Raw genomic sequence first — 57,671 nt, forward strand, 5'->3', positions numbered from 1 at the left:
CTTTCGCAAACTTGGTCTTTCCGGTCTTTCCGAGGTTTACTCTAAATCTTTATCTTTACGAACCGCCGTATGCCGAACGGCACATACGGTGGTGTGAGAGGACAGTGAGTGAATTAATCACTCACTTCCTACTCGATTATATCATAAGTTTATTTATTACAGCATTTTTTTATCTTTAAAGGGTCAAATTATAGAATATATCAATCAATCTTTAATGAAAACTGTACACTCAACCCAAGGCCGGTCCGAATTATTGGATAAAGCAGATTCGTGGATTACAAAATACAGCTCCATATTTCTATGGGCGGCAATGCTGCTGACTACCATTTTTACTCTGTTAATGATGGACATAAAAGTAAGCACAGGAGGGGACGATGCCACCTATATTCTTCGGGCATATGACTTTATCCATCATTTCTTCTATCCCTCATTTCAGGGACCCCTTTACCCCATCATTTTAAGCCCTTTCATTCTGATTTTCGGTATCAATTTGCTGGTATTAAAGGCATTATCTTTTTTATTCCTGCTTGGTTTTATGTACTTTTTTTATAAATTATTTATCGGGAAAGTGCCGTCAGTAATCCTCATTTCTGCACTGATTATTAGTTCAGTGTGTGGTTTGCTTTTGTATTATGGAATCCAGACTTATTCTGAAACGTTTTTTATGTTTTTGCAAATACTTCTGTTCTATGTATTCTTTAAATACTTTATCAACAGGGAAGTACAGAAGTTATCATTGAAAGAAAATTATAGGGCTTATTTACTTTTAGGTTTCATGATATTTGTTTCATCCCTGGCACGCAGCATCGGTTACGCCACTATTATAGCAGTTATATTGTATTTTATCCTGAAAAAACAATGGAAGCCTGTTCTTTGGATCATCATCAGCTTCCTGTTGTTCACTCTCACCTTCAGCGCTCTGAGGACCATCATTTGGCATACTAACCAGATACAATTTCAGTCACAAGCCCTGACATTATTCTTAAAACATCCTTACAATCCTGAATATGGGAATGAAAATGTGGCTGGATTTATTAAGCGATTTTATGATAACTCCCAGTCTTATCTTTCAAAAGATCTCTATATCTTTCTGGGACTCACCTCAGAATCAAGCAAACCATTCATTTTACTGTCCATTATTGCTTTTTTATTATTTATTCTTGCTTTCTATCATGCATTTCGTAGAAACAGATACCTGCTTTTCACGGGAATTTATCTTCTATTGATGATCGGCATCACATTTATTATTTTACAGAACCTCTGGCATCAATATCGGCTTATTGTCATTTTTCTTCCTTGGATATTATTGTTTTGTTTTTCAGGGATTTATTTTCTGACTAAAAGTAAAATGTTAAGAAAGCTGCAGTTTTTACCGATAATACTTATGATATGCCTTTTTCTGACTTCCTTTTCAAGAACTGTTCATTTATCTGTACTGAATATGCCTGCTCTTAAAGCGTATATAATGGGTAATAACCTGTATGGATATACACCTGATTGGATTAATTATATAAAAATCAGTCAGTGGGCCTCAAAAAATATACCCCAGGATAAAGTAATCGGCTGCAGGAAAGCATCGGTATCATTTATCCATACAAATGGCAGATATTTCGCCTCAATAGATAAGGTGCCCAGTACGAACCTGAAAAGCTACCTTGATAAGCTTAGTACTTTAAGAGGGAAATACATCATCATAAATGAGGATGATCTGGGGAAAATTCCCTCTACTGGCAGGTTCACTATTGATCTGATACAAAGCACAGATGCCTTGCTTCAGAGCATTACTTATGATCAAACCGGCATAGGTTTTCACACTTACAATTTCAGAGTCTATTTACTGCCAGATAGTCTCAGCGATGTCCTGAAATTTGGCCTAAGTGATTATGGCATTCCCTTTGAAACTGATATTGATATTTTGTTCAATAAACTGCGTAATGAAGTCAAAGATTATCTCGTGTATGAACCTGATCAATTGCTCGGTAATCTGAGAAATAGGAAAATTGACTATCTCATTCTGGCCAGCCTGCGAAGAAATCCTAACCAAAAAACAAACATAACAATCAATACTGTGGAACGATATGTCAGCTTTATTCAGTCCAAATACCCTAATCTCTTCCGAAAAATCCATCAGATTGGTTCAGAAGATGATGAACCGGCCGCTGTTATTGAGATATTATATAACAGTATCTCAGGCAATAAGTGAAAAAATATACATTCGGGATTCGAAAATAAGTAAACATGGATAATTGATGAAAATGAATAAGGACTATTTTGATTTACAGGCAACAACAAGAATCAAATACCGGAAAAATAGATCCTATTATTGGGATTCTATCACTCGTTATTGTAATTATTTTTTGCATGATGATCTTTCAGTCCTTGAAATTGGCTGTGGTACCGGTGAACTTATAGCATCTGTAAAGGGAAAACGCAAGGTTGGGATTGATTTCAGCGATGCCATGGTGTCAAAAGCCAGGGAGCAGTTCCCGCAAACCGAGTTCCATGTGATGGAAGCCGAACATCTCCATCTGGATGAAAAGTTCGATGTGATTATACTCTCCAATCTGATCGGCTACCTGAATGATATCCAGGGAGCATTCCATGAACTTCACAAAGTTTGCCACGATCGCACAAGAATCATTATCACCTATTATAGTTTTCTCTGGGAGCCATTCATCCGTCTGGCGGAATTCATTCATATCAAGAAAAGGGCTCCATACCAAAACTGGCTTTCGACAAAAGATATTATTAATTTACTTTATCTCTCAGGCTTTGAGACATACCGGTACAACCGCAGTCTGCTTGTCCCCTTTAACATTCCGCTTCTCAGCTGGTTCTTTAATAATTTTCTTGGCCGGCTTCCCCTGTTCAATCTTCTGACATTGAACAGGTATGTCTTTGCCAGGCCATTTCCTGATACCAACAGGCTCTCAGATAAAAAGTATTCGGTTTCTGTTGTAATTCCTGCACGGAATGAAATGGGTAATATAGGGACTGCCTTAGAACGTCTTCCGGAATTTGGCAAACATCTGGAAATCATTTTTATAGAAGGTCACTCTTCAGATAATACATGGGATGGGATACAGGCTGTTCAAAAAAACCATTTGCTTACACATGATATTAAAATAGCCCGTCAGGATGGCAAAGGAAAAGGAGATGCGGTGCGCAAGGGTTTCTCTCTGGCAACAGGCGATATCCTGATGATTCTTGATGCTGATCTCACAGTTCGCCCTGAGGATCTTCCAAAATTTTATGATGCCATTGCCTCAGGAAAAGGTGAATTTATCAATGGCTCAAGGTTAGTTTATCCCCTTGAAAAACATGCCATGCGTTTTCTTAATACCCTTGGGAATAAATTCTTCAGCGTCATGTTCTCATGGATACTTGAACAACCCATTAAAGATACATTATGCGGAACGAAGGTTCTCTTTAGGGAGGATTATATGAAACTGATCAAAAACAGGATCTTTTTTGGGGATTTTGATCCTTTCAGCGATTTCGACCTGTTATTTGGAGCTTTTAAATTGAATCTTAAGATTGTTGATTTGCCTGTACGATATCATGAGCGAAAATATGGCTCTACGAATATATCAAGATTTAAGCATGGCTTGTTATTGCTGCGTATGTTGGTATATGCAGCAGGTAAGATCAAATTTTATTGATTTCCGGCTTTATCGTTTTTAATCCGCAGTATCTTCTTGAACCATTTATCTCCATATTTCCTGATAAGAGGCTCTTTTAAAAACTGAAATATATAGGTGTCATCCTTTATACCCTTTTTTAGTGCACTGGAACAAACTGACCAGGAATGATAATTCAAAGCATCGCAATTGTTAAAACATTGTATTCGTATGGGATAGAGATGGCAGGAAACAGGCTTCCGGAACCTGATTTTCTTTTCGTCATAGGCTTTTTCAATAGCACATCGGGCAACACCATTTTCGAAAAAAACAAAAGCACATTCCAAATCATTGACAAGAGGGGTGACGAAATGTCCATGAATGTCATAGTCAAAAACTCCGGATCGGGCAATAACACTAATCCCTGCAGGAGTCATGAAGGATTTTATTTGTTCGATATAATCTTCCAGGAGTGAAATCTCTTCAATTTCCAGGGGAGCACCGGCATCACCTTCAACACAGCAGGCTCCATGACAAGTCCCCAGATCGCAGGCAAATTTTACGTTCAGAATATCTTCTGAAATACTGGTATTTTCAATAATAATCATTTAAACAAGTCAGAAAGTTGGGTCTTGTATCTTTCCATTGAATACGAGTCGATGTAATGCCATATTCACAATTTGATTATGGTCAAAAGCCATTAACGGTAAATAATTGATAGAATACCATTGGGCATCGCGAGCATCATCACCAGCTTTCGGAATCGTCACGGCATCTGCAAAGCCATAATAGGCTACCGATATGGTTCTACCGCGTGGATCACGGCCTAATGCGCTAAAAGTATGAAACTGATGAAGATGGATGCCGGTCAATCCCGTTTCCTCCCATAGCTCACGCTCAATGGCTTCCTCAAGGGTCTCATTGATATCCATAAAACCACCGGGAAGTGCCCACATACCCTCAAAGGGAGGCTTGTCACGCTGAATAAGCAGAATTGACAGCTGACCACTCTCCTTTCGTAAAATTATCGCATCAACTGTTAATGCAGGCCGTTGATAATCATAGGTATAAGGCATATTATTAAATTATGACCACAATTCACCATATGCACTCTATATTATTTGCTGATGATCAACTTTGTGTTTTATATAAACATCGGCTCCTTCGACTTGTAATCCCGACTAAGTCGGGATTTCGCTCAACTGCGTTTCGCTCAACTTGTAGCTTGTAGCTTGAAGCTTACTTTATAATTTATGAACAGCAAATGTTACAATACCCCAAATCTTAAAATCCATCTCGGCCGTTATTTCGATGGCTTTGAATTCCTCATTCTCCGGAACAAGAAAATACTTATTTCCTCTTTTGCTGATTCTTTTTACTGTAAATTCACCATCTATCACACCAATGACAATTTTTCCATCTCTGGATTCAAGAGAACGGTCGACAACCAGCAAATCTCCATCATAAATACCCGCTTTTATCATAGAGTTTCCATGTACCTTGACAATGAATGTGGCAGCTGGATTTTTAATAAGGTATTCGTTGATATCCAGTTTCTTATCTATAAAATCTTCCGCAGGTGAAGGGAACCCGGCTGAAATTCTTGTAGAATATAATGGCAACTCCTTTGGATCAATATTATCCGTTTTGGAAATCTCGAGGATTGGATTTTCAGTAATTCCCTGATGTTTTTTTAAGGCCATGCGCTTATGCTTTATAAAGATAAACTGTATGTTGCCAATTCTGGAGATGGTTGCCAGACACAAAGTTACTTAAATGATAAAGTGACAGTCACCAAGTCAGTAAAATAAAAAAAATCCCGCCTTTCGACGGGAGGAGATATATAGGGAGATAAACAGGGAAAAAGGTCATTGTAACCTGAAGTCGAATCGGGCATAGTAGTCTTTGCCAACTTCAACTATTCCTTTTGTGAGCCTGATTTCTTCGAGGATCCCAACAACATAATTTTTTAATTCGTCACTGTTTGAGCTGGCTTCACCAACCTCAATGTAACCCTCTTCATTATATGAAAAATTGACTGCCACAGAGCCTTCAATCTGGAACTTTCGGGTATTCTCGGGATATTTGAGATACTCCGCAAACATTTGTTTTGTATCCCAAGGGATGTCATCAATATATCCTTCGTCCTGTAAATCAAATGATTCAATAAGATAATTTTTATCGTTTTTTTCAGTGAAAATGACTAATGAATCAAATGATTTATAAATGCTTTCCGTATCAAATGGAATATCATCGATGTATGCCTCTTCCTCAACATCGAAAGTTCTCAATGCTGGATTGATGACGAAAAATCCATAGTTTGTATTACTGGCAATATCATAAGAATTGAATGGGATATCATCAATGTATTTTTCTTCCTCAAGCAAAGGAGAATAACCATAAATGACATGGCAACCAAGTTCATCATTCGCCTCCGCGAAAATCCTTTTTGTATCAAAGGGAATGTCATTAATATAGGCTTCTTCCTTTAGTTCAAATTTAGCCGATAATGCCGCAACATTTAATGAAATGGCATTATAAGGATATGATTTACCGGGATCATGATCTGAATCAGCCTGCAAGCTGAAAGGAAATGTGAAGATAATGGTGAATAAAAGTAAGGCAATTATTGTTTTCATGGCTGGTGGCATTTAAGGATGATCACACGAAGGCCATAACAACATCTATAATGCCACAGTTGGTAAATTACTGAAATACAATTTATTATAAATTATACTACCTCGTTTTATTATATATTTTTGTGTTCACTTGGTAACACTTTTGTTCAGATTCGAACAAAAAAAGCCTGAGAAAGGCGATACTTACGGGTTTTTCGGCAATTATTATGAAAACACTATTTTTTCCCCTCGACGATGATAACGATTTCTCCTTTGATTTTTTTTTCTTTAAAATATTCTATCAATTCTGAAAGGAGGCCTCGCTTTGTTTCTTCATGGATTTTAGTGATTTCACGTGATACTGATGCTTTCCTGTTGTCGCCAAAATATTCTGCCAGTTGTTTAAGGGTTCTTAACAGACGGTAGGGTGATTCAAAGAACACTATCGTATATGGCTGTTTAGCCAACTCTTTCAGTTCCTTCTGTCGTCCCTTTTTCTGAGGCAGGAAGCCCTCAAAAAGGAAGCAATCATTCGGAATTCCTGAGTTGACAAGAGCAGGGACAAATGCAGTTGGACCAGGAAGACATTCCACAATAATATCTTTTTTGATGCATTCCCTGACTAACAAAAATCCCGGATCAGAGATGCCTGGTGTGCCTGCATCACTCACCAGTGCGATATTTTCCCCGTTTAAAATCCTTTCGGTAATTGTTTCCAGGCTGCGGTGTTCATTGAACTTGTGATGGGACATAAGCCTGGTAGTGATTGCATAATGTTTAAGTAAAATCCCTGTTGTCCGTGTGTCTTCGGCCAGGATTATATCGACTTCTTTCAGTACTCTGAGAGCCCTTAATGTAATGTCCTCCAAATTACCTATTGGAGTGGGAACAAGGTACAATTTACTCATGCATATTTATTTTGCTATCAACGACACAAAGTTTGTCATTAAGCGGAAAAGATCATCATATTTTGTAAATGGCAATCCGCATGCCTTATCATTTAAATTATGATATTCAGAATATTCATTTCCCAGCGAATAAATAAAAAATGCCGGTACTCCTTTTTCGAAGAAAAAGTACTGATCACTGTTTGGGGCAGCAGGTCGTTTCTTGATTTCTTTCAGCAGCTTGTATTCTTCATTAATTTTTGTCAGAAGCTCGAATGGATTCTCCAGATTTGATCCATTGACCACCATGATACCATCGCTGCCTGTGCCAACTAGGTCAAGATTAATGAGGAAGCAGATATCTTCAAGGGGGAAAACAGGATGTTCAGTGTAATATTTTGATCCGCGTAATCCCAGTTCTTCACCACCAAATAGAATGAATGCAATAGAAATATCAGGCTGATTCTCGGGTCGTGCATAATACCTCGCCAGGTTGAGTACCATTGCCACACCGCTGCCATTATCATGTGCTCCGGGAAAATAGGTCTTTCCCCCCATTTTGCCCAGATGATCATAATGAGCAGTAAAGACAATAAAATTTTTTGTATCGGTTTTTCCTTTGATATACCCGATAATATTTTGGGATATGTAATCCGGATAGAAGCGGTTCTTTATCTTAAGAGTAATTGTTTTTAAAGTCGCCGGAAAAATGTCTCTCCTGGCTTCAATCACAACAAAATCCCTGATGTGATAACTATCAGACATTCGCCAGGATAGTTTACTGTCGGTGAGAAAAATAACTCCTTTCTCATGAAACCAGTTGGTATCTCGTAATCCTGCATTTTTAATATCCGTAATGATGAACTTTTCATGTAAGTCGGATGTATCGATTAATTCATTAATCCTTCTGTTGCTATCGGGGAATTTTTCAAGGTACACCGTTTTGAAGGTTCCTGAGATACCAGGTGATGATGAGGCTATCAGGTAATCAATGCCCGGTATGAGGGATTGTCCATCGATCCTGAAAGTGAGTTTGAAGGGAAATGTGTTGACAGGGAAAGAGAAGTGTTGAAGGTATCCCAAGGGAAATGATTGTACCCCGTTTTTTATTAATTCGTTTTGAATGAACTGTGCTGACTTTTTATCCCCTTTATTCACGTATCCCCTTCCTTTCAGAGCCGGGGATGAAAGTATACTAACAACATGGCGGACATATTCAATATCCTGAGCTGAAGTAAATAAATTCACTAGGGTTAAAATAACTACCGCCAGGATCTTGAACATCTTTTCAGGGATTTTCACTTTTGGTATTTACGATGGATGAACTCCAGCAGACGTTTATATGACTCAAGTTTATCATTCAAACCATAATGTTCTTTCATCCACCTGAAGTAAGTCATCGCTTCATCAAACTCAGTGAAAGTATTTAATTTATTGATACAGTCATCATAAACTTTCATATTACCCCCAAAAAGTTCATTCATAAAGATAAACCTGTCATTGATGCCGATAAATGATTTTATGTCAGCAATTGGAGTTTTCTGCATTTTAGCGGCAAGGCTTTTATCTTCTTTTTCTTTTGAGAATTTATCACTGACCGTCTTTTGAGAAGATTTCAATTTATCAGCAAGGGTAACAGTTTGCTCGGAGAACAGATCAAGGGTGAATTCGTCGGTGGTTTTCTCCAGTTCTTCTGGAATGCCTGGAGAATTTTCCGGCATTATATCTTCTTCTGGTGCATCTTTTTCTTCAGTATGATTAGCCTTCTCGAGGACTTCATTTTCTTCTTTTTTGCTAAATCCGATATCAATTATTTTCAATGGTCGATTCTCATCTGTTTCAGCTTCTACCTGCACTTCGCTGATATTGGGTTCGTTGGAGACAATGCGGGGAGCTGGTTGTTTTTTTTGCTTGAATGTTTCCTGAATCCGTATTTTTTCCTCCCTGTTCTGATCGTTCAACTGATGATAGTTTTCATAAAGTTTACGAATGTTATCCATGATGATATCGAGCTCTATTTGGGGGATTTGGCCTTTATGGTTTCGGATTATGGTATCCTGCTCGGTGATAGCCTCCAGTGTCTGCTGGATGACCTCAAGAATGATTTCTTTGTCGTTCATGTCTTTTTATTGAACTGTTAAGGTTTTCCTCGGGTTTTTTTTAAATTTGTAAAAATTACCATATAAAATTATAAAGATTATCCGATCTCACTAAATATGTTTTTGGAAAATAAGAACAATAACAGCCGGACTGGCTGGATAGAAGTGATATGCGGTTCTATGTTCTCAGGCAAGACTGAAGAATTGATACGTCGTTTAAACAGGGCTAAAATTGCCAAACAGCGGGTTGAAATCTTTAAACCCGAGATAGATAAACGATATGACTTGCTAAAAGTTGTATCCCATGATGAAAAAAGCATCAACTCAACCCCGGTGCAATCTGCATCACAAGTTCTATTACTGGCTAATGAAGTCGATGTGGTCGGTATTGATGAAGCCCAGTTTTTTGATTCCGAACTCGTACCGGTTTGCAATCAGCTTGCTAATACCGGAATCAGAGTCATTGTGGCCGGCCTCGATATGGATTACCTTGGCAAACCGTTTGGCCCCATCCCTGAACTTATGGCAATTGCTGAATATGTAACCAAGGTTCACGCAATTTGTATTGCCTGTGGCAACCTGGCCCACTATTCTCACCGTACATCCTCAGAAGAGAAACTTGTATTGCTTGGTGAACGGGACAACTATGAGCCCCTCTGCAGAAGTTGCTATAATGAAAAACGGAATCAGGGTTTTATTAAAAAGACTTAGGCAGATTATCCCTGTTATAAATTTATTCCGATGTATTGAAGACTTTGTTAATTTTACGGGCTAATTAAATTTTATCGTAAACCTTGTTAAAGATTATGAAGACAACCATAAGATTATTTAACCTTTTTATTGCAGTGATGATGCTCTCAACTATTTCTTCCTGTCAGACAGATAAACGGATCAAAATCATCATTTCAACCGAATATGGTGATATCAAAGTGGCATTATATGATGAAACCCCAAAACATCGTGATAATTTTATCAAACTGGTGAATAATGGTTGGTATAATGGTTCGATATTTCACAGGATAATCAGGAATTTTATGATTCAGGGCGGGCAGGGTGCTGATGGGAAGCCTGACCCGGGATATACTTTACCTGCCGAAATTGTCAGCAAGTATTATCATAAAAAAGGTGCTCTTGCGGCAGCCCGCATGAGTGATCAGGTAAATCCCGAACGAAAATCATCAGGGAGTCAGTTTTATATTGTTCAGGGCAAGAAATTTACCGATCAGGAACTAGCTGATATAGAAAAGCGTGTAGGGAAGCCATTTACGCAAGAACAAAGAGATACCTATAAAACTATTGGTGGGGCACCACATTTAGATGGAGCATATACCGTGTTTGGTGAGGTGGTCTCTGGCCTGGATGTCGTCGATAAAATTGCCTCGGTTCAAACTGGTACAGGCGACCGTCCTTTGAAAGATATTAAGATGACCATGAAAATTGTCAAATAGGACATAAAGGTCCTCTTTGATTATCCAAAGATTTCAAAGGCCATATGCAGCAAAAAATTAAACAATATATTGAAGAGGTCAGTCTGTTCACGGCTGATAATATCGAGCAACTTGAGCAGTTCAGGATAAGGTTTCTCGGTAAAAAAGGTATTCTTGCAGGGCTTTTTGAAGAGTTTAAAACCATTGCTCCTGATGAGCGAAAAGAAACAGGACAATTGATCAACCTGTTGAAAAATGCCACGCAGGATAAAGTGAACAGGTTAAAAGAGGCTATAGAATTAAATGTCAGTACCGATATTAAACAAACCGACCTCACACTCCCCGCCGATTTTATTGAGATAGGATCACGTCATCCAATTTCAATCATCAGTAACCAGATCATTGGAATTTTTTCAAGAATAGGATTTACCGTTGCTGAAGGGCCGGAGATTGAGGATGACTGGCATAATTTCACCGCATTAAATTTCCCGGAAGAACACCCGGCAAGAGATATGCAGGACACGTTTTTCATTGATGAGTATCCTCCGGTCTCTCTTCGTACCCATACCTCATCTGTCCAGATACGGGTGATGGAAAAAACCAAGCCTCCAATTAGGATTTTGTTGCCAGGCCGTGTCTTCCGTAATGAAGCCATTTCAGCCAGGGCTCACTGCTTTTTCCATCAGGTAGAAGGATTATATGTGGATATCAATATATCATTCGCCGACCTCAAGCAGACCCTTTTGTATTTTGCCAAAGAAATGTTCGGTGAGAAGACGGATATTCGCCTGCGACCTTCCTACTTCCCGTTTACTGAACCTTCAGCTGAAATGGATATCCATTGTAATATATGCGGAGGCAAAGGTTGCAATATCTGTAAATATACAGGATGGGTCGAAATCCTTGGCTGTGGCATGGTTGACCCAAATGTATTTGAGAATTGTGGAATTGACGGTAACAAATACACTGGCTTTGCCTTTGGTATGGGCATCGAGCGAATTACCATCCTAAAATACCAGATCAAGGATATCAGGTTATTCTTTGAAAATGATTTGAGGTTTTTAAAGCAGTTTGGTTCCGCAATATGACCTTATTTTTCCTCTCATTTATTCCGATGGATTTTGGTGGAGGTCTTAAAAATGATATGCGATTCCTATACCGACTTGCAAAGCTCCTACAGGCTGGTTGTAATTGTTATAGATTAAATCAGGTGGAAGTCCGGATTCCTCTGTGATACTATCATTGATCTCGATAGAGGCGATGGCGTATGTATAATTTATGACTAAACGCAGGATATAACGGTTTGACATAAGGTACCGGAATCCTGCCCCTAGTGTATATCCCCATGATATGGCCTCTTTATTTTCACTGGTGGACCTGAATTCCTGATGGGTTTCTTTATTTAAAAAATACAGTTCGTTGCTGGGAGGCAAAACAAAGCTCAGACCTCCCAATGCTCTGAAATCAATGTTTAAGCGTTCCAATGGAAGGCTAACCTGAGGTCCGATATGCAATCCGATATGATTCCAGACCCCAAGATTGTAACTGATATCAAGATCCTCTGGAATGACCAGATCAGGGTATTCACTATGAATCCGTTTCTTAAGATTCTCCTTGAGCATCGTGGTATTTAGAGTATTATTGGCAAATGAGAACATCCCATTTATGCCAATGTAGGGTGTAAACAGATAGGCCCCGTCAAAACTCAGAAAGAAACTTGACATAGCATAGCCGGCCGACTTGTTATTTAAATCCGTGCTGGCAAAATCGCTTAAAGGTACAGATACTCCCATACTTATCCCCGAATAGTTATTATAGTGCTTTTGCCCGAATATCGAAATGTTTATAAATATTATGCTAAGGAATAAAAGTAGTTTTTTCATAAAAAAAAGTTTTCAAAATGAATCATGACTTTGAAGATGTAAAGATAATTGATTTGGCAACTGCATTCATCTCCTCATGGTTTCAGCTTGTTAGTCAGTTATCATATTATTTCAGCACGATAACCTTTTCAGTAGACAGAATCTCATTATTCAGGTTTTTGAACTGGATGAAATAGGTGCCATTGGGAAGATTATTGACATGCCAATTTAATTTTTGCTGCCACGGGCTGATTGGTATACTATCTAATGTTTTACCTTCATTATTAAATATCAGAATGGAGCCTTGCTGTAATTTTAAAAATTCTATGGTGATCTGGTTATACGTGGGATTGGGATAAATCTTCATGAAGCTCTTATCTGCAGGTTTTAACTCTATTGTCCCAACAGAATGATCCCAAACAGCCAGAGTATATTCGCCCATCTGTAGGTTGGGAACGTATAGGTATCCAATACTCCATATTCCCATTTGTGTAAAATCTATGGATTGCCAGTCATGACCCGCATTTTCCCGGTATAATATAACAACTGAATCCTCGGAATTTACGATGAGGGTATTATCCAGGTAATTGTTCCTGTTATACTGAAATATACCTGTAGCATTAATTCCTGGCTCACATATTCCTTCAATTTTCCAATACCGGTAGTCGGATAATTTTAGACCATTCACCGGATTTTTAAGACTGTCAGGAGCAACCCAGTTGTGTGAAACTCTGATATAGGCAGAATCATTGATAGACACGACATTTAGTTTGAAAAAAGTATCGGAGAAATCGAACTCTCCAGAATTTTTTATAACCATCTCATCATCAGTTGTGGCATCACAAATTTCATCTTCAACATCAACCATAACGATCTTAGGTTCAAAAGGAACCGGGAAGACCTGATTTCCAGTTAGCCCCGAGAAATTCAGAGTGCCGGTAAATACGTTCCATTGGCTATCCATAAATGTAATATCGATCTTATTGGAATTGGCAAGAATGCATCCACCTTTTGATTTCTGCCGGGCATAAACCCTGACATCATAATTATTACCAACGGGTGATACAGTGAACGAATCAACTGAATAGTGAGGAAATCCGGGCGAAAAGACCCAGGCATCAAAAAAATCAGTGACATCCACACTGGTGTGGGAATTGATATAATCTCGCAAATCAAAGGACGACATATAATTATACGCATATTCCTCCAGAAATCCTTTACTGACATTAAAAAACAGGCTATCTCCGAGATATCCTCGAAGGGTATGCAGGATGATTCCTCCTTTTTTATAGGCTGTCATACCATAAGTATATTCGGGTGGAATACCGTATAATGCAAAATATTGTCCGTCCCCTTGCGGAGTGTGGCAATACTGAAGGACTTCTTTGTGCATAGTGTTGACATTTTCAATATAGTCTTCATAGCTATATAGATCCTCCAGGTAAAACATCTCACAAAATGTTCCCCAACCTTCATTAAGCCACATATCCTCTGCAGATGCACAGGTCACTTTATCACCGAACCACATATGGGAGATTTCATGTGCATAAAGGTACTCATAGGTCAGACCTCCATTGATACAACCATATGGATAGGCAATGTTTGCAGCGTGTTCCATAGCTCCAAGAGCTGTACTGACATATCCAACCTGTGGCCAGGGATAGGGGCCGAAATGTTCTTCGAAAATAGCCAGAATTTCTTTAAGATTTATAAATGAACCATATACATGTATTGAATCGGAAGGTCTAACATAGAAATTGATGGGGATATTGGATCGGATTCCGTTATAGGTATCGGTGATAAGATCGTAGTGACCAACTGCAACTGATGCCAGGTATGCAGGTATCGTGTTTCTCATCTGCCAGTGAAAGGTCTTGGTATTGTCACCGTTAGTGGTGACAGACATCAGGATCCCACCGCAGACAGCAGTTTTATCTTCTTCAACGGTGATGTAATAATCATAAGTCGCCCGGTCATGAAAATCATCAATACAGGGGAACCAGGCTTTACCGAGGTTATGAGAAATTAATTCAAAGCCAACACCCAGGTTGAAACAATATTGCCCAGCCCAGTGAAAACCACCCCATCCTTCATGAAAAGGGATTCCGTGATAGCGAATTCTGACTTTAATAGTATCTCCTGTATTTGCCGGTTCTGGTAGAGGGATGTTTATCAATGGATCAGAATATGTGTAGTTATTGACCTGAAAACCATTTACTATCACAGAATCAATAGCTAACTGAAGTAGTTCCAGCTGAATGTCGTTAATATTGTCATATTTTGGAATGATTGAAACTTCGGTATACCCAATGAGGTTTTGTGAAGGTAAATCAACAATATTTAGATAGATTGAATAATGGACTGCATCGAGGGTGTCGCTGATAAGAATTCGTGCAACATCGGGATTATTATTCTGTGGATGGCCTGATATTGCTATCCACAAGAATAGTATAAAGACAAAATTTTTGCGACGCATTTCAATTACCCTTCTATAATGATTCAATAAAGATAAAAAATAATGCGGTTGTATAAAACAAGTTACTAACTTTGGCATCCAGTCACTGCGATATCAGTGATTTTCTTTAATGTCCATATTCGAACTTGAGTTGAACGATTATGGACATTATAGTTCCTCAATCCAATCATAAATATCATGTAATCATTTGATTACAAATATGGCATAATATTTATTCAGTGAATGATTCAGTTTTTAATAAAATCCGGATTCCAATGAAAAAGATTCTTTTGTTTTTCGCCGTTATTGCGGCGGGGACTATCCTTGCAAATGCCCAGAATAAATGGTCGTTAGAGGATTGCATTAACTATGCTCTGACAAACAACGTGGATATCAAGCAACAGATGTTGAATATTCAGATGGGAGAAGAGGATGTGCTTAAGGACAAGTTAGGTTATCTGCCTGATCTGAATGGTTATGCATCGCATGGATATAACTGGGGGCAGACAATAGACCCTTATACCAATTGGTTTGCTACTGAGAGAGTCCGGTCAAATAATTTTTATCTGTCAGCATCATTCGTGATCTTCAATGGATTACAAAAGTACAACACCATGAAGCAAGATCAGTTTAATCTTCTTGCTTATAGATATTCTGTTGATAAATTTATGGATGATGTGTCAATGAGTATTGCCGCTGGCTATTTGCAGATCCTTTTTGATAAAGAGTTACTGAAGATAGCCCAATCTCAGCTTGATATAACTCACCAGCAGGTTGAACGTACTAAAAAGCTTGTTGATGCCGGTACACTTGCACGTGGTGATCTTTTACTGGTTGAAGCCCAGGCTTCTACCGAGGAGCTCCAGGTCATCACTGCCCAGAATAATCTGGATATAGCTTATCTGACCCTGGCTCAATTACTTGACCTGCCATCTGCTGAAGGTTTTGAAATTGAGGAACCGGATATCAGTTTGGTTGATAAGCCACAATCTCCGCTGGGGCCGGATGAGATTTTTATTTTTGCCACTGCAAACCAGCCTGATATAAAGAGTGCCGAATTAAGACTTCAAGCATCCGAAAAAACTCTTGCCATTGCCCGTGGATCCTTAAGTCCAAATCTGAATGTATCCGGATCATGGGGAACCGGTTATTCAGGCGCCGCCAAGGACCTTAATAAAGGTTTTAATCCTATTACTATTGAATCAGCAGCGATAGGTTTTACGGCATCCGGTGAGACCGTCTTTAGCAATCCCTATGAAAAATTTCTGGATTATCCTATCAAATCCTTTGATAGTCAGTTGTCGGATAACCTGAACAAATCACTCATGCTGCACCTGAATATTCCGATTTTTAATGGATGGATGGCAAGATCAAATATTGCCAAAGCCAAAATCGGGATAGAGAATGCCAATTATACCCTTGAACTGACTAAAATTCGGCTGAGAAAAACCATCCAGCAGGCTTATGCGGATGCAGTGGCAGCGCTAAAGACTCACAGCGCCGCTGAAAAAAAGGTGGAAGCCACCACTGAATCATACAAGTATGCCGAGCAGAAATTCAATGTAGGTTTAATAAACTCTGTGGATTATAATCAGGCAAAAAAGGATTTAACCCGAGCCCAGGCCGAATTGCTTCAAGCAAAATATGATTATTTATTTAAGACCGTTGTTCTCGATTTTTATATGGGAAAACCAATCACACTCAAAAATCAATAAGCCGTTCATATTAGCCGTTATTCTCATTCGAATTTCTTTTTATAAGCACATTTGCTTCATGTCGAATAACAGAAATTTATTATTTTTACAACGTTATATTTATTTCTAAATAATATCAATCCAAAACTGAATGAGTAAGAAAGCAAAAATCCGGATTATCGTTATTGCAGCGATTGTCCTGATAGCCGTTTTTGCAGTGGCAAAGAAAAAAGGCCTTATAGGTAGTGATACATCTGTAAAGGTCAGTACAGAGCTTGTACAAAAACGGACTATCATAGAAACCGTATCGGCGAATGGTAAAATTCAGCCTGAAACTGAAGTTAAAATCACACCTTATATCTCAGGAGAGGTTGTTGAATTAAATGTAAAGGAAGGGCAGGAGATAAAAGAGGGCGATCTGCTGGCAAAAATCGACCCGGAGATTTATATATCCAGCTATGAGCGTCAGGTGGCTAACCTTAACACTATTAAGGCTAATCAAGCCAATGCCAAAGCCAGAGTATCACAGGTTAAATCACAGTTTATAAATGCGGAAGAATCATATAAGCGCAGTAAAAAACTCTGGGAGCAGCGTGTCATTTCGCAGTCTGACTGGGATGCTGCCCAGTCAGCATACGAGGTAGCCAAAGCAGAGGTGGATGCTGCCGAACAGAACCTTGTCGCTGCTGATTACACCATTAACAGTGCTGAAGCTTCTGTTAAGGAGGCAAAGGAAAATCTGACAAAAACATCCATATTCTCGCCTACTGATGGTACAGTATCCAAACTGAGTGTTGAAAAAGGTGAACGCGTAGCCGGTGCATCACAGTTCTCGGCGGGAACTGAACTCATGCGTATTGCTAATCTTAGTTTAATGGAAGTCAATGTAGAGGTTAATGAAAATGACATTGTCCGTGTAAAATTAAGTGATACTGCATTGATCGAAGTAGATGCATATTTAAATAAAAAATTCAAAGGATTGGTGACAGAGATTGCCACTTCTGCAAATGTGACCGGCGTGAGTGTGGATCAGGTAACCAATTTTACGGTAAAAATCAGGATATTGAAAGAGTCATATCAGGATCTGATTCCTGCTGATAATCCTAAATTCACTCCTTTCCTTCCTGGCATGTCAGCCACTGTTGATATCCAAACCGAGACCCTGAAAGATGTTCTGACAGTTCCTATACAGGCTGTGACGACCCGTGCAGATACTACAGGTAAGGTGCTCTCTGTTAAAACGAATACTGGCGGTGAAGAAACCCCTGATGAAAATGCGACTGACAGCCAACAGCAAGCTAAACAAAAGGAAAAGAAGGCCGAAGAATTCCAGGAGTATGTTTTCCTTTATGACAATGGGATTGCGAAATTGCAAAAGGTTAAATCAGGCATTCAGGATAACACTTACATTCAAATTACTGAAGGACTTACTGAGGGACAGGAAATTATTGTTGCCCCTTATAGTGCCGTCACCAAGTTTTTAAAAAATGGGCAGCAGGTGAAGAAGGTCGATAAGGAGGATTTATTCAAGGAAGAAAAATAACAACATGGCTTACATCCTGTGTTTGGAAACAGCAACATCCGTATGTTCTGTGGCTTTATCCAGGGATGGTGAAGTAGTATCTCTCAAAGAATCTGATGTCAGGTATTCTCATTCTGCATTAATCACATCATATATTCAGGACGTTACCCATCTGGCAGGCATTAGCCTTCAGGAGATTGATGCTATAGCCGTGAGCAAAGGTCCCGGATCTTATACCGGACTCAGAATAGGTGTCAGCACAGCCAAAGGCTTATGTTATGCTCTGGATTTGCCACTGGTAGCCATCGGTACATTACAGTCCCTGGCCTATGGCCTGATTAAGAAATACAAAGAAGACCATCCGGGAGACCAAATCAATATATTGTTTTGTCCTATGATTGATGCCAGGAGAATGGAAGTTTATGACGCCATTTATACGATCGATCATATTGAAGTGAAATCGGTTGCAGCGGAAATCATCAGGGAAGATTCCTTTACAGAATATTTGAACGGGAATAAATTATTTATTTTTGGAGATAATGCCATAAAGTGTAAACCTTTGCTAACACACCAGCCGGATATTGTTTTTATTGAAGATTTTATGCCTTCAGCCAGTTATATGGTTCAACTGGCACTGCAACGGTATAATGAGAAAAAATTTGAAGATCTGGCCTATTTTGAACCATTCTATCTGAAAGATTTTATTGCAGGTAAACCTCATGTAAAAGGATTGAAATGACCTTTGAAAAAGAAAATGAGGTCATACTAAAAGTGATAGCTTATGCCCGTAAAGATCGAAAATGAATATGGATAGTACTCAATAGAATGATCTCTTCTGATGGACTGGAGAGAATATTTGAATGTGGGCGAAAGATTCACTTTTAAATTTTTATTGACAGAATAATCTAATCCCATACCTACCACGCTGTTGTATATCACCGGGTAAAAATCTTCCGATCTATCCAGATCGTAGCGTTGATCCTGGTATTGGAAATAGGCATGATTACCGATCATAATCCCGGGGCTTAGCCCTCCTGAAAGATTCATTGACAGACGTTTATTTAATATCCGGTACTTCAGGATCAAAGGGATTTCAATGTACTCAAAATTCTGATAGATGTTTGAGTTAATGTACAGAAGGTTTTCGGCCGTGTCACGTACAGAAACTTCTTTAATCTGCGAAGGCATAGCAAGAGGATTGAAAGGAATGATACCGACTGATGTGTTGGCATAATAAAGAACCTTATCATCAGGCAGCTGGAAAGCGACAATATCTTCATTCATCTGGCCTACTTTCGAATAGTATATTCCGGTTTGCAGGCTAATGTTATCTTTCAACAAATAACCGACATCTATTCCTCCGGCATATGAGTACATACCGCTTTCTACATTATCATAATAATTTTCGTCGGCTATGACATTTGACGGTAGATCTTCACTTTTGATCTTGATGTTGCGATAAGAATATACTGGAGAGAATCCCCCGCCAATAATCCATTTTTCTCTTCCCTGGTTTTTGTCCTGGACTAAAGGATCTTCATACGTATAAATCTTCTGTTTTGGTTGTAGATTTTTGTTCTCTGATTTGATTTGTTCCCCGCCTATTTGTTCTTCTTTGATTATGATCGTTTCTTCAGACCGGATTTCACTTACAGGTATCTCAGGCTGATTAGCAATATCCGCTACCTGACCGGATGTCGCATTTTCAGAAGCGACAGATGTTTTGCTATCTGCCATGGCATACTCCTGTTTGCTTTCTGAAAGCTTTTCGATTTCATCAGATGTAACAGATGGAATGGCATTATTTTTATCAGCTGGTGTTTTTAAGACCGAATGGTCGGTTTGATTTCCGACAATGGTTTTTTGATCTTTAGATATAACTGATTCATTAGAGTTATCCGATAAAGTGCTTACAGATATTGGATTCTTTGTAACATCCTGCCGGGAAATAGCCATACCCTCATCAGATTTTTCATTTAAATTGAAAGTAGCGTAGAAATAGCCTGATATAAATGCGAAAATGAACACAGCTGCAACTGCTGCCCATCGGTAAAGGATAGCCCTTCTTTTCTTCCTGGCTATCATAATGTCGTCTTTCAATTTATCCCAGGCGTAAACAGGTGGCGTTTCTTCATATCCTGACAGATTATCCCTGAAAAGCTGGTCAATATTTTTTTCATTAACCGACATGATCCTTATTTTACTTTTTTAGTAGAAGAATAAAAATATTTATTCACATTACGTTGCAATACAACTCTCGCTCTGGCGAGATTTGACTTGGATGTGCCCTCTGAAATACCCAGCTTGACACTGATCTCTTTATGTGTATACCCCTCCACAGCAAAGAGGTTAAAGACCAGACGGTATTTCGGAGACAGGTTCTGGATCATCTTCACCAGGTCGCCTGCAGAAATTGCACTGATGGTATCTTCAGCATAGAGTTCTTCTTCTTGATCATCAATCGCAGATAAAGGATGCAGGTGTTTTTCCCTGCGAAATTTTTCCAGCGATGTATTAATCATGATCTTTCGCATCCATCCTTCAAAAGAGCCTTTATACCTGAATGAAGAAATGTTGGTGAAGATTTTCATAAATCCTTCATGCATAAGGTCTTCCGCTTCAGTGCGGTCTTTGGAATAATAAAGACACACTCCAAACATCCCCCTGGAGTAAAGATTATATAATCTTTCCTGGTCTTTGATTTTACCGGCTTTACAGCCTTTTATAATATCATCCAGTATCTCCGGGCTAGCCTCATTCATTTGCATTGGTTCAAAACCAGTTACAAAGGTAGCGCTTTTCAGGCTTAAAAAAAGAACGTTTTTGAGTAGATGATAATAGACAGTTATTGGTTGCGTAATGTAACAGTTTTTTTTAACACAGGAATGTTGAGCCCGGCAAAATTTCCTTAAAAATTTATTTACCAACGCAACTTTCAGAATAGAATAAACATCTTTAGGATAAGATTAGTTTACTGAAGGTTATGAGAGGTATTGTATTACAAGTGAGAAGATATTTTTACCTGCTGGTTAAGTCAAAAGCGATTTTTTTCATCCTGATAGTGGCATTATTTTTACTGACTATTGCCGTGAAGGATATCGTTGAAAAAACGCTTTTACAATAGCCGGAATCAGCCACAGGTGAAAAGAGTTTATGTTTCATTTTGGTTTTAGGCATTAAAAGGGCAAATTTAATATCCGTACAGTAATGGATTAGAGTTTGCCTTTTTATTTTAGGGATTTACATTTATAGTCTGTGCCCTGTCCATATCATAAGTTCCAAGCCATCTCAGGATCCAGCCATGTAGGGAAAGATCACTATGTGTTGCAAATCAGTTTAAATCCCACTCCGTGTACATTGATTAATTCAATCCGGGGATCATCTTTCAAATACTTACGTAGTTTGGCGATGTAAACATCCATACTCCTGGCGTTGAAGTAACTGTCGTCGAACCAAATTTTGGTCAGAGCATAGCGGCGGTCGAGGGTATCATTTAAATTTTCGCAGAGAAGCTTTAACAGGTCAGCTTCCTTGGATGTCAGTTTTTGCTCTTTGTTTCTGAAGTGAAGCATCTGGTGGTTATAGTCAAACGTATAACCGCCAATGATAAATGTATTATCTCCGGGCATGTTTTTCTTTCCATCCTTCACGCGACGGATAATGGCATTCATCCGAGCCAGGAGTTCCTCCATACTGAAGGGCTTGGTAAGGTAATCGTCAGCGCCGATTTCAAAGCCTTTGAGCTTATCTTCCGGTAATGATTTTGCCGTGAGGAACAGGATAGGGATTTTTTTATCGATAACTCTGATCTCCCTGGCGAGGGTAAAGCCATCCTTGATGGGCATCATCACATCGATGATGCAAAAGTTAAAATCTTCCTTCTTATACATATTAAAGGCTTCTTCGCCATTGATAGACAGATGGGTAGGATACCCTTTGGCTTCGAGATAAGCTTTGAGAATATTCCCTAGATTACGGTCATCTTCAGCCAGTAAAACTTTGATATTCTGTTTTGTCATAAGATTACTTTTGAGTCATTTTCTTGATTCAGAGGTCATCCTTCAGGGATAAAGAACGTAAATTTACTTCCTTTATTGAGTTCGCTATCGATGCTTATCCGTCCACCGTGCTTGTCGATGATGGCTTTAACATAGCTCAGACCAAGACCGAAGCCTTTGAAATTATGAACATCGCCTGTAGGAACACGATAGAGTTTATCAAAGATCTTTTTTTGGTCGGCTTTGTTAATGCCAATACCGTTATCTTTCACTGATATCTCCACACCGCCCGGCACATTTTGGGTGGAGACAACAATGACTGGTTTCTTGGGTGAATACTTATTGGCATTTTCGAGTAAATTATAGATGACATTAGTAAGGTGCATCCGGTCGGCATTGATCACCGGTAATACTGCATGAAATTCCTTTATGATAATACCGTCGTTGATCTCTACTTGTATGCCGATATTTTTGACCACCTCCTCGATGATCTCATGAATGTTTACCTGTTCTTTTTTAAGTTTTAACTTACCCTTTTCCAATACAGCTGTCTGCAGGATTTTTTCTGCCATGGTTCCAAGACGTCTGTTCTCGTCGCTGATTATCCGGATATAATTGTTAGAAACACCCTCAATTTTGTTAATGTCCTTATCCATGAGTGCTTCGCATGCCAATGCTATAGTAGACACAGGCGTCTTGAATTCATGGGTCATATTATTAATAAAATCGGTTTTCATTTCTGTGAGACGTTTTTGTTTAATGACTGAATTGAGTGACAGGAAGAAAGAGATGATGATAACCAGTATGAGAAGGATTGAAATGATGAGCATACTGGCCATCTGGGTGACAAGAAACGTTTTCTCATGAGGGAAATAAATCATCAGGTAGTCGGGCTGGGAAAACATATCACTTGGGAAGAGTGTATATCCAAAACTTTTGTCTATCAACTCCTCGCCATAATTCCCTGTATTACTGAGCACTAACCTGTTTTTTGAAGAACTGTAAATGCCAAATTCGTATTCTGTGTTTATTCCTTTAGTTGATAACTGATTGGATATCAAAGAGTCAAGAACCTTTATATCGATCCTTTTCTCAATATCCATAAAATGTCGGAAAGCAAACATGTCTTCCATAACATCATTAAAAAGAGAAGATTTCTTTTGAAGAAGTGCGTTGACACGTTCGTCGGTTGAGCCATTTCTGAAGGATTCAATCTCTTGATAATAAAAAAGGTTAAGAGAGTCAATTTCGTGGAAAATATCTTTGCTGCTTTCGAAGAATTTAGATTTCTGTCGGATCTGGTTAGCTATCTCTATTTTTTCGAGCTTATCTACGACATTTGACATTGCTTCACTGACACTGCGTTTAAAAGTTGCCTGCTTAACCAGAATTGCATTCCTGATCCAGTAGACCTGAATGCTGACCAATCCAACCAGGGCGAGGGTAATAATTATCCCGATAAGGATGATGTAATGCTTTTTCATTCTGACAAAATTACTGATTGATAAGCAATTGTTATTTGTTTTAACAATAATTAACGATTATGATTAATGTGACAGGTAGCAGGTTGCAAGTTACATGGCTAATGAATAAAATTTATTTTATTAACCTGTAAATTATGACCTTAGTTAGGGTTGCCTGATGCAGACAGGTGTGTGGCATTTTTAGCTAATTTTGTAATTTTATAAGAAAAATCGGAATCATGGTCAATTTAGCATTGGATATCAGTAAGGTGTTTGATTTTGTGAGCAGGGATGAGATATTTTCTTTACAAAAGGAAATGACGGAACATCATAAAGCACTTTTAAACAGGACAGGGAAGGGTGGTGATTTTTTAGGCTGGATGACGCTTCCAAGGGATATTGATGAGAATTTGATACAGAGCATTGAGTCGGATGCCAGGCGTGTGGCAGAAATGGCCGATATATTTGTAGTGATCGGAATAGGAGGTTCTTATCTGGGTTCCAGGGCAGTCATTGAAGCACTGAGTGGTTATTTTGAGCATTTCAGGTCCGGGCGGGAACATCCTTTGGTGTTATTCGCAGGCCATCAAATTGACGAAGATTATCACCATGACCTGCTGGAAATCCTTGACAAAAGGGATTATGCTCTGACGGTCATCTCAAAGTCGGGCACAACAACAGAACCGGCTATCGCTTTTCGTCTGCTCAAAAGTCACCTGGAAAAAAAATATGGTGATAAAGGGGCAGGTGAACGTATCATTGCCATTAGCGATAAAAGCAGAGGTGCTCTCAAGAACCTCGCTGATATTGAAGGCTATAAGACCTATGTGGTTCCTGATGATGTTGGAGGACGATATTCGGTATTGACACCTGTTGGATTATTGCCCATTGCCGTTTCCGGTTTTGATATCCGGGAGCTTCTTCATGGGGCTGAACACATGATGAAGCTGAATGAAAAATCCAGCATATTTGATAAGAATCCGGCAGCTCTTTACGCAGCAACTCGTAATGCATTGTTCCGTAAAGGAAAGACCACCGAGATATTTGTAAATTACTCACCGGCATTATCTTATTTCACTGAGTGGTGGAAACAGTTATACGGTGAAAGTGAAGGTAAAGAAAACAAAGGTATTTTCCCGGCAGGAGCCAGTTTTACAACCGACCTGCATTCCATGGGACAATACATCCAGGAAGGATTGAGATTGCTTTTTGAAACAGTTTTACTAGTAGATAAGCCGCGCAGTGAACTTATCATTCCATATGAAACAGAGGATATGGATGGTTTGAATTACATTGCAGGACGAAGGATGCATGAAGTTAATCAAATGGCATCGCTGGGTACCATACTGGCACATACCGACGGAGGCGTGCCTAATATATCCATTACAATTCCAGTCATCGATGAATTACGCCTGGGTGAATTAATCTATTTCTTTGAAATATCCTGTGCATTGAGTGGTTACATGCTGGGAGTGAATCCCTTTGATCAGCCTGGTGTTGAAGCTTATAAAAAAAATATGTTTGCCTTATTAGGTAAACCAGGATTTGAACAGAATACAACAGAGCTGAAGAAAAGGTTAAAGGGCTGACAGAAAGACGTTCCTACAAAGGTTTTGATAACTTTAGCAATACTTAAATAACAACATTTTTAACCGGAGGGCAACATGCAGAGCTTTTTAAGTAAATATATGGAACAAAGGTTCAGGGATAAGGACATGGTTTATTCCGACGAACATGAGTCTTTGCCGGTAGTTACTATTTCGCGTGAGGCAGGGTGTGCTGGCACAGAGATTGCCGGCATGCTGGCACTCAGGCTGGATGCCCTGCATAAAGGTAAAGGGAAAAGCCAGACATGGCGGGTAGTGAACAAGGAGATCATTCATGACTCAGCTAAAGCACTTGACCTGGACCCTTCAATGATAAGTCAGTTATTCAAAGGTGAGAAGAAAGGAATCATCGATGATATGGTGTCATCGATGTCGAGAAAGTATTACAAGAGTGATTGGAAGATAAGGAAGACCATCACCGATATTATCCGGACCATTGCTGACCTGGGATATGTCATCATTGTTGGCCGCGCCGGGGTTGTTATAGCAAGAGACTATCCAAAGTCGTTGCATATCAAACTTCATGCACCTCAGGAGTGGAGAACGGAGGTGATCCAGGCCAGGCATAATATATCTTACCAGGAAGCCAGAGATTATGTAAATGAAACAGATAAAAGCCGTATCAAGCTGTTATCAGATTTCAAATGTGATAAAGCGGATTGTTATTTATTTGATGCCGTGCTTAACTGTAAGTCGCTATCGAAGGAACAAATTGTTGAGATAATTATCAAACTGATGGAAGTCAAAAAAATCATTTAAATAAACACAAGATTGGCAAGTTTTTCGGAATTGATTCATTTCAGGCAGAGCGTAAGGAAGTACAGCAACAGGCCTGTGGAAAAGGAAAAGTTATTGAAGTGCGTCGAGGCGGCACGCATAGCGCCTTCGGCCAGTAATTCACAACCATGGAAGTTCATTATTGTAGATGATCTGGGACTTAAAGACAAAGTGGCGAGGGCAACCTATAATCTAATCATTCTCTTCAATAAGTTCACACAGCAGGCCCCGGTGATGGTGGTCATTGTGATGGAAAAGCCCAGGTTAATCACACAGATAGGGGTAGCTGTGAAGAAGAAGGAATGGCCGTTAATCGATATCGGTATTGCAGCGGAGCATTTTTGTCTGCAGGCTGAAGAGGAAGGCCTTGGTACATGCATGATTGGATGGTTCAACGAGAAAAAAGTAAAACGTATATTGAACATTCCTTTCAGAAAAACCGTTGCCTTATTAATCAGTGTCGGGTATGCTGTTGATGATTACCCCCTGAGGGCTAAGATCAGAAAGGATATCCAGCATATGAGTGTCTTTAATCATTATTGATCATCCTTAAAAATGAAACCAATTCTAATTACAATACTCTTTTCTTTCAATATCCTATCGGTATTTGCTCAGGAGAAATCTTCATTTGTAGCCGTACGCAGCGGAGTCTCTTGTCCTCTGGGGGCATATTATTCTGCTGATCTTCAGGAAGGTTCATTTACTATGGCCGGATTTAACGCAACCTTAGAGGGAGCATGGTTTTTTAAGAGATGGCTCGGGGTGGGGGCTTCTGCCGGATTAAATCTTCACCCCATAGATGCAGGTGCTTTGGCAACAGCCACAATGGCAAGTGATGCCTTTATGACTAATCTGTCGGTTCGGTCGGATCCCTTCAGAGTGCTGACCTTCATGGCAGGTCCCTATGCATGTTTGGATTTACGGAAAAATTTTTCATTGACCTGTAAATTGCTTGGCGGCATGATACAGGCCTCTACACCTTATCAGCTTTATAAAGCCGAATATTTCATGATCGGGCGATACTGGTATGAGATTACCAGCTCCAGGGACTGGGAAGTGTCGTTCATGGCGGGTATTGGTGTCAGATACGATGTTTCAGATTGTATAGGAATTATGTTCGACACTGACTTCACTTATAATCAGTGTGAGTTTGGATTTATAACCTATAACGGGAGCATAACAGAACACAAAAAGATTCTCTTTTTAAATTCTACATTGGGGATTATAATTATTTTATAATCTCTGACCTCAGACTATTTAATGATTATTTTTTTGATCAGCTTAAAGTCATCGCCTTCAATAAACATCAAATACATACCCTTGTTTAAGTTTTTCAGGTCAATTAGCTGGTTGAAATTCTTGTCGGCGACGATATGATCATTCTCAAATACTTTATTTCCAAGCAGGTCAATGATGCGAATGCTGATCTGTTCGTCTTTTGCTGAGTTTATGGTTACTTTAAACAGTCCATTATTCGGATTAGGCATGATTTGAACATTCATTTCCTGTTCAGCCAATCCGACGGTATTATCAATGGTGATCTCAAGGATTTGCGAAAATGGGCCGTCGCCACAATCATTATAACCATTCAGGCGGATGGTAGCAACACCAACGTAACCATTATTCCAGTTGACCATGCATGATGTGCCGTCGCTGAGCAGGCTGCCGGCATACTCCGGATCAAGTTTCCAGTTGAATGCTACAGCATAGGCAGAGCCATCAGAAGTATATTCAGAAGTGCTTGTATAATAAAGATCGACGTATGTTGGTCCTTCCGGGGCAGCAGGTATCTCCGGCAGTGGATCGAAATTCAGCGCCATCTCATCGCTGACGGTTTTTGTTGAAGTGTAAATAGTCAGCGTGAGTGCAACAGCGCCTGATTCATAATCTGCCTGGCTGGGTGTGTAAACAGGATTAAGTATGGCTGGATCATCAAAGGTGCCGCTTCCTGATGTAGTCCATTCCAGGTAACTGTAATTGATAGCCTGTGCTGAAAGTGAATAATTCATTCCTTCACAAACACTTGCATCATCACCTGCAAAGACTTCAGGATCACTCAATGGTGGGAAATAAATATAATCGATCCAGGCACAATCATCACCAGCCGAGCCACCGGCATCTTTAATATATTTCCATTCAAATGTATGCAGACCTGCTGTGACGGTGTATGTTTCAAGGCTGTAAGCGGTCAGTCCCGCCCATTCGTCAACGATTATCCCATCAATAAGGAATTGCAGCTTATCACCAAAATTGGAAGAGATCATTTTATAAAAACTGATGGGAACAGAAAAAACAGCGTCGATATCAAGCTGCAGGCAGATTGAGCTGGACTGGTTGTCGCCAATCATACCGGATTTTGCACAGAATAGTCCGTTGAATGGATTTTCTGAATCAATAGTCCATGGGATATCACCATTAAAAGTCCATGCGAATGCTGTGAAGTTGCCGGTTTCGAAGTTTTCATCCGGAGACCTTGCTGTTGTGAATGACCAGACAGGCCCGACAGAGGTGCCATATTGATTAGTAGCTTCAATGCGCCAGAAAAACTGGGTTTGGAATTCGAGTTCCATGGCGGGTGTGAACATTTTGCTATATACTACCTCGCCATTCACCACATTGGAGGGGGGATTATCGGTACCCAGAAATACTGCATACTGAGCAGGTACACCACCCAGTCCATCTTCCCAGTATAATTTTGTAAATGGAGCGATAATGCCTTGTCCGTCGGCAGGAGTAGGATTTATCACCTGTCCCGGTTCTCCAACGACGGTAAGTGTGCCAAGGTAGGGTATACGATTATAGGAAGTCACGGTGAGTGTGAGTTCATCAAGACTATTAAGAGGATCAAAAGTCAATGAAGCCTCTCCGCCGGAGATGTAAGCTGTTGCGATAATTTGGTTTTGAAAGGTGAGGGAAACCAGACCTTCAGGTGTATTGGCACTGACAGTCAACTCAGAGGTTCCGAGCGGAACAGGATTCGGATAGGTGACTGACAGAGATAAAGGGAAGGCAGTTCTGACCATGACTGACGGATCGCCGAAGCAATTCCATGTATCGGTCATTTGATCACCGTCGATACCATAGGTGTCGTTCATTTTCATGCAGCCATTCATCGACAGTCCGCCGAAAGTTCTCTTGATATTGTCAGAATAGGATTCCACTAGAATATCTACCATCTCATCCTCTCCTTCCATCGGTGGGTTCCAGCTCTGATTAATGGTTGACATAAGTGCGGCGATGGCGCCTGTGGGTTGCCCATTCTGTTTGGCTCTCAGCCAGTTTTCAGCAAAGCAGGTATTACCAACAAAATCGCCATTTACACAAGCCACTGACCATATAAAAGGATATTTGCCATAATTAATCAGGTTGTTGACATCACTACTGGAAAAGCCCGATGTGCTCCAGGCGTCGACACTTCCATGACCCGTATAGAGTATGATGCCATTGCCGGTATTGACTTCATTGGACACCATGGAAGGATTTGGATTGCCAGGTTCGTCGTTACCGCCCTGGCTGCCATCAAAAAGTTCGGCATTGTAAGTATAAGTATAGTTCAGTAATTTGCTTTGCAAATCCCGGATATGTTCAAAGTCATATTCATTATCATCACCGGGGCCCTGGTCGGAGCCAATGCCTGTTGACCGGGTAAACCAGTTGTATGATACATCGGGATTCTTTTCATATTCAATAGTACGTTGCACCTGAATGGTCACCTGGTCAGGAATTTCAGCAGAGAAACGTCCAACGAACAAGTCCGGATAATGGTCATCACCGACTACATAGCCGTAGTCATTATCTGAATCGCCACTTGCATAACTCGACGGCACCTGGGCAGCATCACCCACAAGAAGGAGGTAAGCCAGGCCATAAGTATCATAATAATTGTGCACATAGGTTTTAATAGCTGAAGAGTTACCTATTGTTGCAACATCAACAATTACCACCGGTCTGCCGATCTGTTTTTTCCAGTTGATAAAAGGTTGCATGTATGGTATAAAATCACCATAGGAGATAATCAGCATATTACCCTCTTCTTCAACAGGTGTATAGCGCAAAGTGGAAGCATTGAGGAAATGGTCTTTATAAAGGGTATTGAAATCTTTATCCACTTTTGAGAATTCTTTTTTGCGGATCAGAATATTTATGCCTTCTTCACTGGTGCTGCTGACTTTAACAGTGATATCTGTATAAACTCTTAACGTTCTGGTTACCGGATTATACTGGAAGGGATAAACAATAACAGCCTGTCCCCGGCAATCTCTCAGGATATATGGATCACGCATGCTGGCAAGAGTGCCCGGATAGAATGCATTTGTACGATAAGCATCGCTATAAATATATGGAACTGTGGCCGGATCAATATCCCTGGTGAAATTACCTTTGGACGGAGCCACATCAATATCGTTGAACTCTTTGTATTGTGAAGAAATGATTTCCAGCGACATGGCAGCTCTGTCAGGAATAATGATTGAAGTGCTGAGTTTGGCAAGATCAGGGGCTCCGGCTTCCAGAACCGGCGTGGCCTCATCAAGTGTTATGATGAAAGCATTGCCACGCGGAGTGATGACCTCATTCATAAGGTAACCATCCAGAGTGAAACGGATGACCGATGTTTCAATATTTGACGATATAAGCGTAATATTTGCCGGTGTGGGATCCGGTGTGGAGATGGCTACCCATTTTGTGCCGTATCCTGAAAAAAGTGCAAAAAGGAAAATCAGCGTAAGAGTAAATTTTTTCATGGTCCGGAATAATTAATATTATAAGTAGATTCATTTCAGGTAAGTACAAAAATACAAATAATTTACATGAAATAGAAAAAATGTCTGCCTGAGGCAACTGATTTTCGGGATTGACAATAACTGTTACCTGCAGTCGGATTCAAATAAAAGAACCCTGGTGGATGACCAGGGTTCTTGAGGGTTGCAATGTATTGAGGTTTGAGAAACTTCAGCAAGTATCGATTTATTTCTGAATCACAAACTTCCGGGATACAGTTGTCTTTCCATCGTTGATCAGCATGAGATAAACTCCTTCGTAAATGCTGCCGAGCGTAATCTTCTTTACAAGGGTCTGATTTTGTTAATAAAGTGTTCACTGCATTTTTCAAAAATCAGAACAATAAATCAGTGTTTTCAAGGATTTCGGAGTATAAAAGGGCCAATGAGTGTCAAAGTTAGGAGAAAAGGGCGAATATTCCCGCCAGCATCATTCTTCGTCCTGTGATTCGTTTTATGTGTATTTCTGAAATTTTAGACGTTAATAAATAGTTTTGATTATCTGTATTATCTCGAAAGAATTAATTTTCCTGTCCTTGTCACCTTATCAGTAACCAGTTTATATATATATAATCGATCAGGTAACAGATGGTAGTGACTGTCGTCTCCCTGCCAGATAAAGGTGTGGGATCCATTGGCAAGTGTACCGTTGTATAATGTTTTTATCATTTTTCCCCTTGAATCGAAAATTTCCAGGGAAATTTTACCGGCATCCTGAAGAGTGACTATAAATGCCGTTGCCGCATTGAAAGGATTAGGCCTGACAATTATATCAGGCCATTGTTCTTTCGTTTCGCTGAATCCGGATGTAGGCATAAGTTCATAATTCACTTCTGTGGTATCATTCTCATAGATAACAGCTTCCATGCAAAGAGTATCATACTCTGGATGTGTAACGCAAATGGTATAAGTGCCTTGAATCAGGTCCAGTAAATAGTTGCCATCGGTCCCGGTAATCATCGCTCCGCCAACAGATGCACCTTCAACCGGAATCCCTGTAGTGACATTGGTCACAAGGCCTTTTACGACGCCCAAGTGATCAGGTGTAAGAGGTGGAAACATGATCAGGTCGATCCAGCCGCAATCGCTACCGCTGCTTGTCGTGACATCTTTTAGATACTGCCATTTGAACGTGTGTGTCCCATCTGAAACCGGGTAAGTGACCATTGCCCAATCCTTTTCGCCTGACCATCGGTCCATAAAAATATTATCGATGTAAAATTCCAGGTAGTCATAATCAGCTTCTGAAGATACTTTCCTGTAAAAGGAAATATCACCATTGGTCAGAATATCAAGTGTGAGGGTAAGAACCGACATCTGGAAGTCATTAATGCTGCCTGACTGAGCGCAATACAGACCCTGGAAAGGATTATTCTGAGTAATCAGCCATGGCGTATTTCCACCCTGTTGCCAATCATATGCAGAAAAGTCTCCTGTTTCCCAGTTCTCGAGGATTTGTCCGACGATAAAGGTCATTTGGTAACTATTGATGTAGGAACCATTGTTTGCAGTAGCTGCCAGATCGGTGTTGAACAAGTAACCGGATGGAGTGAGATCGCTGGCGGTAATAAGGAAAACGGCTTCGGCAGTCTGCCCCTGAGAGAGATTACCAAAGTCAGCAGGCAGACCGGAGACGCTAATGAACGTAGCATTCGTCGTGAGTGTCCCTGTTATATTTTCGGCTGCAGCATCGCCGTTGTTTCTGAGTGTAATATGCAATTCCACTGTTTCACCCGGATCAATGTGGCCATTGTTGTTGCCGGTTTCATCGGTGATATAATGATCAATTAATGCCAGGTAAACGCCTGATATTTGACCGATGGATTCGATAGCATCGAGGTCGAAGCCGGCATCAGGTGATGAGGATGTTCCATCGCCGTCATCTACAACTTTAAGGTATTGTGCCTCCACCATCCCGGTATTCATGAGGTCAAAGCCGGAAGTGCCGCTGCCTTCGCCAACAAGCGTCCATGGTCCATCCATCGTTTGGCCTGCATAGCAGGTATAACCCTCCGCTGAGGCATCGCCTTCATGAATGATGAAGTCATCACCCGGACCATCAGGAACGGGATATTGCATGTCGGCGATAAGCCATCCATTTTTACCGATAGAGTAGTATACATTGTCAGGCTGGCCAAGCATGGCAGGAGTATTGCCTTCATCGTGAAAGTTATTGTTGGGTATCTGACAGGCAATAAGCCGGTAAATATATTTTCCCGTGGCAGGCTGTAGCGCAAAGTCGGTGACGGTTGAATTTTCGGATGTGACAACAATATTATCTATCGCCTGGCTTTCATAACCGTTTGCCATGACTTTAATGCTAAAGGTTCCGGGAAGGACATACTTGTGGTAATCGCCGGCCTGTGGATCGATATATACCGGGTAAAAATCACTGACCAGCACGATGGCAGCAATGGGCTCGCCCGTTGTGAGGTCGGTCACCGTACCCTCCAGTCCATAGCCTGCCTGTTCTATCATAGCCAGCATGGCGGGTTTGTTGTAGGTATAATACATCATGATCTGTGATGGCGGGGGTTGTTTATCAAAAGATATTTCAATACTCCAGCTCACAGCACCCATGATGCCATAGGCTGCATCCTTGGAGCTGCCGTTGATAGGATACATACCTGTATAACCCTGGCTATATGGAAGACTGGAGTAGCCTGATGTGGAGGAGTATATGGATGCAAGATGGTTTATTGGATCATAATCGGGGCAGGGATCACTCCTGTAGCTCCAGGAAAAGGCGAGGAATTCACTTCCACTGTGGTAGCTGGTATACACCACAAACTGGTTGTCGTAAAGGCAGTTTCTCATAGCCTTAGTTTCTATCTGGGAGTAAGGTGAAGAGGTTCCACACGAGGCATCCCACATGTAACCCCAGTTGCGGTTAAGGTCAACACCGTTGGCATTATCGCGGGTCATGTTGGCCCTGCCGTCGGGATTGGCCATCAGGTACAACCATATCTCCCTGTTATTAATAAGATTCGTAATATAAGGGTCCACGGTATAGGCCTGGCAGAGATCGAGGGCAAAACGGATGATATTTTCGGCACCACCGATCTCATCACCATGTGTGCCGCCATCGAAATAAACTTCAGCTTCGTTCTCATCGGTCAGCACATTATCACTGATTTTCAAAGCAGCGAGCTGACGGCCCTGAACAGAGGTTCCTAACAGGTACTTATGGCAGATGCCAGGGAAATTGTCCGACAGGCTGTCGGCGAGATCAATGATCTGCTGATAGGAGTGGTAGGCATCGCGGTTTAGCCAGAAATCTTTATAGTATGCATTCAGGTCTTCCTTAAGGATATGATAGTTTAGACCAAGAAGGCGGATCTTCTCCAGTTCCGACGGCACAGCATATACAACGGCATACCGACCTTCGGGCAGGGTGTAAACATCGCCGTCAAGGTGAAGGGCGTACAATTTCTGAATTGCCTGCAGGTCAGGAAGAAATACCCTGACCTCCATCTCTTTATCCCGCCAGCCGGGCTGGCTGAATAATGAAAAACAGGAAAACAACATCAACAGAAAAAGCAGGTATTTCTTCATGATTTTTCAGCAATGAATTTGGAATTTATTTAGGATTTGGTAATTGGAATTTGGAATTTTTTGAAAAAGATGTCATCACTGAATACCTTTATCCAGTTTATTCAGTGCAAAGGCATAAGCGCCTATCGACACTGCACGGCTGGTGCCCAGGCGCCGGAATCCTACTCCTATGCGTTTCGCCGGATCATATCTAATCCTCTTTTTACTGAAGGGCACCTGTATCTCACGCGTGTCGCCTTTAAGGAAAAGTTCCAGCTCTTTAGGATCTTCCAGGTTGAAGGCTTTGATTTCCATGCGTGGCAGGGATTTGCCCTGTGCTGTATCAAAGGCTGCATTCATCTCCTCGACGAGGCACGACAGGAATAGGGGATAAGCCTTTGAAAGTCCGCCGCCTATGACCACCAGCCCGTCGAAAAGGGTAATGGCATTGGCGAAGGAATCACCGGCAACAATGGCCAGTTCCTCAAAGGCTTTCTCCGCTGCCTGCCGGTTGCCCGGTTTCAGTCCCATGCCTATTTCATAGATATCCTTTGGTGAAAGACTGGAATGATCACCTGACTCCCTGGCATAGACACGTTGCACACCGCGAATGCTGGTGCTTTCCTCCACGCTGAAATTATTATATAGCCTGTTTCGCATGCGGTTGAGCTCGCCCTGTGCCGAGTTGTCACCGGTGAAGAGTTCACCTTTTGAAACAATGCCACCGCCGAAGCCTGTCCCAAATGTCGCACCGAAAAGATTATGATAATATTTAGGACTGCCACGCTGAACAAGCAGGTCATTGATATATGGCAATAAACCTGCGAGAGCTTCGCCATACGTAAAGAGGTCACCATCGTTATTGATAAATACCGGTATGCCGAATTGTTCCTGCAGGGCGGGACCAAGGGCAACACCACCACGGAAGGTGGGCAGGTTCTCCAGGTCGCCGATGATGCCTGACTCATATTCAGCAGGTCCCGGAAATGCAAAACTGATGGCCACAGGTCTCTCCTTAAGCTGGTTGCTGACTTGGCTAAAACCGTCAATAATGGTCTTAATCACTTTTTCAAGAGTGTCGTGTCGCGATGGAAGGATGATGGAAGAGAGAATCTCGCTCTCGCCTTGAACTGCATTGAAAACCAAATTTGTACCACCGGCGTCAAGAGTCATGACGATGCGGTTATCGTGGCTGAAATGTCCCATAGTTAAATTAAAAATCAAAAATTAAATATCAAAAACACAGATCAAATATATAAAAGCAACAAGCTTCAAGCTACAAGCTCGTGGCTTTTTTATTCATCAATGTGCGTCAAGCCAGTTGTCGCCTGTCTTCATTTCTACATCTATCTGTACCCGCATGGGTATAGCGGTGGTCATTTTTTCACGGATGACTGGCATGATGATGTTGGCTTCATCCTTTGGCATATCGAAGACCAATTCGTCATGGACCTGAAGTATCATCTTTGTCCTGAGCCCGCGTTTCTGCAATTCATTAAAGATGCTGATCATGGCAATTTTAATCATATCGGCTGCTGAGCCCTGTATAGGGGCGTTGATGGCATTTCGTTCGGCGAAGCCCCTGACCACGGCATTGCCTGATGTGATGTCGCGTATATATCGCCTCCGTTTCATGATCGTTTCTACATATCCGTTAGCGCGGGCAAAGGCAATGGTGTCATCCATATATTGTTTTATTCGCGGATACTGGGTAAAATACTGGGCAATGATGTCGGCAGATTCTTTCCGCGGGATATTCAATCGTTCCGACAGGCCGAAGGCGGAAATGCCATAGATGATGCCGAAGTTCACGGTTTTAGCCTTACGGCGCATGTCACCATTGACTTCGCTGAGGGGCACGCCAAATACCCTGGCAGCTGTGGCAGCATGTATGTCGAGCCCCTGGCGGAAGGCTTCGATCATACCTTCATCACCGCTCATTTCGGCGATGATGCGCAGTTCTATCTGGGAATAGTCCACAGATAAAAGGGTATAATCGCTATTTCTGGGAACAAAAGCCTTACGTATTTCCCGCCCTTTCTCGGTCCGCACTGGGATGTTCTGCATGTTGGGATTGTTGGAGCTCAGCCGCCCTGTTGCCGCCACTGCCTGGTTGAAAGAGGAGTGGATACGTCCTGTACGTGGGTTGGCAAGTGCCGGCAAAACATCCACATAGGTCGATTTCAGTTTCGTGAGTGAACGATAGTCAAGGATATTCTGAATGATCGGATGCCTGTACGACATTTTTTGCAGCACATCTTCACTGGTTGAATATTGTTTTGTTTTGGTCAGCTTCGGATTGCCCGATATCTGAAGCTTTTCATAGAGCACTTCACCCAGTTGTTTCGGCGAGGAGATGTTAAATTCCATGCCTGCCTGCTCATGAATGATCCTCTCCAGATCCTTAATCTGATCCCTGAGCTGAACAGAGTATTCGGTGAGCACATTGGGATCGATGTTAATTCCTTCAGCTTCCATGGCTGCCAGCACCGGCACAAGGGGCATCTCAATTGTGTCGAAAAGCTCACGGGTATTGGCTTCCTGCATCATGGGTTCAAACACATATTTGAGCTGAAGCGTGACGTCGGCATCCTCGGCCGAATAGTCTTTTACCGTTTCAATATCAATAACCCGCATGCTGAGCTGCCCCTCACTCTTTTTTCCTATCAGGCTTTCAATGGGAACCGGTTTATAGTTGAGGTATGTCTCCGAAAGGAAGTCCATGTTATGACGCAAGTCGGGCTGAATGACATAATGCGCCAGCATGGTGTCGAATAACTTACCTTTTACTTCCATGTCATACCATTTCAGGATGGAAATATCAAACTTCAGGTTTTGCCCGATTTTTTCAATGGACGGATCTTCAAACACGCATCTGAATTCATTAACCACCTGGCAGGCTTCGTGGTAGTTGCCGGGGATGGTCACATACCAGGCTTCATGAGGCTTGAAGGAAAAAGAGATGCCGATGAGTTCCGAGTTATTCGGATCCAGCCCCGTTGTTTCAGTGTCAAAACATACCGAGGACTGTTGTATGAGATCAGTGATCAGGTTTTGCCTCGTTTCAGGAGTATCGGCGAGGACATACCGGTGAGGTGTCGTGACGATGGTATTCTTCTCAAGGGAAGGCAGGGTTTTTTCAGTTATTTCATGCACATCGGCAAAAAGTTCCTCCTTTTGTGTGGGTGCCTCTGCTGTTTCATCAGTGACCTTCAATGACAGGTCGGTAAAAACCCTGTTGGCAAATGTCCGGAATTCAAGTTCATAGAAAATCTCTTTAAGAGCTGTGATATCCGGATTGGATAATCTCAGGTGTTCTTCATCGAAGTTGATGGGAACATCAAGGATAATGGTGGCCATTTTTTTTGAGAAAAGTGCCTGTTCGGCGTGGTTCTCGACGATTTCCCTGAGGCGGCCTTTCATCTTGTCCCTATTTTTCAGGACATTTTCGACGGAACCAAATTCTTCAACAAGTTTTTTTGCCGTGACTTCGCCGACGTTAGGCAGGCCGGGAATATTATCCGATGCGTCGCCCATCAGTCCGAGGATGTCGATAACCTGTTCAGGACGCCGGATATTGTATTTTTCACAGATCTCCTTCACGCCCAATATTTCGGGCTTATCGCCCATTCGACCGGGTTTATATATAAAGCTTTTATCCGTGACCAGCTGACCAAAGTCCTTATCCGGGGTCATCATATAGGTGATAAATCCGTTTCTTTCAGCTTTTTTGGCGATTGTGCCGATAATATCATCAGCTTCATAACCGGCGACAATGAGAACAGGAATGTTGAATGCATCCAGGAGACGCCGGATATATGGTAACGAAGTGCCGATATCTTCAGGCATTTCCTGCCTGTGCGCTTTATATTCGGCAAACTCTTCATGCCTGACAGTGGGTACCCGTGAGTCAAAGGCAACACCCAGGTGTGTAGGTTTCTCATTTTTAATCACATCCCACAGGCTGTTGGCGAAACCATAAATGGCGGAAGTGTTAAGGCCAAATGATGTCATCCGCGGTGACTTGCTGAGGGCAAAATAGGCCCTGTAGATAAGGGCCATGGCATCAAGGAGGAAAAGCTTTTTTTGCTGTGACATACAACTGATAATAAACCTGTTACAAATATATACAAGAAAATGTCCCTATTTAGTCGATCATAATCTCATCAGCAAATATCCATGCCTTTTCTCCGGCACCTGGATGCCATTTGGGACAAACACCCATGTTCCTGGCCAGAATTTTCACATACCGCGCTTTTACCGGCTTGAACTCGGCTGTGAAGTCTTTGATAATCGGCTTTTCCTCTGCCGGAGAGATGTTATTTACAATTGTCGCAAGCGGATTAAACTGATTTCCATTCATTGAACTTAAATACTCGACGGAGACAGGAAGAAAGATCCAGCCAGCAGCCATCATTGAAATAATCAGAACCTCTGATACCGTCAAAGAGAGTGCGGTCTCCGTCGCCCGGGTACTTATGACTGTATGGTTCGGTATAAATCACCTTTTTCCCGATACCTTCATGAAGGACAAGCGTTTTTTCAGACAGTCCTCCAAGGAGAGTATCATTTTGAAAGATTCCTGCTTTGACGGTCGTATTGGCTATTACATTGACCGGTTCGCCGTAAATTTTGGATTTCAGATCCGGATCCTTGCCATTGATTGTATAGCGTATGACAGGTTTATAGATCTCTGATTCGAAGAGAATATGCATGCTGCTTTTCAGGGTGTCGAAGCGTGTTTTCATACCAATTTTAAAAGATCCCCTGCAATAGTTTACATTTAGCATGTTGAACCGTATAAATTGTTGTTGCAGGCGTTCATTAAAGTCGTCCCAGTTGCGTGATGCTTTATCTGACCATACCACTTCGGCCAGGGCTGTCATTCTGGGGACAGCCATATATTCAGCATGTTCTGGTGTGACAATATATTCCGTCCAGACATTACCCTGGGCGCCAAGGACATGGGCTGCCTCTTCACCGTTTAATTCCGGCGGCGTCGGCTCAAAAGAATATACTTTTTTGAGTGTTGTGTTACCTCCGATGGCTTTAGGCTGGGTTTCAGGATCACCCTGGTAGTAGTCGAAATAACAATACGATACAGGGCACATGATCACATCATGCTGCATCTTTGCAGCCTCAATGCCACCTTCAAAACCACGCCATGACATCACCGTTGCTTCCGGTGCCAGTCCACCTTCCAGAATCTCATCCCAGCCTATCATCTTTTTGCCTTTGGCATTGATGAATGCTTCTATTCGTTTGATGAAGTAACTCTGGAGTTCTTTTTCATCCTTAAGTCCTTCTTCTCTTATTCTTTTCTGACATTTCGGACATACCTTCCAGAGGGTCTTATCAGCTTCATCACCGCCTATATGGATGTATTCTGATGGAAATAATGCGAAGACCTCAGTAAGGACATCTTCGAGGAATGTGAATACCTGTTCATTGCCGGCGCAGAAAATATCGATGTTAGGCCAGTAGGAGCCCGGGAAAACGGTTAGTTTCTCTCCTCTGCATGACAGCTCGGGGTATGCGGCAAACACCTCCGATGTGTGGCCTGGCATTTCTATCTCAGGCACCACTGTCACATAACGTTTTTTTGCATAATCAACAATCTCTTTGATATCATCCTGGGTATAGAAACCTCCATAGGTAGCTTCTTCACCCTCTTTTTGCAGCTCGCGTTCATTCCAGGGTTTATCTTCCCTGTCGACACGCCAGGCTGAAATATCTGTCAACTTTGGATATTTTTTTATTTCGATGCGCCAGCCATTGTCATCGGTCAGATGCCAGTGAAAGACGTTCATTTTATGCATAGCGATGAGGTCAATGTATTTTTTTATGAATTCCTTTGGGAAGAAATGCCTGGAAACATCCAGGTGCATGCCCCGCCATGCATATCGTGGCTTATCGGTGATCTTCACACACGGTACTGTCCATGAAATAGCCGGAGTGACCAGTTCCTTGCTGTAAATTTGACAAGGTAATAACTGAAGAATGCTCTGCATACCATAAAATATTCCGGCCGGATCGTCAGCAGTGACTTCAATGTGGTTTTCATCCACCGCAAGAGCATAGCCTTCTTTTCCAAGTGTGTTAACAGAAGGATGATTAAGCCTGAAGACGATGGCATTTGTCGCTGGTATAGAGATCATGTTCCTGAGCACCGGATTAAATCCCGTTGAGGTTTGTATGATAAGCTGCGCCATGCCGGCTATTTGAGAGACCTCCTCATTACCCGGTTCAGCCAGGATTACCGTACTGTCGTTAAGAGTAAATACTCCCTCTGATGTTTCTATGCTCATGGGTTTTGGAATGATGCTGATATCAGGAGATTCTAATCCATGCTTTTGCCGGCACGACCAACCGGTAAGCATGACTATCATGATCAATAAAAGTTGAAGGAATGGCTTTTTCATTTTATTTAGTTGTAATAGGATATGATTTCATCCTAAGCTTTACTTCAGTCCTTTTGTGTCATAAATTAATTTACTCACTTTTTCCGGGTCTTCATTTCCGGTCAGGGGTCTCATCCGATAGCTGAACGAATAATGCTGTGATGGCAGCTGGTATTGGGGAAGCGGTTTGGCACCCCAGCTGTCAATACCACCTACTCCCTGTTGTTTAAAGTCGATGTTAACATCGACAAAATCGCGGGGGACCAAGTCAATGGTATGGCGGTAGTTCTGTTTTGTGCCCTGGTCCAGATCTTCAATAGAATAAGGAAGGGCTGACATGCTGAAAAATGGCAATCCTGCGATCAGCAATCCCTGCCCCTGCTGGTTTGTCAGAGCCACCCAGCGGACATCTGTCTTATAACCGTTTTCCTGAGGCCGGATATATGGGAAATACTGATCCATCACAGTGCTTGTATATTGTCCGACAAATGCCGATGTATTTCTGTCACAATAGTTTTCATGAGGCCCCCTTCCGTACCATTTCATGTTCCCGAATTGCGCCGGTATTTTCATACGCATACCAAAACGTGGCATTTCCGGAAGTTTGCTGCCCGCTACCGGATTAATTTCTTCGAGAACATATACATCGCCTGTTGCAAGGACAATATATCTTGCGTGGCATGTGGCACCTGAAGCAGGCAGCTTGTATAGTACCTCGATCCATATCTCTCCCTTGCTGATTTTTTTTATGTCAAACGCCTGAACTTTACGGGTATAGCTATCCTGTTTCCAGATAGCACAACGTTTTTCCATCTGATTGCCAAAGTCATTATCTGTTGGGGCACGCCAGAAATTAGGTAGTGAACCCTGCTTTATAAGTTCGGTTTCGTTATATAACCATGAGCTGATGGTGCCTGTCTTTCGATCAAATATGATCCGGAACTGATTGCCCCTGATCGTTGGATTATCCCCTTTTTCTTCCAGTTGCAGAGTTAGAGATTCAGGCACAGTGTACTTATTGAAATCAGAATAATAGGGCATTCTGATCTGTTCGGAGGCTACCTCAAATCCCTTTGGTATAAAGGGTTTATCATCTCTGGCTGTCACTGAAAAATTAATGAAATATTCTTCTCCAATTACAGACTGGATCGGAGGTAATGGAATTGTGAAAAGCTTGCTGGTATGGGGTGCCACATCGGGTCTCTCAATGATGCCCTGACCGATGATTTCGCCGTCTTTTGCGAGCTGCCAGTTAATATTAAAAGTGTCAAGGTTGATAAAATCGTATTTGTTGGTCACCTTAATTTTACCGTTCATCAGGTCGATGTTTGTGAAACCAACATACTGGTACACTTTTTTTACTTCCTTCAAACCCGGATGAGGGGTCCTGTCGGCAGAAACCAGCCCATTGCAGCAGAAATTGCCATCCGTCGGCACCTCATGAGCGCCAAAGTCACCGCCATAACCATAATATTCACGTCCCCGGTCATCTTTTTTCAGTAGTCCTTCATCAACCCAATCCCAGATGCACCCTCCCTGAAGCTGCTTATTGGATTCGATCACATTCCAGTAATCGGAAATATTTCCTGTGCTGTTACCCATTGAATGGTCATATTCGCACATGATGAGAGGTCGTAACTGATACTTTGATGCATAATCAATAAGTTCCTGGATTTGAGGATACATCGGACAGTAAATATCGGTATTTGACCCGAGCTCTGCCCGTTCATAATGCACCGGACGGGATGGATCGCGGTAGTGTATCCACTTATAGCAGGTGTCGAAATTCACACCGTCGCCGGCTTCATTGCCCATCGACCAGATGATAACAGAAGGATGATTTTTATCACGCTCCACCATCCTTTGTATGCGGTCAAGGTGGGCTTTCATGAACAGAGGATTGTTACCCAGCGTTTTATTAGAATCATAGCCCATTCCATGAGATTCAATGTTGGCTTCGTCAATCAGATATAGGCCATATTGATCACACAGCTCATACCATCGTGGATCATTCGGATAATGGCATGTCCTCACGGTATTGATGTTATTCTGTTTCATCATTTGAATGTCCTTGAGCATAGATTCTTCCGAGATCACATGGCCTGTAAGAGGATCATGCTCATGCCGGTTCACTCCTTTGATGCGTATAGCCACACCGTTTATCAGCAGCTGGCCATTTTTAATCTCGGATGTTCTGAATCCAACTTTGCAGCTTAATGATTCAAGGACTTCGTGTGAATTGCGAAATGTCAGAACAAGAGTATATAAATCAGGTGTTTCGGCCGTCCATTTTTTCGGATTGAACAGCGTTGTTTCAAAATGAAATGGAAATGTTTTTAAGGTATCAAAACGTATCTTATCCTCAAAGGCTAAAAAAGGTTCATCTGACGGATTATCGTATAATTTGCCTTCAATATAAAAGATTTCCTCTGAATTTCCCGAGTAATTAACGAGTTCGGCTTTCAGATCAAAATGGCCATCCTTATAATTGTCTGTCAGATCAGAAAGGATAAAGAAATCACGAATATGTGTCTGTGGTATGGCATATAGAAAAACATCGCGTTCTATTCCGCTGATGCGCCAGAAGTCCTGGCATTCAAGGTATGAACCGTCGGAATAACGGTAAACCTGAACAGCGAGGAGATTCTCTCCCGGTTTCAGATACTTGGTGATATTGAATTCTGCAGGCAGTTTGCTGCCTTTGCTTAATCCGACATATTCACCATTAAGCCAGACATACATCGCCGACTTTACATCCCCGAAGTGCAGGATGACCTGACGGTCATTCCAGCTATCAGGGATAGAAAAGGTCGTTCTGTATGATCCAACCGGATTATTATCATGCGGAACATAGGGCGGTTGCGGGGTAAGGCTAAACTCGTAATCACTGTTCACATAGATGGGAACACCATACCCCTGAAGCTCCCAATTTGAGGGAACGGCAATTTCTTTCCAGTTTTTTTCCTTAAAATCGGGCATATAGAAATCCGACGGTCTCCTTGAAGGATTCTCAACCCAGTTGAATTTCCATAATCCATTGAGAGATTTATAATAGGGCGATGCCGCCCGGTTGCCGGCAAGAGCAGAAGCTTCATCTGCAAAAGGTAACAGCGTGCAATGCGGGGGTTCTTTATTGATGCCAACAATTTCAGGATTCTCCATCTCAGCCGGAAAGTGCTGAGAATAGGATGACCATGCAACAAAAAACAAAAAAATAATCCCCGGGATTTTTTTAATCATAATCATTCAATATAAAATTTTTCTAATATAAGCCCTATTTATATTGGCTTATCAGTGTCACAAAAGGCAAAAGTAACACAATTTTCTTATGCGCCTCAAGCCGCAGTTATATTCTGAAGGCAATTATTTATTGCAGACAGACAGGTGAGCTGCTTGCTGAATTTTCTGATCCTTTTACTATCGTTGACAGATATTTCATATTCTGATATATCCAGGCTTCCCATTTTCACTTCAGGATTCTGGAAGATCATTCAGCTTTCTGTCTTATTGCGAAAAGAGATTTGATTTTCAATGGTTTTTGTGATAATAGCCTTTTACTATAACCCTTGCTTGTTATTAGTATACTTCGAAATCAACCGATTCCTGAGATCGTGGTACATCCTGACTGTTTTCTCCATGCAATCCTGTGTGTAATTGGTAAGATACTCCTTCACCTTGGCAGGATCTTCATTATACAGCTTCAGCGCTTCCTGTTCTATACCGGCTTGGTCGCCAAAGAATGTCTGTTCAAGCGGATCCCTCACAGCCTTCAGATCATTGATGGCCTCCTGCCATTTCAGGTAAAGCAGGTTATCGACAAAATCGATGGCCCATCGCGCAGAGCCTTCATCAAATTGATCAGGATTATAGGTCATATATAGGGGGGATATTTTTAGTACACCGGTATATATGGGGACATAGTTGCTGATATATGGGTTATCGAGATAAATCCAATATACACCGCCTATGGCGTCAGGAAGCCAGCTGCGTAATTGCGCCACCATACCGTAGCCGGTGCGGGGTACCATTCGGTGGTAGGTGATATTCAATAATTCACGCATGTCCCTGGTTGGAAATGGGGTTGCCAGCGCACTGCGTTTCATGCCTCCCTGTGCGTCGGGAATATACCAGTTGGGATCGGCTGTCATGTCGTATATCGTTCCCTCAAATAGCGAACGCTGAAAAGCGATGACATCCTGAACGGAGAGTTTCTTTTCGGGTTTGACAGAGAAAGGATAAATCGATAAAGGTTCCACATATTGTACATAGGGTCGCTGACCATCGAAAGGGGTTTTAAGAGACCTGTCAGGCCATTTGTAATAGTTGGGAGCATAGGTTTTAAAGAACAGCCAGAACCGGCTTGTAGCCCATTCACGTGGCAGGGGAGAATATACATCTTGCCAGATGAAGGGTTTGGTTCCTTTTGGATCGTACCATCCGAAGTCTATAGCTATCTGCATGTAATTTTTTGAGGCCATGAAAAAGTCCGATCTGCTCAGGTCGATTTCCTTGATGATGCTCCAGTTGGGAACGATAGCGATGTGGTCGTCGGGTACACGCTGTGCAGCCCAGATAGCACCTGGTTTACCGTAACCGGGTTCCCAGCCAGGTCCGACGCTGAAGATCTCCATCACCCAGGCTTCATGGGGATCGGCAATACACAAGGCTTCCGGCTCAGGTCCGCACGATGGCAGGAACCCATATTCTTCAACAAGCGATGCTATCAGCCTGATGGCTTCCCGTGCTGTCTTGCAGCGCTGCAAAGCAAAAACCATGACCTGCTCAATGGTCATAATCTGTTTTCCGTTCTCACGTGACACTTTCAGTTCATCTTTCTGGCTCATTGTGGTCTCACCGATCGCCAGCTGATACTCATTGATGTGTGAATACCCGGAATGAAAATAGGTGTATGTTCTTTCCACCTGGGGAATATAACCAATGATCTCACCATACTGGTCCAGCGGATTTTTAACATCCTGTATGCCCCAATAAACCGGAGCCATCGATCCTTTTGGGAAAGTCTGTCCTGGAATAACCCTCACCCGGCAGTCAGGAGCTGCCTCTGTATGTGAGGTGATGACCGAGCCATCGGCCGAAGCATTTTTACCGACAATAATATCGGTGCAGGCAAGGGCGGAATGAAGAATGAAAGAGTAAAAATGAAGAATGTTCTCATAATTATCTTAATTTTAACCATAGATGGACACAGAAGTATGAATGGGCTGAAAAATTATAATTTCAACTCCATGTTCAGCCATTGCTCCAATGTTTTTTTAACAAGCTGTTTCTGTTGTTCAGGCAGGTTGCCGATTCTTGAGGAGTGGGCTCCACCCGGCCTTACCACCTTGATCACATTATTATCTCCCGACACCTGAACAGATGTAGATGACCATGGATCATATTCACCATAAATGAACATCATATTTTTTGCCTTATGCCTGACAAACTGATCTACCTCTTCCATGGGAACTGGATTATATACACATTGAGTTCCTTTCGGGCAGGTGAAGGTGAAAGTCGGATTATCCAGAAATTTGATGAGATTACCAAAAGGCCGGGTATCATAACCATAGAAGCCAATTTCAGTAAGAGCCTGATAATAGAATGGTTCATAACGTTTTATTCCCTGGTCGGAAACCCAGTCGATACCTGCTACTTCATTTACGTGATTCATGACCTGCTCCGTCGTTGCATCCGGTCCGGGTATGGAGTCACAGCTCCACCCTCCCCACTGCCAGAAGGCAAAAGCATATTCCATGGCCGTTATTTCATAGGCTTTTTCCTCACCAATGGAATAGACCAGCTTTTGTTCCTTTGCCATATCAAGAAATTTTGGGAAATATTGGTCTCTTCTTTCAAGAAGCTGTTTCTGAAAGTCAAATATCCTGGCCCTGCATAATGAGTCACCCACATTCTGCATGAAGGGAGACACCCTGGAATCGGCAATGGAGAAATTCAGAGGACACACATAACCGACGGTCACATCCACATCTTCAGGGAAGAAGTAGCGGTGATACATGGCTGTTTGTCCTCCCTTGCTGATTCCCGTGTTGACCCATTTACCCCTATAAAGACCTTTAAACAGTTCCACTATCCTGTGATGGTCGCTGGCAGCCTGGAATATATCAAGATACTCCCACTGTAATGTATCCGGCACCGATGTTCCAAAAAAACGGTGCTCGACAACGATCTGGTTTGCGTCAAGCATGCCAGCCAGTTCATACATCATCTTTGGATGCCTGGCATAGTCAGCACCATAGCCTTCGGTCACAAAAACAACAGGCCTGTTGAAATCCCTGTGAAATAGATAGATCCGCTGGGTAAATTTTTTTCCGTCAGGATTATTGTGATCAAGGGGCTGGGTAAAATACAGCACATAAGCTGACTTGAAGTGCTCATTATGATCTATTTTTTCAAATTTTATGTCCCTGAGGCCTGACAGCCATTCCTCTAAAAAAAGAGTGTCTTTGTCTTCCTGTGCAGCGACAGTTGAGGCTGTTATCCCGTTGAAAATGCATAGGATAATCAAAAATGCGCTGACGAATCTCATGCTGTTTTTCATGCTGTTTATTTTGTATTTCAATAAATTACTGTGACATTTTAAAAATAACCGATAATGAATATAAAGCACAATGGCCATTTGTCATTTAATCGGCCGTAAAATTTTTATCTCAGGATAAATCCCTTTTTCAATGGATCTTCCGGATCAAAATAAAATGTATTTGTTCCCGTAAAATGGGATGTTCCGCTCACTTCAGGGATGACTGCCGAATGAGGGCCGAACGATGTTACCTCTTTGATACATACATCCATTGTAGTTCCGAGTATGCTCTCGATGGTAATGGTTTCCCCAGGCTTCAGCCCGTCTTTTGCGAAATGTAAAGCTGCCCGCGCGCTGACACCGGAACCCGTAGCTGAACGGTCCAGCTCACCGTCGGCGAAGATACATACATTCCGGCTGTGATGCGATCTGTCAACAGGATCCCCGATAAAAATGGTCCCGTATAAAAAGCTTAAATCCTCCTCAAATGGATGTTTGATCACATATTGGTCCATGACAGCATATTTAATCCGCCTCCCATAATCGATCAGCTGATCATGGTCAGTGATTTCCATTCCTAACCGGAGATCAGCAGCTTTGACAAAAGCATAGAATGCACCTCCAAATGCTACATCAAATTTTACATCTCCAATACCGGCAACATGAACATTTTGATCTTTCAGCAGGACGAATGAGGGTACATTCCGAAATGATACTTTTCTGACTACTCTGCCTTCTCTATGACCTTTTGAATAGATTTTACCGGGAGGCGCATTGATAATCAGTTCAGGAACATCCCCTTCCTTCTGAATAAATCCTGTATCCAAAACCAGCTTGGTCAGGGCAATGATTGCATGGCCGCACATGGTGCTGTAGCCTTCATTGTGCATGAAGAAGACACCGAAATCAGCATCCGGTGTTGTTGGCTCTGTGAGAATAGCGCCATACATATCGGCATGTCCGCGTGGTTCCCACATCAGACCGGTGCGGATATGATCAAGGTGATCGCGGAAATAACGTCGTTTATCCAGGATGGTGTCGCCTTTTATCTCCGGAAGGCCTCCTGTGATGACACGCAGCGGTTCACCTCCGGTATGCATGTCGATGGTGGCAATGGCCGGCCAGTGCGAAGGAGCAGAAAGACGAAGGGATTTTGACATAAACATGTAAAATATAACGATGTAACGATGTAACGATGTAACGAAAGTAGTATTTTTTTTGAATTTTTGATGGAATAACAAGATTCGATTTGAGTCACTTCGCTACATCGCCACATTATCCCGCCTTCTCACCTGGGCCAGGATCATTCCGGCCAGCATAAGCGCACATCCCACCAGTGCCCGCGGTGTAAGCATTTCATCGATGATCAGCCAGCCGCCGAAGGCTGCAAAAACGGCTTCAGAGCTCAGGATGATGGCTGCATGCGCCGGAGGAGACTTTTTCTGCCCTACAATCTGTAGGGTATAGGCTATGCCCACTGAAAAAAACCCACCATAAAGTAAGGGAATAGCTGCATTCAGAATAGCCTCAGCATGGATCTCTTCGAAAAACAGGGCCATCACTAGGCTCAGAAGGGAAGTGATAAAGTACTGAATCACAGCCAGCTTTAACGCATCAACCCTGGGGGATACCACCCCGATGAACAACACATGGAAAGCCCAGACAAAGGCGCAGCCCAGTACGAGCAAGTCACCTCTGGAGATCTGGAATTTTTCAGTAACGCTTAGAAAATACATACCCCCTGCTGCCAGCAGAGCCCCGAGCCATACATTTACCCGCGGTCTTTGACGGACAAACAATCCTATGATCGGCACAAAAACAACATACAATCCAGTGATAAATCCGGCATTGCCTGCTGTTGTATAAACCATTCCGGTTTGCTGCAGCGAAGCACCGGCAAATACCAGCAATCCGGCAATAATTCCGCCTATAAGCAGGGTCATTTTATGGTTATGAATGTGGTCGGGATGGATATCCACCTGGCGGTTTTTCCTGATAGCAATGTACATCCACAGCACTGCCCCTCCCAAGCCAAAACGGATGCCATTGAAAAGGAACGGCCCCATAAATTCCATGCCTACCCTTTGTGCTGTAAAGGCAAAACCCCAGATCACCGCAGCAAAGAGCAGGAGTAAGTCGGATTTGAGCGTGGCTGAACGCATCGATCGGAAATCAATAATCAATATTCAATATTCGACATTCAATATTCAACTTTAAATTGTAAAATGAATATTCAATGTTGAAAATTTTAAAAGGTCTCATGTTCTGTCCTGCGGATGATCTCATCCTGGAGATCCTTGCCCAGGTCATTGAAGTAATCGCTATATCCGGCAACCCTAACGATCAGATCCTGATATTTTTCGGGATATTTCTGGGCTTCCCGCAGTGTATGCGCTGACACCACGTTGAACTGAATGTGATGTCCGTCCATCCGGAAATATCCCCTGATGAGCTGGGCCAGGCTGTCGATGCCCTTTTCATCCTGCAACACGTGAGGTGTGAACTTTTGGTTCAGCAGAGTGCCTCCGGTTTTCAGGTGATCGATTTTGGCCGCTGATTTAATGACGGCTGTAGGTCCTTTTCTATCGGCACCCTGGAATGGAGAGATGCCTTCTGATAAGGGTTGCCAGGCTTTCCTGCCATCAGGCATGGCACCGATCACACTGCCAAAATATATATGGCTTGTCGTAGGAAGCATGTTAATCCTGTAAGTACCACCGCGAGTTGTTTGGCGGCCATCCACTGCGTCATAAAACAGATCAAATACCCTTACAGCCTGCGCATCAGCATAGTCCTCATCATTGCCATATTTGGGCGTATTATAGATAAGGTCTTTCCTTAGCTCTTCAAAGCCCTTAAAATCACACTGAATGGCTTTCAGCATCTCCTCCATGTTCACCTTTTTCTGATCGAAAATATTATATTTCAATGACGTGAGTATGTCGGTCATGCTCCCCAGTCCAACACCCTGAACATAACTGGTGTTATAGCGTGCACCACCGGCATTGTAATCCTTTGCATTGCTGATACAATCATCTATTAATAATGACAGAAATGGCACAGGCATGTAATCGATAAACAGACGTTCGATGATATTATTTCCCTTGATCTTGATATCGATGAAATACCGGAGTTGTTTCTCAAAAGCCTGCATAAGTTCTGCAAGACTTTTAAAAGAGGCCGGGTCTCCGGTTTTAAGACCGATCTGTTTTTGTGTTCTCGCATCATATCCATTGTGAAGTGTCAGCTCAAGTACCTTAGTCAGGTTGAAATAACCGGTGAGGAAATATGCTTCAGTTCCAAAGGCACCGCTTTCGACGCAGCCGCTGGCGCCGCCTTTCCGGGCATCTTCGATGGATTTTCCCTGGCGCATCAGCTCTTGGACTATGGCATCGGTGTTAAAAATGGAAGGTTGCCCGAATCCGGTGCGGATGATTTTTATGGCTCGTTTTATCAGGTTGTCAGGATTCTGCTTGCTGAGCTGCACCATTGAGCTGGGTTGCAGCAAACGCATCTCTTCGATGACATCTAAAATCAGAAAACTTATCTCATTCACAGCATCTTTACCTTCCTTGTTAAGTCCGCCGATATTGATGAGGGCAAAGTCGGTGTACGTATTACTTTCAAGGGCTGTGACTCCCACTTTTGGTGGTGCAGGGTGGTTGTTAAATTTTATCCAGAATGCCTGCAGCAGTTCTCTGGCTCTTTCTTTGGTAAGACTACCTTCTAAAAGACCTTTCTTATACAAAGGATAAAGGTGCTGGTCTAAACGTCCCGGATTGAATGAATCCCAGGGATTCAGCTCTGTGATGACGCCAAGATGTACAAACCAGTAATATTGCAAAGCTTCATGAAACGTGCGCGGGGCATGCGCTGGAACATGACGGCAAACGCCAGCCATTTCTATCAATTCTTCTTTTCTTGTCGCATCCTTCTCCTGATCGGCCAGTTTTTCAAGTATATCAGCATGACGGTTGGCAAAAAGAATGATGGCATCGGCCGCAATATCCATTGCTTTGAGCTCTTCTCTTTTTTCATAAGCTGTGGGATCATTGAAGAAGTCAAGCGCTGCCGTGCTTCGCTGTATATCCTCTTTAAAGTCGAGCATCCCTCTCTTATAAATTTTGTCTCCAAGTACAGTATGTCCAGGTGCACGTTGTTCCTGGAATTCTGTGAAGACACCGGCCTTATAGGCTGAGATCCATTCTGTATCCATATTATGGAATAACCTGTCCCTGTGAGTCTTACCTGCCCAGAACGGAATGACTATATCTCTGTAGATCTGTTTTGTTTCTTCATCGACCTTGAACGCCACTTTTGATCTGAAATTCAGAATCTCAAGGTCTTCCAATGAATGAAGACATATCTCGGGATAGGTTGGAGTTGCTTTGGGAGCCGGTCCTCTTTCTCCGACAACCAGTTCACCATCATTTATACAGATGGATTTATGCTCCAGGATATATTTAAACGACAAAGCCCTTTTTACAGGAATAGAAACCTCCTGGGCTATATCACTTTTATAGAATTCTGTTATCAGCAAAGCTCTTTCAGGAGAAATCCGGTTTATGGCCTTCAGGCTTCGCTCACGTAATTTTTTGATTCTCTCGTTCATATCTGATCATTTTATTATCACATGTTATAGTTACTTTAACCACCAATGTTTATTTCATATCCAGATTCAGAAAAATAACTTTTGATTTCATCCATTTTCCCCTCTGAAACTTTTCCTGCAGCAGGCAGTTTGTATTCTCTTCCTAGTCTTATGTATTTATTTCTGGCAATGTCATGATAGGGCAGAAGATCTATTTTCTTTATTGAAGGGAGTGTCAACAGAAATTCCCTGATATCATTAAGATTTACTTCTGTATCGGTAATGCCTGGTATCAGCGGTATCCTGATCCATATCTGACAGTGTTCAGAGGCCAGGAACCTGAGGTTCTCGAGAACTGGTGTATTGGAAACACCGGTATATTTTAAATGTAAGTCATCATCTATAAATTTAAGATCATAAAGAAAAAGATCGACTTTGTCCGTCAATCCTGCCAGTACTTCAGTGGATTCAATTCCACAGGTGTCGAGGGTGGTATGGACATGTTCAGTCTTACACAGGCTCAGTATTTCCTCAAGGAATTCCGGTTGCATCAAGGGCTCACCACCTGAAAAGGTCACACCTCCTCCCGATTCATCATAAAAAACCCTGTCTTTTTTAATGACTTCCATCACTTCTTCAGCGTCCATCCATTTTCCGGTGATTTCGATATCTTCAAACACAATTCCGTCGAGCGTTCTTTGCCGGTTGATTTGTTCGGGCTCTGAAAGCTGGCTTTCCGGATTATGACACCACCAGCAACGCATCGGGCAACCTTTCATAAAAACTGTAGTGCGTATACCGGGCCCGTCATGAATCGCATAACGCATAATATTGAAAATCAGACCTTTCATAAAAAAATGAAATAAATAACAACTACTGTAAGCCCTGTGAAAAAAGGATGGGAAAGATTGAGGGAAAAGCTATATCATCCAGCAATGGTATAAACCCCTGCCGAATTTTGAGTACATTTTAAGACAAAGATTACGTGGGAACATGCCAAGCATATAATTTGCACAAAGTTACAATGATTATCACATAAATGCAACAGTTATTTTATTCCACAATTCTTTTATCAAAGGAATACCCTCCTGAATATTTAGCCAGATTATCTATCAGCATATCGATAGTACTATTCAGATCAGTTTTTCCGGAGAACGAAATGATAACAGTCAGAAAGCGTTCTGCCTCTGGGGTAACCATGGCTCGTTCCGAATCACTGGTCGGACTCCCGAAAGGGCCATCCGTATCGCGGAAGACAGGCAAATCTTCAATATTTATCAACCCTTTCCCTATTCCTGTATATGTTTCGTTTTCTTTGCCGATGTCAAATTCAATGGGAGGTTGAATCTTATCGAGATTAAATGTGCCAAGTGAAAAATGGGATAGGATGGATACAAGATTGTTGATATCAACTATTGAATTCACTTTATAGAGACCCTTTCCTTGTATAATCCTGCGAAGCAAGGCTTCAGATGATACTCTGTAACGGCTGGGTTTCTTCCCGACCGCCTTATAGGCTTCACGGGTATCATGTACATGTGGCAAATGGGCAATATCTTCAATTGATAATTCTTTAATGATCTGGTCACAAATAGCATTTATTTCATTCCATAAATCTGACTGGTGCTGGCCAACTCTGGCAAAATATTGTAAACACCCTACAGCGGTCATTGGCCAGAGTTTTTTTAGCTGATCAGAGATGGCTATTTCAATCATAATTGATGATTCAGCAGGTTTTCGTATTTTTTGGATATGGCTTGCATGAATTCCTTAAAGCCCTGCCTTTCATAATTTTTTCTTTGATCTCTTCTTCAATAGGAATTGCTGTGCCTTCGTCGTTTATTTTCACAAAGATGATCCGTGTTGAACAAACCGGATCTTCCTCCTTCAGAAGAAAATCAAAAAGCCGGGCCTCAAGAAACAGGGTGAGAGAAGTTCGGCCTATACGTTCCGCTTTACCATAAATGCGGATGTGCTGTCCCACTTTAACCGGCTTTTTGAAAAGGACCTCTTCCATTTTCAAGGTGATCATGTTGGGCGTGCAACACAAGGAGCAGGCCAGGGTTGCACCAGCCTCGTCCAGCCAGGCCATCATAGTCCCTCCGAACAGGTTACCGCTGACACCAATGTCGCTTGTCTTACATACTTTAGTTGAAATGTACCACATGGTTTAGATTTAATTCATGGTCGTTTTGTCACTTATACCTGTTTTTGTATCGCTTTACTTTTTCCGCATAGATTTGATATAGAGCTGGTTTGGGATTCCAGCAATAGTATACCGGTAATCCATATTCACGGGCATAGGGATTGGTTATGGTGCCGATCAGCTCATAATTATTGACCAGTTGATCCATATCATCAGTTTCCCCGACTTTGATGAGTTTGTCGGCGGTAAGTCGATCCGGTGCCCAGAAAATAAGGCTTTCATGAAAACTCAAGGGTTCCGGCAGGCCATATTTCTTGCCATAAAAATACAGGGCTCCCGCCTCACCATAATTTTCAGTAAATATCACACATGAATCTTTTTCCTCATCGCTCAGAGTTTGATACTTGCTGGCAACAATTCTGACAAGTTCCTCCCATCCCTGCATATCAGCATAATCCTGCGGCAGGCTGTGTATCTCTCCATCTTCCCATTTTAGAAACTCAGGTGACAGATATTCGCTGAATACATGGCCATATTTGACCATTTTATCCGGTTTTAAGACAGGCAAACCAACAGGCACCAGAGGCAATGAAATAATAATAACCAAGGCAACCATTACGTACTTTAGAAAAGCCGTTTTCCCGCTGAAATATTTTTCAGCTGCAAAACCCCCGGCAGCCATCAAGACCGGATAAATTCCAACGGTGTAATAATGTTTACCTTTTAAGAGGAGAAAGGTGGCGATAATTAAAATGAACAGATAACCGATAAACCGATATGGCCTGGCAGTTTTGAAGAAAAGGAGATATACGACACCGAATACCCATATGATCAAAACAGGGAAGTTCATCATCACCTGCATCAAAAGAAAACTTCCGGGGTCGACATTTACTAGCTGGGTATCCCTCAGTTCAGACATATGATGAATAACGGGGAACCCATGTGTGATCTGCCACATCACATTTGGAAGTATGATTATAAATCCGGCCAGCATGCCAATCAGAAAATACCATGACCTGATCAGTTTTCTGTGAGGCGATAGGAAAAAAGCCACAAAAAAACTTATGACAAAAAATACGATCATATACTTGTTTAAGAAGGCTAATCCCCATACGATGAATAAATAAATCCATATTTTTGGGTCGCGGGAGTTGATAAGCCGGATGATCAGATAACACGAAAATATCCAGTAGAAGACGTCAAAACATACAGGCTGGAATAGTGAAAAAATTCTCAGTGAGGCAGTAGTCAGCAGAAACGAAAGCCCTGTAATAAAAACAGCCCAGTTCCGGCCTCCGAGTTCCTTAGCAATTAAACAGGTAAAAATAAGCGAAACAGCACCAATAACAGCAGGGAAAAATCCGATGGCGAATGTCGTATCTCCAAAGATACCTCTGGCTACAGCGGCAAAGAAGGCAATCGAAGGAGGAACCGTTGCATATCCCCATGCCAGATGATCACCTAATGATGCATACAATAACTCATCCCGGTGCAGATCATATAATCCTTTGCTGATAATGTGAATAATCATCCCGATCAGAGCAATTGGAATGATAATCCACCAGCTATTAATACGGGAGGGTAATCTCAGGTCGCCCATGTGAATATTTTATGGTTTTCTGTTTCCGATAAAAATATACAGTACCTATAACCTGACCGAAATTAATACTTTTTCACATTCGAATTGATAAGGTAGTTTTTTCGTTTTGATGATTATTTCTTTACAATAGGGGAAATGTCCAGTTCAACAATAATCGTCGCTTTTTTATTACATCTATCCTGACTACAGCATTCTTAATTTTGTCAACAGCATTGATGACGATTTTCGAAAAATCATCCATAATAACTTCCTATTGGTTTAACCCTCGATATTGAAGGGATCAGGTGAATAGTCAAAATCTGCACCATCCGGAAATCCGTGCCAAAAGAACAGATAACATGATAGGGTTCAGGAAAAATGGTCAAAATGACAGGGAGGTTAACAGAATTTAGTAACTGTCTCTTAGATCGCTTTTGAGGAATAATGCAGCCGATATATTAGCCAGGGCAAACTTAATATCCCCGGGTACATCATTTTTCATGATAACACGGCCATGACCGGTAAAATCAATGGCACCAATCACTTCGTTATTAAGGATATACTCATATCCTAACCTTTCGTCCTCAGTCATATGGCCTGACATATACACATTCACCTGTTCAATGCTGATTCTTAGCGATCCGTTTGACAGGTATCCTAACGATGTGTCACCTCCCAGGCTGTATGAATTGATGATCAGAAAATGCCATTTACTTTCACTATTTTGATAATCAATTGTGCCTTTAAAAGTGTTGTTTTGTTTATTTGTCAGATTTTCCACATCCTCTTCTTCATCGTCTTGTCTCCCGGCGAGTGAGAGGTCTTCTTTACCCAGTTTTCCGATACAATAAACATTGGATTTATTCGTCGAGCCATCCTTCATTTCAAATCTGATGTCTTCTTTCAGGGTCTTTACATCCATTTCAGTGTTCAGAATACTACTGAGTGTCGGCGTCCTGTCGACCTTTCCGGTATAATATGTTCCGAATGAAACGATTTCTTTACCTAAGAAAAGAGCAGTCCTTTTAACCGGCATAATTGTAGCATCTGTCTTAAGATTAGTGTCAATCAGCATAGTCGTGCCACAGGATGCAGTCATTATTAGTGTAAATGTACAGGCAACATATTTGACACAAGAATAGCCCATTTTATTTTATTCTTTTCAGGATGCCGGTCTCAGCCCAATAAATATGCATATTTTCCCCTGCCACTGAATCTGCCCTGGCAGAAGTAAAGAAGATGTATTTTCCACCGGCAGAAAAATGTGCTGAGTTTTCATCACCCTCACTATTAAACTTCCTGCCCATATTGGCAGGAATACTCCAATTCCCATCTTCATCACGGAAAGAAATATAATAATCCATCATTCCCAGCCCTTCCCTTTTTGAAGAAATGAACACCAGCAAACTCTCATCCGGAGCGATACAGGCTGTTAAGGCATCTCCCATTCCGTTAAAAGTATCTGTCAATCGTTCGGGTGCCGAAAATTTTCCTTCCTTAAATGAAGCCCGGTATATTTTATTAAATGATTTATTACGAGTCTGTCTGATGAAATAGAGGGTGCCATCTTTTGTTACAGAGGGGGATAATTCCGGTTCAGGAGTGTTGACCTGTGGGCCCAGATTCATTGGCTCAGCCCAGCCCTCCATGGTTTTATAAGTATACCATATATCGTAATTGCTCGTGTCTTTTGCACCTTTCTCCAATGGCCTGTTGGATACAAAATAAAGACCTTTTCCATAGGGGCCGGTGCAGGTTTGCAGATCATTGTAAGTGCCTGAAAAAGACGCTATCACAGGAACAATCCATTTCCCGTCCTCCTCGTATGTGTGCATGATGGCCCTATGGTTATCCTGCGAAATCGTGTAGAAAAGTTCTTTGCCTTCATACGAAAAAGAAATGTCACGCTCCTGTTTTCCTGCCGAAAGTATGTCAGCAGCAAACAGGCGCGGTTCACTGCTGGACTCACCCTGACCCAGAAATTCTCCGGTTATATCCAGGTATCTGATATCAGCTTCATCAGGCTGTCGTGGGTTGCAGCCTGAAATGATAATCAGCACTATCAGTATTAT

At 41.8% G+C, this 57,671-nt stretch carries 45 protein-coding genes; 12 read left to right on the forward strand and 33 right to left on the reverse strand.

Going from position 1 to position 57,671, the window contains the following annotated elements; genetic code table 11:
* Positions 1-214 precede the first annotated feature (214 nt).
* A complete protein-coding gene (locus tag NT175_09935) occupies positions 215-2,203 on the forward strand; it encodes a hypothetical protein (protein ID MCX6235021.1) in 1,989 nt (662 codons plus the stop codon).
* Between the two features lie 46 nt (positions 2,204-2,249).
* On the forward strand, positions 2,250-3,662 hold the full coding sequence (locus NT175_09940) for a bifunctional class I SAM-dependent methyltransferase/glycosyltransferase family 2 protein (GenBank protein MCX6235022.1): 1,413 nt from the start codon (positions 2,250-2,252) through the stop codon (positions 3,660-3,662).
* Here NT175_09940 and NT175_09945 read toward each other — a convergent pair.
* The 7 genes from NT175_09945 to NT175_09975 all read right to left on the reverse strand — a co-directional run bounded on the left by NT175_09945 (position 3,656) and on the right by NT175_09975 (position 9,245).
* Positions 3,656-4,228, reverse strand: coding sequence for a DUF3109 family protein (locus NT175_09945; protein MCX6235023.1), 573 nt, complete (start codon positions 4,226-4,228; stop codon positions 3,656-3,658). The genes NT175_09940 and NT175_09945 overlap by 7 nt on opposite strands.
* A 9-nt stretch (positions 4,229-4,237) precedes the next feature.
* Positions 4,238-4,696 carry an NUDIX hydrolase gene (locus NT175_09950; GenBank protein ID MCX6235024.1) on the reverse strand — a complete coding sequence of 153 codons (459 nt, stop codon included), beginning with the start codon at positions 4,694-4,696 and terminating at the stop codon, positions 4,238-4,240.
* 168 nt (positions 4,697-4,864) lie between these two features.
* Complete coding sequence (gene umuD / locus NT175_09955) at positions 4,865-5,323, reverse strand: translesion error-prone DNA polymerase V autoproteolytic subunit (GenBank protein ID MCX6235025.1); 459 nt, start codon at positions 5,321-5,323, stop codon at positions 4,865-4,867.
* A 165-nt stretch (positions 5,324-5,488) separates the two neighbouring features.
* The gene (locus tag NT175_09960) at positions 5,489-6,259 is read right to left on the reverse strand and encodes a hypothetical protein (protein ID MCX6235026.1); all 771 of its coding nucleotides are present in this window, start codon (positions 6,257-6,259) and stop codon (positions 5,489-5,491) included.
* 215 nt (positions 6,260-6,474) lie between these two features.
* Positions 6,475-7,146, reverse strand: a complete 672-nt coding sequence (gene rsmI / locus NT175_09965) for a 16S rRNA (cytidine(1402)-2'-O)-methyltransferase (protein ID MCX6235027.1) — start codon at positions 7,144-7,146, stop codon at positions 6,475-6,477.
* A gap of 6 nt (positions 7,147-7,152) precedes the next feature.
* The gene (locus tag NT175_09970; protein ID MCX6235028.1) at positions 7,153-8,409 is read right to left on the reverse strand and encodes a M28 family peptidase; all 1,257 of its coding nucleotides are present in this window, start codon (positions 8,407-8,409) and stop codon (positions 7,153-7,155) included.
* Between the two features lie 14 nt (positions 8,410-8,423).
* Entirely contained in the window at positions 8,424-9,245 is an 822-nt protein-coding gene (locus NT175_09975) for a hypothetical protein (protein ID MCX6235029.1), read from the reverse strand.
* Between the two features lie 96 nt (positions 9,246-9,341).
* On the opposite strand from NT175_09975, the gene NT175_09980 reads away from it, so the two are divergent.
* From NT175_09980 to NT175_09990, 3 genes are all read left to right on the forward strand, one after another.
* Positions 9,342-9,935 (forward strand): thymidine kinase, encoded by a 594-nt coding sequence (locus tag NT175_09980; GenBank protein ID MCX6235030.1) that lies wholly within the window; start codon positions 9,342-9,344, stop codon positions 9,933-9,935.
* Between the two features lie 95 nt (positions 9,936-10,030).
* Entirely contained in the window at positions 10,031-10,672 is a 642-nt protein-coding gene (locus NT175_09985; protein MCX6235031.1) for a peptidylprolyl isomerase, read from the forward strand.
* Positions 10,673-10,716: 44 nt separating this feature from the next.
* On the forward strand, positions 10,717-11,739 hold the full coding sequence (locus NT175_09990; GenBank protein ID MCX6235032.1) for a phenylalanine--tRNA ligase subunit alpha: 1,023 nt from the start codon (positions 10,717-10,719) through the stop codon (positions 11,737-11,739).
* A 45-nt stretch (positions 11,740-11,784) separates the two neighbouring features.
* Here NT175_09990 and NT175_09995 read toward each other — a convergent pair whose 3' ends face one another.
* Entirely contained in the window at positions 11,785-12,534 is a 750-nt protein-coding gene (locus tag NT175_09995) for an outer membrane beta-barrel protein (GenBank protein ID MCX6235033.1), read from the reverse strand.
* Between the two features lie 106 nt (positions 12,535-12,640).
* Positions 12,641-14,989, reverse strand: coding sequence for a M1 family aminopeptidase (locus tag NT175_10000; protein ID MCX6235034.1), 2,349 nt, complete (start codon positions 14,987-14,989; stop codon positions 12,641-12,643).
* A gap of 254 nt (positions 14,990-15,243) precedes the next feature.
* Here NT175_10000 and NT175_10005 point away from each other — a divergent pair, with 254 nt between their 5' ends.
* The 3 genes from NT175_10005 to tsaB all read left to right on the forward strand — a co-directional run bounded on the left by NT175_10005 (position 15,244) and on the right by tsaB (position 18,923).
* A complete protein-coding gene (locus tag NT175_10005) occupies positions 15,244-16,683 on the forward strand; it encodes a TolC family protein (GenBank protein ID MCX6235035.1) in 1,440 nt (479 codons plus the stop codon).
* A 130-nt stretch (positions 16,684-16,813) separates the two neighbouring features.
* Complete coding sequence (locus NT175_10010) at positions 16,814-18,205, forward strand: efflux RND transporter periplasmic adaptor subunit (GenBank protein MCX6235036.1); 1,392 nt, start codon at positions 16,814-16,816, stop codon at positions 18,203-18,205.
* A 4-nt stretch (positions 18,206-18,209) separates the two neighbouring features.
* Positions 18,210-18,923 (forward strand): tRNA (adenosine(37)-N6)-threonylcarbamoyltransferase complex dimerization subunit type 1 TsaB, encoded by a 714-nt coding sequence (gene tsaB / locus NT175_10015; GenBank protein MCX6235037.1) that lies wholly within the window; start codon positions 18,210-18,212, stop codon positions 18,921-18,923.
* Positions 18,924-18,949: 26 nt separating this feature from the next.
* Here the strand turns inward: tsaB and NT175_10020 are convergent, their stop codons facing one another.
* From NT175_10020 to NT175_10040, 5 genes are all read right to left on the reverse strand, one after another.
* Positions 18,950-20,374 carry an outer membrane beta-barrel protein gene (locus NT175_10020; GenBank protein ID MCX6235038.1) on the reverse strand — a complete coding sequence of 475 codons (1,425 nt, stop codon included), beginning with the start codon at positions 20,372-20,374 and terminating at the stop codon, positions 18,950-18,952.
* 5 nt (positions 20,375-20,379) lie between these two features.
* Positions 20,380-20,946, reverse strand: a complete 567-nt coding sequence (locus NT175_10025) for a sigma-70 family RNA polymerase sigma factor (protein ID MCX6235039.1) — start codon at positions 20,944-20,946, stop codon at positions 20,380-20,382.
* Positions 20,947-21,202: 256 nt separating this feature from the next.
* Positions 21,203-21,361, reverse strand: a complete 159-nt coding sequence (locus tag NT175_10030; GenBank protein ID MCX6235040.1) for a hypothetical protein — start codon at positions 21,359-21,361, stop codon at positions 21,203-21,205.
* A 140-nt stretch (positions 21,362-21,501) separates the two neighbouring features.
* Positions 21,502-22,203, reverse strand: coding sequence for a response regulator transcription factor (locus tag NT175_10035; protein ID MCX6235041.1), 702 nt, complete (start codon positions 22,201-22,203; stop codon positions 21,502-21,504).
* 35 nt (positions 22,204-22,238) lie between these two features.
* Entirely contained in the window at positions 22,239-23,666 is a 1,428-nt protein-coding gene (locus NT175_10040; protein MCX6235042.1) for a HAMP domain-containing sensor histidine kinase, read from the reverse strand.
* Between the two features lie 218 nt (positions 23,667-23,884).
* Between NT175_10040 and NT175_10045 the strand changes: the two genes are divergently transcribed.
* The 4 genes from NT175_10045 (at position 23,885) to NT175_10060 (ending at position 27,268) form a co-directional block, all read left to right on the forward strand.
* The gene (locus NT175_10045) at positions 23,885-25,234 is read left to right on the forward strand and encodes a glucose-6-phosphate isomerase (protein ID MCX6235043.1); all 1,350 of its coding nucleotides are present in this window, start codon (positions 23,885-23,887) and stop codon (positions 25,232-25,234) included.
* Between the two features lie 99 nt (positions 25,235-25,333).
* On the forward strand, positions 25,334-26,011 hold the full coding sequence (locus NT175_10050; GenBank protein MCX6235044.1) for a cytidylate kinase-like family protein: 678 nt from the start codon (positions 25,334-25,336) through the stop codon (positions 26,009-26,011).
* 12 nt (positions 26,012-26,023) lie between these two features.
* Positions 26,024-26,572 (forward strand): nitroreductase family protein, encoded by a 549-nt coding sequence (locus tag NT175_10055; protein MCX6235045.1) that lies wholly within the window; start codon positions 26,024-26,026, stop codon positions 26,570-26,572.
* Between the two features lie 12 nt (positions 26,573-26,584).
* The gene (locus NT175_10060; protein ID MCX6235046.1) at positions 26,585-27,268 is read left to right on the forward strand and encodes a hypothetical protein; all 684 of its coding nucleotides are present in this window, start codon (positions 26,585-26,587) and stop codon (positions 27,266-27,268) included.
* A 14-nt stretch (positions 27,269-27,282) separates the two neighbouring features.
* Here NT175_10060 and NT175_10065 read toward each other — a convergent pair whose 3' ends face one another.
* From NT175_10065 to NT175_10155, 19 genes are all read right to left on the reverse strand, one after another.
* The gene (locus NT175_10065; GenBank protein MCX6235047.1) at positions 27,283-30,771 is read right to left on the reverse strand and encodes a C25 family cysteine peptidase; all 3,489 of its coding nucleotides are present in this window, start codon (positions 30,769-30,771) and stop codon (positions 27,283-27,285) included.
* Positions 30,772-31,314: 543 nt separating this feature from the next.
* Positions 31,315-34,362: a M14 family zinc carboxypeptidase gene (locus tag NT175_10070; GenBank protein MCX6235048.1), complete on the reverse strand. Its 3,048-nt coding sequence runs from the start codon at positions 34,360-34,362 to the stop codon at positions 31,315-31,317.
* 75 nt (positions 34,363-34,437) lie between these two features.
* Positions 34,438-35,547, reverse strand: coding sequence for an ROK family protein (locus NT175_10075; GenBank protein MCX6235049.1), 1,110 nt, complete (start codon positions 35,545-35,547; stop codon positions 34,438-34,440).
* 96 nt (positions 35,548-35,643) lie between these two features.
* Positions 35,644-38,439 carry a DNA polymerase I gene (gene polA, locus NT175_10080; protein ID MCX6235050.1) on the reverse strand — a complete coding sequence of 932 codons (2,796 nt, stop codon included), beginning with the start codon at positions 38,437-38,439 and terminating at the stop codon, positions 35,644-35,646.
* Positions 38,440-38,488: 49 nt separating this feature from the next.
* Positions 38,489-38,704, reverse strand: a complete 216-nt coding sequence (locus tag NT175_10085) for a hypothetical protein (protein MCX6235051.1) — start codon at positions 38,702-38,704, stop codon at positions 38,489-38,491.
* On the reverse strand, positions 38,685-40,763 hold the full coding sequence (locus tag NT175_10090; protein ID MCX6235052.1) for a family 20 glycosylhydrolase: 2,079 nt from the start codon (positions 40,761-40,763) through the stop codon (positions 38,685-38,687). Before NT175_10090 ends, NT175_10085 begins: the two co-directional genes overlap by 20 nt.
* A 39-nt stretch (positions 40,764-40,802) precedes the next feature.
* Entirely contained in the window at positions 40,803-43,982 is a 3,180-nt protein-coding gene (locus NT175_10095) for a DUF4981 domain-containing protein (protein MCX6235053.1), read from the reverse strand.
* Positions 43,983-44,077: 95 nt separating this feature from the next.
* The gene (locus NT175_10100) at positions 44,078-44,233 is read right to left on the reverse strand and encodes a hypothetical protein (protein ID MCX6235054.1); all 156 of its coding nucleotides are present in this window, start codon (positions 44,231-44,233) and stop codon (positions 44,078-44,080) included.
* Between the two features lie 66 nt (positions 44,234-44,299).
* Positions 44,300-45,910, reverse strand: a complete 1,611-nt coding sequence (locus tag NT175_10105) for a C69 family dipeptidase (protein ID MCX6235055.1) — start codon at positions 45,908-45,910, stop codon at positions 44,300-44,302.
* Between the two features lie 62 nt (positions 45,911-45,972).
* A complete protein-coding gene (locus tag NT175_10110; GenBank protein MCX6235056.1) occupies positions 45,973-47,304 on the reverse strand; it encodes a S28 family serine protease in 1,332 nt (443 codons plus the stop codon).
* 104 nt (positions 47,305-47,408) lie between these two features.
* Positions 47,409-48,443, reverse strand: coding sequence for a proline racemase family protein (locus NT175_10115; protein MCX6235057.1), 1,035 nt, complete (start codon positions 48,441-48,443; stop codon positions 47,409-47,411).
* A gap of 102 nt (positions 48,444-48,545) precedes the next feature.
* The gene (locus NT175_10120; GenBank protein ID MCX6235058.1) at positions 48,546-49,445 is read right to left on the reverse strand and encodes a DMT family transporter; all 900 of its coding nucleotides are present in this window, start codon (positions 49,443-49,445) and stop codon (positions 48,546-48,548) included.
* 86 nt (positions 49,446-49,531) lie between these two features.
* Positions 49,532-51,895, reverse strand: coding sequence for a glycyl radical protein (locus NT175_10125; protein ID MCX6235059.1), 2,364 nt, complete (start codon positions 51,893-51,895; stop codon positions 49,532-49,534).
* A gap of 35 nt (positions 51,896-51,930) precedes the next feature.
* A complete protein-coding gene (locus NT175_10130) occupies positions 51,931-52,725 on the reverse strand; it encodes a glycyl-radical enzyme activating protein (GenBank protein ID MCX6235060.1) in 795 nt (264 codons plus the stop codon).
* Between the two features lie 202 nt (positions 52,726-52,927).
* Positions 52,928-53,590 carry a phenylalanine--tRNA ligase beta subunit-related protein gene (locus NT175_10135; protein ID MCX6235061.1) on the reverse strand — a complete coding sequence of 221 codons (663 nt, stop codon included), beginning with the start codon at positions 53,588-53,590 and terminating at the stop codon, positions 52,928-52,930.
* A 10-nt stretch (positions 53,591-53,600) separates the two neighbouring features.
* Positions 53,601-54,041, reverse strand: a complete 441-nt coding sequence (locus NT175_10140; GenBank protein ID MCX6235062.1) for an acyl-CoA thioesterase — start codon at positions 54,039-54,041, stop codon at positions 53,601-53,603.
* 28 nt (positions 54,042-54,069) lie between these two features.
* Entirely contained in the window at positions 54,070-55,620 is a 1,551-nt protein-coding gene (locus NT175_10145) for a glycosyltransferase family 39 protein (GenBank protein ID MCX6235063.1), read from the reverse strand.
* A gap of 388 nt (positions 55,621-56,008) precedes the next feature.
* Entirely contained in the window at positions 56,009-56,746 is a 738-nt protein-coding gene (locus NT175_10150) for a hypothetical protein (GenBank protein ID MCX6235064.1), read from the reverse strand.
* Between the two features lies 1 nt (position 56,747).
* A complete protein-coding gene (locus NT175_10155) occupies positions 56,748-57,659 on the reverse strand; it encodes a hypothetical protein (GenBank protein ID MCX6235065.1) in 912 nt (303 codons plus the stop codon).
* Between the last annotated feature and the right edge of the window lie 12 nt (positions 57,660-57,671).

Source organism: Bacteroidota bacterium (genome assembly GCA_026391695.1).
Taxonomy (GTDB): Bacteria; Bacteroidota; Bacteroidia; order Bacteroidales; family JAGONC01; genus JAPLDP01.

Coding starts and splice junctions, on each gene's coding strand:
- NT175_09935 (MCX6235021.1), top strand. CDS start 215: ATGAAAACTGTACACTCAACCCAAGGCCGGTCCGAATTATTGGATAAA.
- NT175_09940 (MCX6235022.1), top strand. CDS start 2,250: ATGAAAATGAATAAGGACTATTTTGATTTACAGGCAACAACAAGAATC.
- NT175_09945 (MCX6235023.1), bottom strand. CDS start 4,228: ATGATTATTATTGAAAATACCAGTATTTCAGAAGATATTCTGAACGTA.
- NT175_09950 (MCX6235024.1), bottom strand. CDS start 4,696: ATGCCTTATACCTATGATTATCAACGGCCTGCATTAACAGTTGATGCG.
- umuD (MCX6235025.1), bottom strand. CDS start 5,323: ATGGCCTTAAAAAAACATCAGGGAATTACTGAAAATCCAATCCTCGAG.
- NT175_09960 (MCX6235026.1), bottom strand. CDS start 6,259: ATGAAAACAATAATTGCCTTACTTTTATTCACCATTATCTTCACATTT.
- rsmI (MCX6235027.1), bottom strand. CDS start 7,146: ATGAGTAAATTGTACCTTGTTCCCACTCCAATAGGTAATTTGGAGGAC.
- NT175_09970 (MCX6235028.1), bottom strand. CDS start 8,409: ATGTTCAAGATCCTGGCGGTAGTTATTTTAACCCTAGTGAATTTATTT.
- NT175_09975 (MCX6235029.1), bottom strand. CDS start 9,245: ATGAACGACAAAGAAATCATTCTTGAGGTCATCCAGCAGACACTGGAG.
- NT175_09980 (MCX6235030.1), top strand. CDS start 9,342: ATGTTTTTGGAAAATAAGAACAATAACAGCCGGACTGGCTGGATAGAA.
- NT175_09985 (MCX6235031.1), top strand. CDS start 10,031: ATGAAGACAACCATAAGATTATTTAACCTTTTTATTGCAGTGATGATG.
- NT175_09990 (MCX6235032.1), top strand. CDS start 10,717: ATGCAGCAAAAAATTAAACAATATATTGAAGAGGTCAGTCTGTTCACG.
- NT175_09995 (MCX6235033.1), bottom strand. CDS start 12,534: ATGAAAAAACTACTTTTATTCCTTAGCATAATATTTATAAACATTTCG.
- NT175_10000 (MCX6235034.1), bottom strand. CDS start 14,989: ATGCGTCGCAAAAATTTTGTCTTTATACTATTCTTGTGGATAGCAATA.
- NT175_10005 (MCX6235035.1), top strand. CDS start 15,244: ATGAAAAAGATTCTTTTGTTTTTCGCCGTTATTGCGGCGGGGACTATC.
- NT175_10010 (MCX6235036.1), top strand. CDS start 16,814: ATGAGTAAGAAAGCAAAAATCCGGATTATCGTTATTGCAGCGATTGTC.
- tsaB (MCX6235037.1), top strand. CDS start 18,210: ATGGCTTACATCCTGTGTTTGGAAACAGCAACATCCGTATGTTCTGTG.
- NT175_10020 (MCX6235038.1), bottom strand. CDS start 20,374: ATGTCGGTTAATGAAAAAAATATTGACCAGCTTTTCAGGGATAATCTG.
- NT175_10025 (MCX6235039.1), bottom strand. CDS start 20,946: ATGAATGAGGCTAGCCCGGAGATACTGGATGATATTATAAAAGGCTGT.
- NT175_10030 (MCX6235040.1), bottom strand. CDS start 21,361: ATGCCTAAAACCAAAATGAAACATAAACTCTTTTCACCTGTGGCTGAT.
- NT175_10035 (MCX6235041.1), bottom strand. CDS start 22,203: ATGACAAAACAGAATATCAAAGTTTTACTGGCTGAAGATGACCGTAAT.
- NT175_10040 (MCX6235042.1), bottom strand. CDS start 23,666: ATGAAAAAGCATTACATCATCCTTATCGGGATAATTATTACCCTCGCC.
- NT175_10045 (MCX6235043.1), top strand. CDS start 23,885: ATGGTCAATTTAGCATTGGATATCAGTAAGGTGTTTGATTTTGTGAGC.
- NT175_10050 (MCX6235044.1), top strand. CDS start 25,334: ATGGAACAAAGGTTCAGGGATAAGGACATGGTTTATTCCGACGAACAT.
- NT175_10060 (MCX6235046.1), top strand. CDS start 26,585: ATGAAACCAATTCTAATTACAATACTCTTTTCTTTCAATATCCTATCG.
- NT175_10065 (MCX6235047.1), bottom strand. CDS start 30,771: ATGAAAAAATTTACTCTTACGCTGATTTTCCTTTTTGCACTTTTTTCA.
- NT175_10070 (MCX6235048.1), bottom strand. CDS start 34,362: ATGAAGAAATACCTGCTTTTTCTGTTGATGTTGTTTTCCTGTTTTTCA.
- NT175_10075 (MCX6235049.1), bottom strand. CDS start 35,547: ATGGGACATTTCAGCCACGATAACCGCATCGTCATGACTCTTGACGCC.
- polA (MCX6235050.1), bottom strand. CDS start 38,439: ATGTCACAGCAAAAAAAGCTTTTCCTCCTTGATGCCATGGCCCTTATC.
- NT175_10085 (MCX6235051.1), bottom strand. CDS start 38,704: ATGAATGGAAATCAGTTTAATCCGCTTGCGACAATTGTAAATAACATC.
- NT175_10090 (MCX6235052.1), bottom strand. CDS start 40,763: ATGAAAAAGCCATTCCTTCAACTTTTATTGATCATGATAGTCATGCTT.
- NT175_10095 (MCX6235053.1), bottom strand. CDS start 43,982: ATGATTAAAAAAATCCCGGGGATTATTTTTTTGTTTTTTGTTGCATGG.
- NT175_10100 (MCX6235054.1), bottom strand. CDS start 44,233: ATGATCTTCCAGAATCCTGAAGTGAAAATGGGAAGCCTGGATATATCA.
- NT175_10110 (MCX6235056.1), bottom strand. CDS start 47,304: ATGAAAAACAGCATGAGATTCGTCAGCGCATTTTTGATTATCCTATGC.
- NT175_10115 (MCX6235057.1), bottom strand. CDS start 48,443: ATGTCAAAATCCCTTCGTCTTTCTGCTCCTTCGCACTGGCCGGCCATT.
- NT175_10120 (MCX6235058.1), bottom strand. CDS start 49,445: ATGCGTTCAGCCACGCTCAAATCCGACTTACTCCTGCTCTTTGCTGCG.
- NT175_10125 (MCX6235059.1), bottom strand. CDS start 51,895: ATGAACGAGAGAATCAAAAAATTACGTGAGCGAAGCCTGAAGGCCATA.
- NT175_10130 (MCX6235060.1), bottom strand. CDS start 52,725: ATGAAAGGTCTGATTTTCAATATTATGCGTTATGCGATTCATGACGGG.
- NT175_10135 (MCX6235061.1), bottom strand. CDS start 53,590: ATGATTGAAATAGCCATCTCTGATCAGCTAAAAAAACTCTGGCCAATG.
- NT175_10140 (MCX6235062.1), bottom strand. CDS start 54,041: ATGTGGTACATTTCAACTAAAGTATGTAAGACAAGCGACATTGGTGTC.
- NT175_10145 (MCX6235063.1), bottom strand. CDS start 55,620: ATGGGCGACCTGAGATTACCCTCCCGTATTAATAGCTGGTGGATTATC.
- NT175_10150 (MCX6235064.1), bottom strand. CDS start 56,746: ATGGGCTATTCTTGTGTCAAATATGTTGCCTGTACATTTACACTAATA.